We start from the raw sequence: 56636 nt of genomic DNA on the forward strand, positions 1-56636 counted from the left end.
CGGATCTAGTGGTGTCTTTCGAACCGGCGGAAGGCGATCCGGTGGTGGTGGGCGACATGCTGAGCCTGCGCGAGGCGATTGTGAATGTCATCGACAATGCGTTGCGCCACGGCGCCCGCAACCGGCTCGATGTTCGGGTCGAGAACGTGGAGGACCGGGCGCGGGTGGTCGTTGAAGATGACGGGCCTGGCATTCCCGTTTCCGAATGGGAGAATGTCACCCAGCGGTTCTTTTCCTCGCGCACCGAGGGGCCTGCCTCCGGTCTGGGCTTCGCCATCGCCGCCGAGGTCGCCAATGCGCTCGGCGGCGCGATCGGTTTTCAGGAAAAGTCGCCAGAAGCGCCATTTGCGGTGTTTCTCGATCTGCCGCTTGCAAAGGAGCAATCGACATGATGGTCCCGCGCAAGGCGTTGGCGGGGCTCGCCGCATTGCTGATGGCAACCCCGGCCGCCGCCATAGAAGGCCAGCGCGCCGTCTTTCCGGCGCTCTCCGGCCAAGAAAGCGCCCGCCTGATCATTCATGCCGCCACCGATCTCGAAGCGATGCGGCCGCTGATCCTGGACTTTCAGGACACCGCGCCCGACCTCGCTGTCGATGTGACCGACTATGTCACCAACGACCTGTTCCGCGAGGCGCAATTGGCCTGTTCGGACAAGGCCGGGAGCGGCGATATCCTGCTGTCGTCCTCGGTCGATCAGCTGGTGCGGCTGGCCAATGACGGCTGTGCCCAGCCGCACAAGCCGCTCCCGACTTCGCGGATCAAGGAATGGGCCAACTGGCGCGACGAGGTGTTCGGCTTCACTTTCGAACCGGTGGTTTTCGTCTATGATCGATCTCGCGTGCCCGCAGAAGATGTGCCGGATAGTCATGAGGCTCTCGCCGACCTCCTGCGCCGCAACCCGCTGCGCTATCACGGACGTATCGGCACCTATGACATTGAGGCCTCGGGCGTCGGCTATCTCCTGGCCTTCAACGATTCGCGCCAGGCGCCGACCACTTATGGACGTCTTATCGAAAGCGTTAGCCGCGCGGCCCCTGTCATCCGCTGCTGCAACAACGAGGTGCTCGGCGAGATCTCGAATGGCGGTGTCCGCATCGCCTATAATGTTCTGGGTTCTTATGCCTATGCTGCGGCGCGCCTCAATCCCAATCTCGGCATTGTCGTTCCGCGCGACTACACGTTGATCCTGTCGCGTGGCGCGATGATCCCGAAAGCAGCGACAAATCCCGCGCTGGGGCAACGCTTTCTCGACTATCTGCTGTCCGAGAGGGGCCGCGCCGTGGCGCGGGAGAAATCATTCTTCTTTGCCGAGGACAGGCCTATGCCGCCGGGTGTCGACGGACCGGATGACTTGATGACGTCAGGGGTGGGGCGGCCGATCCGCATCGGCCCGTCGCTGCTGGCGGCCCAGGACGACATTCAGCGTCGTCACTTCATCGGCGACTGGAAACGCCTGATCCGCAATGACGTCAAGCGTTAGAGTCGACGATAGAGAAAATAACGGCCTTCCGGCACGCCTTCTGGCTGTGGGAACGGCGCGAAGGCGGCGTGTTCAAGTGGCAGGCCGCTGACGGCGATGCCGCCGCTAGCGAGCGCTGCGGCCATGGCGTTGGGCAGCCATGTGAGCGTAACCGCGTCGCGATCGGGATGGCCGGTTCCGATATCGGCATGCACGAGCGCTGCCTGCCCGTTGAGATAGGGTGCGATCGTCTCCTGAATTTCTCCGACCACCATATCTGCGTCGTCAGGCCGGGAAATCTGGCCGCGCCGCTCGTCGCGATCAAAGGCGACGATGCGCCTGCCGGGAAACAATTCGCGCAGATGATCATAGGTTCGGCCATTGCCCAACCCGAGCTCCAGAACATCCCCCTCCAGACGCCGCGCATCCTCGGCGATCGCGTTCAAAATGTCGCGCTGCGCGAGAAGACGACGGATGAAACTGTCCAGGCGGCTCATGTTGCGTGTCCCCGATCACTGTTTTGTGATCCTCTATAGTCCGGCGACGGCATTGTCGACGCCCGGCTGGAAGCGGGACGCGTTTCACGCTAGGGAACAGACAAAAAATCAGAGGTGAGCAGGTTTGAACGGCTGGAAAAAACTTTGGGCCAAGACCAGGGATCGATGGGCGACGCGCTTCTTTGATACGTCGACGGGCCGGCGGCTGCTCATTCACGGTATCGGACCGCGCGCCATTTCCATGACCGTCGATTGCGGCGATCATGTCATGACCTTCTCGCCCAGTGACTATATCGGCCGCAAGATCTTCCGGAAGGGCCATTACGACCGCGATCATGTCGCCAGACTGATGGAGATCCTGGCTGACGAGGGCGTGAAGACGGTTGATGGCGTGTTGCTGGAACTCGGCGGCAATATCGGCACGCATACGGTCTATTTCGCGCTCGAAAAGCAGTTTTTCCGCATTGTGACGGTCGAGCCCGATCCTCGCAATTTCGCGCTTCTCTCACTGAATGTCGCTCAAAACCGTCTCGCGGGGGATGTCACCGCACTGAATTGCGCGGCCGGCGAACGGGCTGGAATCCTCGATTTCTTTCAGAATCCCGACAATCACGGGCGCAGCGGCATGATCCGGCGCAGCGCCAAGGACGTCCAGATCTCCGTGCCCGTAAAACCGGTGATCGACCTGCTGGCGGAAGCGGGCATTCCCGAACAAGACGTCGTGCTGGTCTGGGCGGATATCGAGGGGTTCGAACCCGTGGCGTTTCGCAGCATGGAGCCGCTTCTCCGGCGCCGGGTCCCGATCCATACAGAATTCACACCGGAGCTTTATGGCCCGGAGGAGAGCGCCCGGTTTCGCGATTGGCTCGGTGAGTTCTATGAAGATTGCTGGGTGTTCATCGACGACGGTCGCCAGCGGATGAAAGTCATGGACATTCCGATCAGCGAGCGGCAGTTCGACCTGCTGCTGTTGCCATAAACAACGCCACCAAACTGTCATCGCGTTGCCGCAGCCGCCGTGCTAGGCTTGGCAATGCCCTTGAAACTCACCGATCCGTTCTACGACAATGTTCCCGTTTTCACGCAGTTTTCCGGCGTGATCGACCTCGATAACTACCGGCCTTTGCCTGATGATTGGTGGCTTGCCACCGGAGACATCGTCGACTCCACCGGAGCCATCGCGGCGGGCGCTTACAAATCTGTGAATATGGCGGGCGCCGCGCTGATATCCGGCGTGCTCAATACGCTTGGTCATCAGGATCTGCCCTTCGTGTTCGGCGGCGACGGCGCGCTCGTGGCGTTGCCGGCGTCAGGTCATGATCAGGCGCGCCAGGCGTTGGCAGCACTTCGGACCTGGGCCAAGGAAGCGATGGGGCTTGAAATGCGCGCAGCGCTCGTGCCGATGCGCGATGTCCGAGACGCCGGCCTTGATGTCCGCGTCGCGCGCTTTCGCGTTTCCGACCACGCGTCTTACGCGATGTTCGCCGGCGGCGGCGCGAGTTGGGCGGAAGCCCGGATGAAGAACAATGAATATGCCGTCGAGCCCGCGCCGTCCGGCGCCGCGCCGGATCTCGATGGACTGTCCTGTCGCTGGAGCCCGATCCCGGCTCGCCATGGCGCGATCGTGTCGATCATCGCCGTCCCTGGACCCGCCGATGATATGCCGGCCTTCGCCCGCTTGATCGAGGCGATCGTGGCGGTCACCGGCGGCGAGGAGCGGGGCGGCCATCCCGTACCAGCCGAAGGACCGGAACCCAAGGCTTCCGGCAGCGGCGTGCTCATCGAAGGGCGCGCCGGGCCGCGAACTGGCAGAGTGAAACGTTACCTGAAGGCCTTGGCCGCCACCATTCTCGCCTTCTCGCTGATCAGGCTGAAAATCAGGATGGGACGTTTCGATCCCGTCGCGTATCGCCGCGACGTGGCCGATAACAGCGATTTCCGCAAATTCGACGACGGTCTGAAGATGACCGTTGATATCGACGCCGCCCGTCTTGCGGACATCGAGACGTTGTTGCGGGATGCGTCCGCCAAGGGAGTGTGCCGCTATGGCGTCAGCAAGCAGGATGCGGCGCTGATGACCTGTTTCGTGTTGACCGCGCTTGAGCGCGACCACATTCATTTCATCGATGGCGCGGCGGGCGGCTACGCCCGCGCCGCCGAGCATCTGAAAGCGTCGGCGCTTACGCCTTGACGATGTGCCCGGCGGCAATTCCGAGCCGACCGAAGACGTTGCGGGTGTCGACGATCAGCGGCGCCCATTCGGCAATCGCTTTGTAATCGACGTTGTCATGGTCCGTCGCCAAGAGCACCGCATCGAAACTGCGGACGATGTCTTCCGTTAGCGGCGTCGAGGTGCGACCCTTGAAGCAGAGATATTCGCGCGTGGCGGGAATGGCTGCGACATGCGGATCATGGAAGGCGGTTTCGCCGCCACGCGCCTCAATCAGTTCGATCAGCTTCAACGAAGGGCTTTCGCGGATATCGGGCACGTTCTTCTTGTAGGCGAGGCCGAGCACCAGCACACGGCAACGGCTCAGCGCGCGGCCAAGTTTCATGTCCAAGGCTTCGGCCAGACGATCCACGACATAGCGCGGCATGGAGGAATTGATCTCGCCGGCGAGTTCGATGAAGCGGGTGGGAAGCTCATATTCATGCGACTTCCAGGTGAGATAGAACGGGTCGATGGGGATGCAATGCCCGCCAAGGCCCGGACCGGGATAGAAGGGCATATAGCCGAAGGGTTTTGTCTTGGCCGCATCCACCACTTCCCAGATATCGATGCCCATGGCGTCGTAGACGACCTTGAGTTCGTTCACCAGCGCGATGTTGACGGCGCGAAATACGTTTTCGGTGATCTTGACCGCTTCGGCCGCCGCCGTGGACGAGACCGGCACCACCTTCTCCACCACCGCGCCATAGAAGGCCTGCATCAGGTCTGACGCCTCGGCGCCGTCGCCAGCGACGATTTTCGGGATGCTCGCGGTGCGGAAATTGCGGTTGCCGGGATCCTCGCGTTCCGGCGAGAAGCCGAGGAAGAAATCGCCTGCGGATTTCAGGCCGGCTTTTTCGAGGATCGGCCGCACCACCTCATCGGTGGTTCCGGGATAGGTGGTCGATTCGAGAACGATCATCTGTCCCTTGCGTAATGTCGCGGCGATCGCTTCGGTCGTCTTGACGATATAGGAGAGATCCGGGGCGCGATGCTTGGTGAGTGGCGTTGGCACACAGATGACGATGACGTCGCACGCTCCGAGGCGCGCAAAATCCGTGGTTGCCGCAAACGCGCCCGAAGAGACGTGGACGGAAAGCGTCTCGTCCGCCACCGCCTCGATATAGGAGGAGCCGGCTTCAATCCGCACGATCTTGTCCGCGTCGATGTCGAAGCCGGTGACGCCGAAACCGCCATTGGCGATGGCCATGGCTAGGGGCAGGCCGACATAGCCAAGGCCGATCACGCCGACCATGGCGGATTTCGAGGCGATCTTCTCGGACAGGGCGGAAAAGGAGGACACGGTTTCGGGCAAGACGGCTCTCTTGGTCTGATGCATTGTCGCCTTATAGAGGCCTGGCGGCGGGGAGTGTCAAGCAAGAGGGGGAAACACAGCTTCGTGAAGGCTATGGGCTCGGGGACCGTTAAGACGGGGGCGAAGTCCGGCTCCTTTCCGCCCCCGGAGATCCCGGTTTGTCCGATCGCCATGCTCCAAGTCTTCCGAAATGGCCGTTTACAAACCTTTTCGTCAGAAGGGACGGCGGCGGTCAGTTGAGCCGCAATCCGCTTTCCGGATCGAAAAGATGCAGCGCGGCGAGCGGGGCGGTGAGATCTATTGTCTCGCCCGGCTGGACGCGGCTGTATGGCGGAGCGGAGGCGAGCACGCGCTGGCCGCCGACAGCGCCGGTCAGGATGACCTCTGGTCCGGTCAATTCCGTCACCTCGATCGTCACGGGCAGGCGCGCGCCGTCGCCGCCGGGTTTCAGGGCTTCCGGCCGGACGCCGAGGACGACGGGCATGCCCGCTGGAATTACTTCTGCGCCGGGAGGCAGAGGCAGCTCTATCTCCGATCCGTCGATCGTCAGGCCGTCGGCGCTGCGCCGGGCGTTGAGCAGGTTCATCGGCGGCGCGCCGACGAAGGTCGCGACATAGAGCGTGGCGGGACGGTTGTAGATCGCTTCGGGCGTGTCGAGCTGTTCGATCCGGCCGTTGCGCATCACCGCAATCCGGGTGGCGAGCGTCATCGCCTCGATCTGGTCATGCGTCACATAGACGACGGTGGTCTTCATCATCTGGTGCAGGCGCTTGAGTTCGGTGCGCATTTCCATGCGCAGCTTGGCGTCGAGATTGGACAGCGGTTCGTCGAACAGGAAGACCTTGGGATGACGGACCAGCGCGCGGCCGATGGCCACGCGCTGGCGTTGCCCGCCCGACAGCTGGCTTGGCTTGCGGTCGAGCAGGTTTTCGATCTGCAGCAGGCGGGCGGCCTCGCGCACGGCCTTGTCGCGTTCAGCGGCAGGGACCTTGCGCATTTCCAGTCCGAAGCCGATGTTCCGCGCCACAGTCAGATTGGGATAGAGCGCATAGGATTGGAACACCATGGCGATGTCGCGATCCTTGGGATGCACGCCCACGACCGAGCGCTCGGCAATGCGCACATCGCCGCTGGTCGGCTCCGCCAGGCCCGCAATGATGTTCAGCAGCGTCGATTTTCCGCAGCCCGAGGAGCCCAGGAGCACAAGGAACTCGCCGCTCTCCAGCGCGATGTCGATGCCCTTCAGCGTTTCGACGTCGCCATAATTCTTGCGGATACTGTCGATGGTGAGCGCGCTCATGCGGCGTCTCCTTGCTGGGCGGGTTCGTAACGGCGCGGGAATGTCGAGACCGCGCGCGAGGCAATAGCGACGCCCGCCTCAAGACAGGCGGTCAATGGTTCCTCCCGGGCGAGTGCGGCGAGAAAGCCGGCGTTGAAGACGTCGCCGGCGCCGATCGTGTCGATGACCTCGACTTTCGGGGCGGATGCAGTATGCAGAGCGCCGTCGGGGCCGATCGCGATCGCTCCCTCCGGGCCGCGCTTGACCACGACGATCGCGCCATCAGGCATGATGGTTTTCAGCGCGCGCGCGGCCTCTATAGGATCAGCGACGCCGATCAGCGTGGTGGTCTCGATTTCGTTCATCAGCGCCAGGCGGCAGCGACCAAGCCAGGCGCGCGTCGCGGCGCAATTGGCGTCCGTCCAGCCATCGAGCGGCCAGCCGGTGTCGAGGGCGGCGTCGACGCCTCTGGCATCCAGCCAATCGAACAGCGCGTCGTAATCGCGGGTCAGCACATCGGTGAGGAAGGAGCCGCAGAGCAGGGCATAGCCGCCTGCGAAAGCCGCCGCTTCGAGCATCGTCCGCGTGTCTGTAAAGCTGAAATGCGGCAAATGACCCTTGGTGGTGAAGAAGGTGCGCTCGCCATCGGGATGGGTAATGCCCACCGAGATCGTCGTGCCCTCGGGACGGGCGGGCCAGGCCGCGCCATGGGCGCCGAATTCCCCTTGCAGCCAGCGGCCGAACTGGTCGTCGCCGATATTGGCTGCGATGGTGAAGGAGGTGCCGAGCGCCATCCAGGCGAGCGCGGTGTTGCCCGCGGCGCCGCCGACGCGCAATTCGTTGTGGTCGACGATGATCTCGGTTCCCGGCTGCGGCCAGGGCGCGGCGGGACCCATGATCAGATCGACATTGACGTTACCGATGACGGCAAGCGGCTTCATTCATTCGCTCCGGGTGATTTTGGACGAGCGGACGGGCGTGCCGGCATCGGGCACGCGCGCCTCGGCAAAGGCGACCATCAGGCGCTGGGCTGTCGGCAGCATCGCGAAAATGGCAGCCATGCCGCTCGCTGGCTTGAATGGAATGGTTATGGCGCCCTCGACCGAGGCTTCGCCCGAGGCGTCGAAGATCACCAGCGGCGCTCCCGTGGCGCTCACCGATATCGCCATGGCCGTCACCAGATCGGATGTGGCGTCACGGCCGCGCAACAGCGCGACGCCTGTTGCGGGCGAAAGCATTTCCATCGGACCGTGGCGCAATTGACCGCCTTCGAGCGAGAAGCAGGGAAGACGCGACAATTCCGTGAGGCCAAGCGCCAGCGCTTCGGCGACGCCCTGGAGCCTGCGACCCGAGGTTACTACGGTCTTAACGTTCGAAAAAGCGGCGAGCGCGGGCGTTATGTCCGGATTTTCGGGCGCATTGAGCGCGACGAGTGCGGCGGAGGGATCATCGCCCATTGCTTCGAGCACGGCGAGATGCAGCGCAAAGGTGATGGTGAGGCTGCGGGTTGCGGCGAAGGCGCGTTCGGTGCCGCCGGCGCCAATGAGGCTCGGCGCCGCGCCGGCGAGGAAGGAGCCGGCTTCCAGCGTCAGGCCGAACGTGTCGGCGCTCGCGCCAGTCTCGTTGAACCAGCGGACGACTTCGGCGCTTTCGCCCGACTGCGAGGTGACGATGACGGTCTTACCGTCAAGCGACAGCGGCGCGCCGAGTTGCTCGGACAGCGGGATGGCCAGGGCGTCGATGCCGAGGGCGCGGTAAAGCGGCTCGACCGCGCGGCTGACGGCATGGGAGCCGCCCATGCCGAGCAGCAGAAGCTTGCCGGTTTTCTTCAACGACGCGGCGATGGCGGTTGCGCCGTCATGGGCAGCCTCGTAAGAAGCGATTGCGTCCGCATGCTGGCGGGCCATTTCGCGGTCGATGGCGAGTAGTCCTTCCGGACGTGGGTTGTCCTCAGTCATGATCATCCCTTCACGCCGCCACTGGTGAGGCCTGAAATCAGGGCTCTTTGCATCAGAAGACCCACGGCGACCGGCGGCAATGCGGCGAGCACCCCGGCTGCGGCAATGAGCCCGTAATCGGAGACGCGGCCGCCGGCGAGATCGGCGATGGCCACGGTGAGCGTCTTGGCGCGCTGGTCGGAGGTGAACAGCAGCGCATAGAAGAATTCGTCCCAGGCGAGCAGGAAGGCGAACAGCGCTGACGTCGCCATCACCGGCATCGCCAAGGGCAAGGTGACGATGCGCAGGGTCTGGAACAGGCTCGCGCCATCGATCATCGCCGCCGATTCCAGTTCGCGCGGAATGCCGTCGAAGCCGGATTTCATCAGCCAGGTGGTGAAGGGCGCAAGGATGGTGAGATAGACCAACGCCAGACCGAAGACATTGTTGAGCATGCCGAAAAGGGCGAGCGCCATATAGAGCGGCACGGCGAGCGCCACCGGCGGCAGCATATAGGTGCCGATCACCAGTGTCAGCGACCAGCCGACCGAGGGCGTGCGCGACACCGCCCAGCCGGCCGGAATGGCGAGCAGTATTGCGGCGATCGTCGCCATGCTGGAGATCATCAGGCTGTTGCGCAGCGACGAGGTGAAGGCCGCGCCGGCGCTGTTTTCGATGGTCGACAGAAGCGTGGCGTAGCGGGAGAAATCCATCTCCGACGGCCACCATTTCAGAGGCTTGGCGGCGAGATCGGCGGCGGGCGCGATGCTCATGATGAACAGCCAGGCGAGCGGCGCTAGAATCACGAGCGCGAGCAGCAGCGCAGCGAGATGGATGAAGATCGAGAAAAGCGGGCTCTGGCGTTCCATCAGGCGGCGCTCCCGGCGGTCTTGCGCACCAGCGCGCCATAGGCGAGCGCGAGCAGGGTGACGATCAGCGTGACGATGAGGGCGAGAGAGGCGCCCGATCCCGCGCGCTGGAAGGAAAAGGCTTCCTGATAGACGAGGATCGACAGCGTGCGGGTGGAATTGGCCGGGCCGCCGCGGGTCATGACCCAGATGATGTCGAACACCTTGAAGGCCTCGATCGTCCGCAGCACCAGCGCCACCATCAGCGGGCCGGCGAGATAGGGCAGGATCACGAAGCGGAAGCGCTTCCAGGCGCTGGCGCCATCGACCAACGAGGCTGAAATGATGTCGCGTGGGACGGCCTGGAGGGCGGCGAGCGCGATGAGCGCCACGAGCGGAAAATTCTTCCAGCAGTCGGCGACGATCAGCGCCGCCATAGCCGCGCCGGGTTCGCCGAGCCAGGAGCGATAGTCTGAGATCAGGCCGATCTGGGTGAGGGCGGCGTTGAGCGCGCCATATTCGGGATTGTAGATCAGCCGCCACAGCGTGGCGTTGACGATGGTCGGCAGCGCCCAGGGCAGGATCATCAGCGCGCGCAGCAGCGTGCGGCCATAGAATTGCTGATTGAGAAGCAGGGCGGCGAGCACGCCGAGCACCATCTCCGCCGTCACTGAGATCACCGCAAACCAGGTAGTGGTCACTAGTGTTCGGCGGAAATTGGAGCTCGAGAGCATCTTCACGTAATTGTCGAGCCCGACAAAATGGCCCGGCGCGCCCACGAGCTTGGCGTCGGTGAAAGACAGCCTGACCGTGTCGATCATCGGCCAACCGATCACGGCGATCATCACCGCGAGCAGCGGAAGCATGAGAAGCCATGCCCGGGTCGTGAGCCAGGTGCTGGACATCGTGTCCTCTCGAATTTTTGTGATTGGATGGTCTTAAAAAAGGCGGGCGGCGCCGGGCCGCCCGCAGGTCGGGCTTAGAGCCCTGAATTTTCGACGGCAGATTTCAGCGCGTCTTCGGCAGAGGACTGGCCGAGCAGCGCTTCCTGGATCGCCTGCTGCAGCGCGGTCGACATTTCCTGATATTTCGGCGTGGTCGGACGCGGATACATGGCGGCGAGGCCCAGTTTTGCAGCCGCGATCAGCTCTTCCTGACCCTTGGTGACGGCGGGATCGTCATAGGACGACGCCCAGATCGGCAGGCTCAGCTTGGCGTACTGGTTCTGCACCGGCTGCGAGGTCATGAAGGCAATGTATTTCCAGGCTTCGTCCGGATGCTTGCTGGCGGTGGTCACGCCGAGGCCCATGGAGCCGTTGACGGCGGAGACGTCGCTTTTGCCCGCGACGCCCGGAGCTGGCACGACGCCGACCTTGCCGGCAACCTTGCTGTCCTTGGGGTCGTTGGCCATGTTGTACATATAGGTCCAGTTGAGCGCGAAGGCCGCGTCACCATTCTGGAACACCTTGCGGACATCCTCTTCGAGGAATTCCTTGGAGTTCGGATTGGTGAGGCCGGACGTGTAGCTGTCGACCATGTATTTCAGCGCGTCGAGCGCGCCGCCCTGATCGAAGACCGGCTTGCCGTCCTTGATAAAGTCGCCCTTATAGGCGCTGACCAGCGTCGTGTAATCGCAGATCGCGGCTTCAGCCTGCGACCAGGACCAGGCGACCGGGGTCTTCAAGAGACCCTTGTCCTGGATGAGCTTAGCCTGTTCCTTCAATTCGTCCCAGGTCTTCGGCGGGGTCTTTATGCCGGCCTTTTCCAGGATTTCCTTGTTGTAGAACAGATATTTGGTGTCGAGGATCCAGGGCATGCCGTAGGACTTGCCGTCATACTGCACGGTGGTCCAGGCGCCCGGCAGCACGCCCTTCTTCATGTCGTCGGTGATGCGGGAGGAGACGTCGACCAGCACATTGTTGGAGGCGTATTCGGCCGGCCAGATCACGTCGAACAGCACGACGTCATAGCCGCCGCCGGAGCCCTGGGCGAGCACGGTCTTGTCGTGCAGGCCTTCATAGGGGACGAATTCGAGATTAACCGAAATCTCGGGATTGGCCTTGGTGAAGGCCTCGGTCATCGCGCGCACATCGGCTTCGCTATAGGCGGCCTGCGCCATGAACAGCGCATTGATCTTGGTTTCGGCGAACGCCTGCGATGCGAAGGCCGCGCCGATTGCGGCTGCGCCCATAAGGGTCATTGTCAGGGATTTCAACATGTCTGCCTCCAGTGAGTGGCTACGCTTGATGTCCGCTGCGGCCCTCGGGTCGAAGCGGTGTGCGAAAGGGTCCGAGGACCCGTCGGATGTGGAGCGTCGCGGCGCTTGCGTGGCGCTTTCGCGTTCCCCGGAACTCTTCGGTTCCTTATTAAGTCAAACATCTTGACTTAATCCTTGTGGAATATTCTATGGGTGTCAAGAGGGTATTTCGCATGCATGATCTCAGAACGATCCGCGCCAAAAGCGGCACCAATCAGGAAGGCGCGGGCGCTCACAACAAGCGCGTAATCATCGACGCGCTCCGGCTGAACGGGCAACTGTCGCGCGCCGATCTGGCGCGAGCGACGCGGCTGACGAAGCAGACGATCTCCAACCTGATCGAAGCGCTCGAACTTGATGGCCTCGTGATGTCGGAAGATGTGGTGCGCAAGGGGCGCGGCCAGCCGTCGACGCCCTATAGTCTGGTGCCGGAGGGCGCTTTCGCCATCGGCCTGCAGATTGACCGGCATATGACGCGGGCGATCGCCGTGGACCTCGTCGGCAATGTTTTGGTGCGATCCGAGGCGGCGCTGCCGCCTGACGGGCCGGCGCGCGGCGTGCGCGTCATTCTCGACCTCATTGAGCAGACGCGACGCGAGCTTAGGGCGCTCCGGCCGGAGGCCGAAAGCCGGCTGGCGGGTCTCGGCGTGGCGATGCCGGGTCCTTTCGGACTTGAGCCTGCCGCCGACGATCCCTGGATGATGGGGGCCTGGCAGGCCTTTCCGCTCTTGGAGACGCTCGCCGCCGGGACTGGCCTCGACGTGGCGCTGCAGAACGACGCCGCCGCCTGCGCCACCGCCGAACGCATGGTGGGCGCCGCGCATGGTTTGGATCACGCCGTCTGCCTCTATCTCGGTTACGGCATCGGCGCTGGCCTCATTCTCGGCGGCGAACTTTATAGCGGCGCCCATGGCAATGCTGGCGAAATCGGCATGGCGCTGTTTTCCGACGGAGGGCGCCTGACGCCGCTCGAACACAGGGCGTCGCTCGCCTCGCTCTATCAGGCGTTGGGGCTCGATCCCGCGGCCGGCGATTTACACGACATCATCACGCGATTGGTCGAAGTGGATGACCCGGCTCTGCTGGCTTGGATCGACGCCGCAGCGCGCGATCTTCGCTGGGCTGTGCATCTGATCGAGACGGTGTTCGACCCGCAATCGATCGTTATCTCCGGCGGCGCGCCGCCGGCGCTCGCCAGCCGGCTGATAGCCGCCATCGAGCCGCTGCTTCCCTCGAACGCCGAGCGCCGCGATCGGATGGCGCCGCGGCTGAAGGCCGGCATGTTTGACCCCTGGGCCGTCGCGCTCGGCGCCGCCGCCGAACCCATCGGCCGCGCCTTCGAGCCCCGCTTCGCCGCGATTTTGAAGGAGGCCATCGGTCGCTAGTCGCGGGGGCGAAAGCTCAGATTGACCGCGCGCTGGTGGTTTGCGTCGCGCTTACTTCGCCTTCTCAGTGTTGTGAAGGGCAAGATCTGGCGCCTCTCCGGTTTCCGATTATAGTAAGGACTCGTGAAGCGCGGCCTCGCGGTTGCGACTGGACCTGAGAGTGAGAGTGCCAAAATGTTTCGTGTCCTGATGTCGGGGGTGTTGATGTCCTTGTTGGCCGCCGCGCCCGTGCCTGCCGATCCGTTGAATACCCGTCTTGAGGATCGGTTCGAGGGTCAGGACTTCTCTCCCGAAGGGGGGCTCTATTATAAAGACAATGCCGAGCAGCGAGCCGGATCGGTGGAGTTTCAGGGCGCGGACGTCTTTGAGGGCAAGGGGGCGTTGAAACTGTCCGTGCGCCCGCTTTGCAATGCCGCAGAAGAAGGTTGTAGCGAGCGCGCCGAAATCTGGGAAAAGCCGGAGCTTCGCGCACCCTATGAAAGCCCGGTCTGGTTCGGTTTCGCCGTCAAGTTCGCAGAGCCCATTCCCGATGACGATCACCGCTATCTGATCGCCCAGTGGAAACGCGAGATCGAGGCGGATGCGGAAGGCGATTACAGCCCGTTCCTGGCGTTCCGCATGCGCAATGGCAAATTGTTCATCACCGTCGAGACCGATCTATTCGACGAGGGTGCGACGACTGGCGCTGGCAATGTCCAGAACGCCTGCCCATCTGGCGGAACCCCGGTGTGGTTGCGGCCCAAGGTCAAGCAGATGCGCGCTTTCGTGGCCGGGGACGCCGCCTGGAGCCCCGAGGATGGCGGCGAATTTGCGAGCTGCACGACTGCGATCCAAGTGACTTCGCGCGGAGAATTGCCGAAACCCTCCTCCGGCTGGATCGATTTCGCTGTTCTCAGCAAGCCGGGTCCGAATGGAGACGGTCATATCGAGATATTCGCCAACAAGGTCTGGGTGGCGACGATCAAGGGTCGGATCGGGCATCAGGGCAAGGGACTCGGCCCCAACCAGTATTTCAAGTTCGGCCCCTATCGCGCTGCGCGCGACGGCGTCTGGTCGCTGTATTACGATGATTTCCGCCGCTCGCCCGATTGTCGAGATGTATTGCGCGACAAGGCTTTGTGCGCCGCAATCAAGTAATGTTCGGCGGAGCTTCATAAAAATATTGTGAACGGCGCATAGACGCATCCCTGGTCATGCGTTAGCCTCTTTTTCAAAAAGAAGAAGAGCGCCGAGGGCGCGAAGGGGAAATAGTGGAATGAGCCTTGGACGGGATCTCCTCAGGATCGAGGACCTGAGCATTTCCTTCTCTCTGCTTGGGGGGAAGTTCGATGTCGTCAAGAAGGCGGCTTTGCGGGTGTCGCCGGGAAAGATCACGGCGTTGGTCGGCGAATCGGGTTCTGGAAAATCGGTGATCAGCCAGGCCGTGATGGGAATCCTGCCGTCTATTGCATCCGCTTCTGGCAAGATCCTGTTCAATGATCAACTCTGTGCACAAGGGCCGATCAATATCGTCGGTCTGCCGCGTGACGGGCGCGATATTCGCGCGCTGCGCGGCAACCGCATGGCGATGATTTTTCAGGAGCCGATGACGTCGCTGTCGCCGCTGCACACGATCGGCAACCAGATATCCGAAGTTCTCGCCATCCACGAGGCCATGTCCGCCGACGAGCGTAGGCAACGGACGGAAGAGATGTTGGGATTGGTCGGCTTTGCCGACCCCGTCCGCGCTTTCGGCATGTATCCGTTCGAACTCTCTGGCGGCATGCGACAGCGAGCGATGATCGCCATGGCGTTGATCTGCCGCCCGTCGCTGCTGATCGCTGACGAGCCGACCACCGCGCTCGATGTGACGATCCAGGCGCAAATTCTCAAGTTGCTCAAGGATTTGCAGGCCAAACTTGGCATGGCGATTCTGCTGATCACCCATGATCTCGGCGTCGTCGCCAATGTCGCCGACGACGTGGTGGTGATCTATCACGGCGAGATCATGGAGGCCGGTCCGGTCGAGGAGATATTCCGCTCGCCGTCCCATCCCTATCTAAAGGCGCTAATGGCGGCGGTGCCGCATTTCGACATGGAGCCGGGACAGCGGCTAAAGTCGCTGCGCGAAGCCAAGGTCAACGTACAGTCGCTCGTCGGGCAAGGGGAGGCGGTTTCGGCTCATGCATCCGATGTAATCCTGAGCGTTCGCAATGTGTCCAAGACATTCAGCAAAGGGCGCTCCATCTGGTCACGCAAGGCGGAGACAAACACGACGCCCGCCGTGCGTGACGTGAGCTTCGATGTGAGGCGCGGCGAATGTCTCGGCCTTGTTGGTGAAAGTGGTTGCGGCAAGACCACGCTCAGCAAGATCCTGATGCGCGCGGTGACGCCTGACGCGGGCACTGTTACGTTCAACGGCGCCGATGGCCGCGATATCGACGTGCTTTCGGCCGAAGGCGGTGGGCTCGCCGCATTGCGCACCAAGATCCAGATGGTGTTCCAGGATCCGGTGTCGTCGCTGTCCCCACGCATGACGATCCAGAATGTGGTGTCCGAGCCGCTGGAAATTCATAAGCGCGGCGATGCGGAGATGCGCGCCGCGAAAGTCGCGGCTCTCATCGAGGCGGTCGGTCTGGAAAAACGCCACCTCAACCGCTATCCTCACGGACTGTCGGGCGGACAAAGGCAACGTGTGGGCATAGCCCGCGCGCTCGCGCTCCGGCCGGAACTGGTGATCTGCGACGAGCCGGTCTCGGCGCTCGATGTGTCGGTGCAGGCGCAGATCCTCAATCTTCTCAAGGATCTGCAGTCTGAACTGTCGCTCACCTATATCTTCATCTCGCACAATCTCGCCGTCATCGATTATATGGCGGATCGCATCGCGGTGATGTGTAAGGGACGGCTCGTCGAAATCGCCCCGCGCCACAAGCTGATGCGCGAGCCCGCGCATCCCTATACGAAGTCGCTTCTGGCGGCGGTGCCGTTTCCGGATCTCGACCGGCCCCTGGATTTCACCACGCTGCTCGCCAATGGCGCATCCGATCAAAAGAGCTGGAGTCCGCAATTCCGCGAAGAGGCTGATGAGCATGCGCTTGCGCCGGCCGATCTCGGCGACGGCCATTTCGTTCTCGCGCGGCAGACTGTCGATGCGCGGGAGTTGCGCCCATGATGGACAGGCGGACATTCCTGGGCGCTATGGCCGCGACGCTCCTTCCGGTCGGGAGCGAGGCGGCGACGCGAGAAGCGAAATTCTTCGAGGACCGTTTGCTGGCCGGTTCGCTCGACCCGGTGCAGATGCGGCTTCCCCGCCATCCGCGCGTGATCAATCTCGCCGCGATGGGCCGCCAGCCTGGCGTCTATGGCGGCACGGTGCGCAGCATTATAGGCAGCCAGAAAGACATTCGCCTGATGACGATCAACGGCTATGCCCGTCTGGTCGGCTATGATGAGAACCTGGCGCTGCAACCGGACATTCTCGAAAGTTTTGAATCGATCGAGGATCGCGTCTTCACCTTCAAAATCCGCGAGGGGCATCGCTGGTCCGATGGGTCGCTGCTGACCTCGGAGGATTTCCGCTATACCTGGCAAGACGTCTATATGGACAAGGACCTCAAGCGCGGCGGCCTGCCGCGCGAGTTGCTTGTCGATGGTGAAGGACCCGGTTTCGAGGTGCTCGACGCGTATACGGTCCGCTATACGTGGAAATTGCCCAATCCCGATTTCCTGCCCCGCATCGCCGGGCCGCAGCCGTTGGTGATGGTCATGCCGGCGGCCTATATGAAGCAGTTTCACAAGCGCTATCAGGACGAGTTCCGCCTGAGTTCGCTGATGAAAGAATATAAGGCCAAGAAATGGGTCGATCTGCACATCAAGATGTCACGCAGCTATAGGCCTGAAAATCCCGATCTGCCGACGCTCGATCCATGGCGCAACACCACCGCGCCGCCATCCGAGCAGTTCGTGTTCGAGCGCAATCCCTATTTCCACCGCGTCGACGAGAACGGGCTGCAACTGCCCTATATCGATCGGATGATTCTAAGCGTGAGCGCCAACGACATTATCGCCGCCAAGACCGGCGCAGGTGAAGCCGACCTGCAATTCCGCGGGCTCGATTTCACCGACTACGCCTTCATGAAGGATGCGGAGAAACGCTATCCGGTGAAAGTGTCGCTGTGGAAGCGGACGACAGGTTCGCAGGTCGCGCTGCTGCCGAACCTCAACACCGCCGATCCCGCCTGGCAGGCTCTGATGCGCGACGTTCGCTTCCGCCGGGCGCTTTCGCTCTCCATCGACCGCACCGAGATCAACAAGGTGGTCTTCTATGGCCTGGCCGCGGAGAGCGCCGACACGGTGCTGCCGGAAAGTCCGCTGTTCAGGCCCGAACTCAAGACGGCCTGGGCAACTTTCGATCCCGCAGGCGCCAACAAGCTGCTCGACGAGATCGGTCTGACCGGGCGCGACGATGACGGCTTGCGCCTGCTGCCCGATGGTCGCCCGTTGCAGATCGTCGTCGAGACCTCAGGTGAAAGCACCCTGGAAACCGATCTTCTGGAGCTGATCACCGATCACTGGCGCGAAATCGGCGTCTCTCTCTTTATCAAGACGTCTCAACGCGACGTTTTCCGCAGCCGCGCCATCAGCGGAACGATCATGATGTCGGTCTGGTCGGGACTCGACAATGGCGTGCCGACGCCGGACATGAATCCGGGCCAGCTCGCGCCGACCTCCGACGAGCAACTGCAATGGCCGCTCTGGGGCAGCTATTACCTGTCCAACGGCATGGAAGGCAAACCGCCTGAAATTCCAGAGGCGCAAAAGCTTGTCGACCTGCTCGGCCAATGGCGACATGCAAGCGCCACGGAGGAGCGGCGACGGATTTGGGATGAGATGCTGTCGATCTATTCCGACCAGGTATTTTCCATCGGCATTGTCAATTCGGCGTTGCAGCCGATGATGCGCTCGTCTCGTCTGCGGAACATGCCGGACAAGGGCCTGTTCGGCTTTGATCCGACCTGCTATCTCGGCGTCTATATGCCGGACACGTTCTGGTACCAGGAGGAAGCCTGACCATGCTGCGTTACATCGCCTGGCGCTTCCTTGTGATGATCCCGACTCTGGTGATCATCTCCGCGCTGATCTTCACCATCATCGAACTGCCTCCCGGCGACTATTTCGAAAGTTATGTGGCTGAAATCCAGGCCCAGGGCGAAGCCGTCGACATGCAGGAGATCGAGGAACTCCGGGCTGAATACGGCTTCGACCAGCCGCCGGTGCTCCGCTACTTCCACTGGGTCGCCGGCATGCTGCAGGGCGATTTCGGCTATTCCTTCGAATATCAGCTGCCGGTGTCGGACGTGGTCGGCGACCGCTTGTGGCTGACCGTGCTGGTGTCGTTCTGCACAATTCTCCTGACCTGGCTGATCGCCTTTCCGATCGGCATTTATTCCGCCACGCATCAGTATAGCTGGTCCGATTATGGCCTGACCCTTTTGGGTCTGCTGGGGCTTGCGATCCCGAACTTCATGCTGGCGCTGATCCTGATGTATTTCGCCAATATCTGGTTCGGCACTTCGGTCGGTCACCTCATGGACCAGAAATATCTCGGCGAACCGATGAGCTGGGAGAAGTTCAAGTCGGTGCTGGAGCATCTCTGGATCCCCGTTCTGATCATCGGCACGGCGGGCACCGCGAGCATGATCCGCAAGCTGCGCGCCAATCTTCTCGATGAGTTGCAGAAGCAATATGTGGTGACGGCGCGCGCCAAGGGCATGCATCCGTTCAGGGCGTTGGTCAAATATCCGCTGCGCATGGCGCTCAACTTCTTCATCTCCGATATCGGCTCGATCCTGCCGGCGATCATTTCCGGCGCCGAGATCACCGCCATCGTGTTGTCCTTGGAGACCACGGGCCCGATGCTGATCAAGGCGCTGCAGAGCCAGGACATGTATCTTGCCGGCTCATTCCTGATGTTCCTTGCATTCCTGACCGTCATCGGCGTGCTGATCTCCGATATCGCGCTCGCGTTCCTCGACCCCCGCATTCGTCTTCAGGGCGGGAGCACCAAATGACATCCTATCTTCCCGAACCGGGCGCGCCGCTTGGCCATTATGTTTCCGAGGCTCCCTTCGATCCCTATTCGGTCGAGCAGGACACCGCCGAACAAAGCCGCTACAACAAGGCGTCGCAACTGCAGTTGATGTGGTGGAAATTCCGCCGTCACCGATTGGCGGTGATTTCAGGCGTCTTCCTGGTGGTTTTCTACTTCATCATCATGATCGCCGAGTTCCTGGCGCCCTACAATCTTCACTCCCGCCACCCAGATTTCATCCATGCGCCGCCGCAGGCCGTGCATCTTTTCCACAATGGCGATTTTGTCGGGCCTTTTGTCTATGGACGCCAGATGACGCTCGACATGGACACTCTGCGGCGCGTCTACACCGAAATTCCGGACCAGGTGCAGCCTTTGCGCTTTTTTTGCCGGGGAGATTCCTATCGCTTCTGGGGGCTGTTCGACAGCAATACGCATCTCGTCTGCCCGGCCAAGGGCGGCCAGATGTTCCTTTTGGGCACCGATCGGCTTGGTCGAGACGTGCTCTCGCGCATCATCTATGGCGCGCGCATCTCGCTCACCATTGGCCTCATCGGCATCGCCATCAGCTTCACTCTCGGCGTGATCATCGGCGGCTGGGCGGGCTATCTCGGCGGTATTTTCGATCTCGTGGTGCAGCGCATCATCGAAGTGTTGCAATCCATCCCTAGCATACCACTATGGATGGCGCTTGCGGCCATCATGCCGGTAACCTGGAGCCCCATGCTGATTTATCTCGGCATCACGGCCATATTGGGCCTTCTTGACTGGACCGGGCTTGCTCGCGCTGTCCGATCGAAGCTCCTGTCGCTTCGAGAGGAAGATTACGTGCTGGCCGCGCAATTGATGGGCGCAAAAAGCAGCCGCATCATCGGGCGGCATCTGGTGCCGGGTTTCATGTCGCATCTGATCGCCACGGCCACCATGTCCGTTCCGGGCATGATTCTCGGCGAGACGGCTCTGAGTTTTCTCGGGCTCGGCCTGCGCCCTCCGATCACAAGTTGGGGAATTCTGCTCACAGAAGCGAAAAGTGTGAGCGTGATAGCCTTTTATCCGTGGCTGCTATTTCCTATTATCCCTGTGATGCTGGTGATACTGGCGTTCAACTTCCTTGGCGACGGTCTGCGTGACGCCGCCGATCCCTATAAATGAGGTGAGTTCGACATGTGGAAGAGTGACGCCCGCAGAACAGTCGCGTTTGCCAAATTGGGCGCCGCAGCATGACCCGCCGCCTCGAAGACGCCCGCATCCTGATGTACAGCCATGATACGTTCGGCCTTGGTCACCTGAGGCGATGCCGGACGATCGCCCATTCGCTGGTTGAGGATTATCGTGGTCTGCAGGTGCTGATCATCTCCGGCGCGACGATTGCCGGGGCTTTCGACTATCGCGCCCGGGTCGACTTCGTGAAAATCCCGAGCGTGATCAAGCTGCGCAACGGTCAATATGAGTCCATGGACCAACACATGGATCTGCACGATACGCTGCAGATGCGCAAATCGATCATCCGCCACACCGCAGAGACTTTTCAGCCAGATATCTTCATCGTTGACAAGGAGCCGATGGGGCTCGAAGGCGAGGTCGAGGAAACGTTGGCGTTCCTGAAATCCCGTGGAACAACCCTTGTCCTCGGTCTTCGCGAGGTGATGGATTCACCCCGACTTCTGCAGGCGGAGTGGGAGCGCAAGCAGGCGCTGCCGAAAATCGCCAAATATTACGACGAGATCTGGGTCTATGGTCCGCCAGACTTCTATGACCCGCTTGTCGAACTTGATGTGCCCGATTCAATGCGCCGGAAGATGAATTTCGTCGGTTTCCTGCAGCGCAACGTGCCCAAGGAAGAATTGCCAGGCCACAAGCCTGAAGGCGACTATATCCTGGTGACCACGGGCGGCGGCGGCGACGGCGCCGAACTCGTCCACAATGTCATTCACGCCTATCAGCAGGATCCGGAACTGACGCATCGCGCGCTGATGGTGCTCGGCCCCTATATGCCGGCCAAGAAGCGCCGCAAGTTGATCCGCAAGGGCCGCTCCGTTCCCTATCTCGAAGTGATTGAATTCGACAATCGCATGGAGGAGCTGGTGGCGGGCGCCAAGGCTGTGGTGGCCATGGGCGGCTACAACACCTATTGCGAGATCCTGTCCTTCGACAAGCCTGCGCTGATCGTGCCGCGTGTGCAGCCGCGCGAGGAGCAGTTGATCCGCGCTCAACGGGCCAGCGAGCTTGGGCTCGTCGACATGCTTCTGCCCGAACAGGCCGAAGATCCGCTGCTGCTCGCCGCCAAGCTCAAGATGCTGCCGTCTCAGCCGGCGCCGTCGAAACGCGCCCAGGCCGGGCTGCGTCTGGAAGGCCTGCCGCGCATTTCCGAACTCGTCGGGCGCATCTACGACCGCCGCCAGACCAACCGGCTGATGCTGGTGAAAGGGTGACGCGGACGCTGCGATGGGTTAAGGCCTGCCGCAACGGCTTCTGAAAACATCGAGGCGTCATGGACCGTCGGAAAATCGTCGTCATCCTGAAAGGCTACCCACGCCTGTCGGAGACTTTCATCGCGCAGGAACTGTTGGGCCTGGAACAGGCGGGTTTCGATTTGGCGCTTGTGGCCATGCGCCGCCCCACGGACAAGAAGCGCCATCCGGTTCATGACGAAATCCGCGCGCCGGTGGTCTATCTGCCAGAATATCTGCATGAAGAGCCTTTCAGGGTCGCAAAAGGTTTTTTCGCGAGCCTCGGCAAGCCCGGCTTTTTTAAAGCGCTCACCGCCTTTCTGCGTGACCTGCCCCGCGACATGAGCCGCAACCGCTTTCGCCGTTTTGGACAGGCTGCAGTTCTCTCCGCAGAATGGCCCGAAGGGTTTTCCTGGCTGCATGCGCATTTCATCCATACGCCGGCTTCGGTTGCTCAGTACGCCAGTCTGATCACCGGCATTCCCTGGACCTGTTCGGCTCACGCCAAGGACATCTGGACGTCGCCGGACTGGGAGCTGAAGGACAAGCTCGCTGCGAACCGCTGGACCGTAACCTGCACGGAAAGCGGGCATGCGCATCTCAGCCAACTCGCTGGTCCGAAAGGCGAGGTGCATCTCAGCTATCACGGGCTCGATCTCGCCCGGTTCGGGCAGAACGACCTGCCGAGGCCATTGAGGGACGGCTCAGATCCGTCCGACCCGGTGCGCATCCTCAGCGTCGGCCGCGCGGTGGAAAAGAAGGGCTTCGACATCCTGATCGAGGCGCTGAGCCGCCTGCCGAAAGACCTGCATTGGCGCTTCGATCATATCGGCGATGGCGACAAGCTGACCGGCTTGAAAGCGCAGGCGGAGCGGGCTGGAATTGCGGATCGGATGGTCTGGCGCGGTGCACTCGATCAGACCGATGTGCTCTCGGCCTACAGGACTTCCGACATTTTCGCGCTCGCCTGCCGCATTACCAGCGACGGGGACCGGGATGGATTGCCCAATGTGCTGGTGGAGGCGTCGAGCCAGGGTCTGGTCTGCGTTTCGACCTCGATATCAGGCGTGCCGGAACTGTTGTCAGACGGTGAAAATGGATTTCTGACGCCGCCCGAAGACCCACAAGCGCTCACGCTTGCGTTGGAACAGGCGATTCGCGATCCCGCCCTTCGCCATCGGCTGGGAGCGTCGGCCGAGCATAAGGTCCGCAGCCGTTTCGATTTTCATACCAGCATCACCCAGCTCTCGGCCCTGTTCGAGAGTGCGTGGAAGGCTTCTTGATGACACAGGCTACGTTTCACGGTGACCGTCTCCGGGTGATGTTTTATGTCCAGCATCTTCTCGGCATCGGGCATCTGGCGCGCGCAAGCCGTATTGCCGGCGCGCTGGCAGCCGACGGCTTCGATGTGACCATGGTTACCGGCGGCATGCCTGTGCCAGGTTTTCCGCCATCCGAGATCCGCCATGTGGCGCTTCCGGCGATCGCCACTGGCGACAAGGGGTTTTCGGGGCTGGTCGACTCGGATGGACGCCCCGTCGACGATGATTTCAAGGCCCGACGCCGCGACGTGCTTTTGGCGGCCTTTCGCGACTTTGCTCCGGATGTTCTGATCACCGAAGCTTTTCCATTTGGGCGACGGCAGGTGCGCTTCGAGCTTCTCCCTCTTCTTGAACACGCCTTGTCATCCTCGAAAAAGCCGCTTGTTCTCGCGTCGATACGCGATCTTCTGCAAGAGCGGTCCAAGCCAGGCGCCAATGACGAGACCGTGGCGCTTATCAACCGGTATTTCGACGCGGTGTTGGTGCACGGCGATGCGCGGTTCGCGCGGCTGGAAGACAGTTTTCCGCTCCAGGCCGAGATCGCCGATAAGATCGTCTATACGGGTCTCGTCGCCGCTCCACCGCCCGCGCCCGCTTCCGAGATTTTCGACATCGTCGTTTCCGCAGGCGGCGGCGCGGTCGGAATGGACCTCGTCAAGGCGGCCGTGGGGGCGAGTGCGCTGCTGTCGCATGATCTACGTTGGTGTATCATTGCCGGCCCCAATCTTCCCGAGGCGGATTTTGTGGAGCTTTCGGGCCGCGCTACAGCCAATGTCGAGGTCTTCAGGTTCCGCAAGGACTTTCCCAGTCTCTTGACCGGCGCGAAATTGTCCGTGTCCCAGGCCGGCTACAATACGGTCTGCGACGTGTTGCGCGCAGGCGTTCGCTCACTGCTCATTCCCTTCACCGCCGGAGGGGAGACCGAGCAGACCGCAAGAGCCGAGCGTCTTCATGTGCGCGGGCGCGCCCTGATGCTGACGGAAGCCGAACTCAACGTCGACACGATGCGGGCGGCTATTGAGACTGCGCTTGCCGCGCCGCCGGGCGATTTGCCGGATCTCGATCTGGAAGGCGCGCATAAAACGGGAGCCATTCTCCGCGATCTGTTGGAAAAGCGCAGCTGAATGCGGTCTTCACACCTCACCGATTAGCATGAACCGCGTATATTTCTTCTGCGGCAGCGATCCGGCGTACAAGACGCGGGATAGGAGGGCTTGCTCCCTGAAGGCCTCAAGCGAGGCGACGCAACTGATATGGGTCGGCTCGCTGAAATAATCGTTCGATTGCAATAGCACCCGTGTTCCTTTGGGCAGAAGATCGAGCCAAGCCCTGAGATCGGCGATATGTTCGCAACTGGTGTTGACCACCAGGTCGGCCTTGTGATCGTGATACGGCAGGGCATACATATCTGCGGTGATGGCGCTGAACCGGTCAATCCAGGCGGCGTTCAAGGTTTGGGCCACCGCGCCGACATTCCCGTCGATATCGACGCTCGCGATTCTGTCGATGTCGAAGCGCGAATCATCGAAAAACATGGCCGCCAGAACGCCATACCATCCGCCGAGGATGAGGATAGAGCCGATCTCGCCGCCGAGTGTCTCGAAAACCGCGTCCCGCGCCCACATTTTGCAGGCGACCTGCTTGTGGTTGAAGGCGACGCTGATCTCTGCCTCGGGATGACGGCTCACGACGCCTGCCAGGCCTTTCATGAGGGGGCTGCGCGTATAGGCGTTCACGCCGCGCAGCAGATCAAAAGTTGCTTCGCGCAACAGCGCGGCTTCAGACGGTGAGCTTGTCATAGGGTTTGTAAATTTCGTGGTGCAAGTTGATGTTTTGCGCCTTATGAAGAGATAGCGCTACATCCAGCGCTTCGCTGGAGGCTTGGCTGGATATAATGGAGGGGCGGGGTTGAGACAAGGCGGCGACACTGGTCCGGCGTGGTGCGGACTGACGACGACGGTCCGATCTGTCCGCACTGCCGGCGAAATCCTGCCCGATGTTCGACGTGAAATGGCCGGAAATCGGCTGGCTGCGAGCAGGCGCTCCCCAGAATTCCATCTTCCTGGCTTCCCCAGCCTTTCGCTTGTCGCGGCACGATAAGGAGCATCCATGGAAAAAGGCTTGCTCGCGTATATCTGGAACAACACCCGAAAGCAGCAGCTGTGGATTTTGCTGGTCGTCGCGGTGTCCATGGTGCCCTATTTCCTCTCTTTCGACCTGCCGAAGCAGATCGTGAACGGTCCGATCCAGGGCGACGGTTTCGAGGGCGCCGGGGCGACGCAGATGTTCATGCACATCGCTTTCGACCTGCCATACATTGGCGAAGTCACCCTGTTTCCGGGCGTTGAGCTCGACCGGATGTCGATGCTGTTCGCGCTCAGTCTTGTCTTCCTGCTCCTGGTGGTGATCAACGGGCTCTTCAAGCTCTATATCAACACCTATAAGGGTCGCCTTGGCGAGCGGCTGCTGCGCCGCATCCGCTTTGATCTTGTCGACAAAGTGCTGCGTTTTCCGCCAGGCCAGTTCAAGCGGGTCAAGGGCGCGGAAGTCGCCAGCATGATCAAGGATGAGGTGGAGCCTCTCGGTGGTTTCACCGGCGACGCCTTCGTGTCGCCCGCCATGCTCGGCGGCCAGGCCTTGACGGCGCTTGCCTTTATTCTGGTGCAGAATTTATGGCTCGGGATCGTTGCCGCTTTCATGGTGGGCATCCAGGGCTTCATCATTCCGCGCATGCGCCGCCGGCTTCTGGTGCTGGGCCGGGAGCGGCAATTGACCGCGCGGGAATTGTCCGGCCGCGTCAGCGAAATCTTCGACGGCATCAATACGATCCGCTCTTATGATACGTCGAACTACGAGCGGGCGGATGTCGCCGAGCGGCTGGGCAAGATCTTCAAGATCCGCTACGATCTCTACCAGTGGAAGTTCCTGGTCAAATTCATCAATAATTTCCTCGCTTCTGTAACACCCTTCCTGTTTTATTCCATCGGCGGCTATCTGGCGCTCAAAGGACAGCTCGATGTCGGCCAGCTGATTGCGGTGATCAGCGCCTACAAGGATCTGCCCGGTCCGCTGAAGGAGCTCATCGATTGGGACCAGACGCGTCAGGATGTGCAGGTTAAATATGTCCAGGTGGTCGAGCAGTTTTCCGTCGACGATATGCTGGAGCCGGAGATCCAAAAGCTTGTCTTGAGCACCGAACCGCTATCAGACGCATCGATCGCCACCGCCAATCTTTCGCTCTCCGACGATAGCGGCGCGCAACTGCTGACGGGAGTATCGACGACCGTCCATCCCGGTGAAGCCGTGGCGTTGGTGGGCTCCGCCGCTGCTGGCGGCGAGGCTTTGGCCGAAGCTCTCGGACGAATCCTCTGGCCGACCTCAGGCCGCATTCTTTTCGGCGGCGAAGACATCCGCATCCTGCCGGAGTCTGTGACCGGTCGTCACATCACCTATGCAGGCGCTGACGCCTATATGTTCCAGGGCACGCTGCGGGACAATCTGCTTTATGGGCTCAAGCACGCGCCACTGGCCGAAGCCGTCTATGACGACGAAGCCGCAAAGCATCGCAAATGGGCGCTCGCCGAGGCCAGGCAGGCAGGTAATCCACTCTACGACATCAATAGTGACTGGGTCGACTATCGCGCCGCCGGCGCCAGCGGTCCGGATGATCTCGCCGCGCAGGTCGCCGAAATTCTCGACACCGTGCAGTTGTCGAAGGATATTCTCGATCTTGCGATCCGCACCACGGTGGATCCGGCGCGATATCCCGATGTCGCCGAGCGCATCGTCGATATCCGCAGGGCGCTGCGTCAGGAACTTGAGCAGAACGGACTGAAGGACCTGGTCGTCTATTTCGAGCCGGACAGCTACAACACCGAGGCGACGGTGGGCGAAAACTTGCTGTTCGGCACGGCCATCGGACCCGAAATGAATGGCCCCGCGCTCAGGAGGAACAAGTATTTCCTCTCCTTCATGCGCAGCACCGGTCTCGACCTGACTTTCTACAAGATGGGCTTTGCGATCGCGGAGAACGCGGTTGATCTGTTCGGGGACTTGCCGCCCGATCACCCGTTCTTCCAGCAGTTGACGTTCATGAACGCCGACGAGGTGCCGGAATATCAGCAACTCCTGCAGCGCCTTCGGGGCAAGCGTTTCGAAGACGTCGCCGATGACGATCGGGTCCAGATCCTCAGGTTGAGTTTCTTCTACATCGAGCCGCGGCATCGTTTTGGTCTCCTGACGCGCGAATTGATGGCGCGCATCGTCGAGGCGCGCCATCAATTCTATTCCGGTCTTCCGAAGGAATTGGCAGGTTCGCTCGAGAGATATGACCCCCACAAATTCATGCTGGCCGCCAATCTGATGGACAATGTCCTGGTCGGTCGCATCAGCCATCAGCATCCCGACGGCGCCGAGCGCATCCGCAAGATTCTGGCGGAACTTCTGCACTCTCTCGGGCTCTATGAACAGGTTTTGTCGATTGGGCTGGATTACAATGTCGGGGCGGGCGGCCGCAGGCTGACCATGGTGCAGCGCCAGAAGCTCAATCTCGCCCGCGCCTTGATCCGCCGATCCACTTGCTACGTGTTGAACGCGCCTTTGGCCAGCCTGGACGGACGGCTGAAGAACCAGATCCTGCGCAATGTGCTGAAACTTTTTGACGAGCGGGGAGACCGGCCGACCGTGATCTGGGTTCTGTCGGACACGTCGATGGCGACGTTGTTTGACCGAATTCTCGTTTTTGACCGGGGGAAACTTGTGGAGGAGGGAACCCATGATGCGCTTATGCAGAATAACGGCGTTTTCAGGGAGCTTGTGTCATAAAAGCGTTCATGCTCTGATGCTAACCGCGCATCCGTGAAGGGAGCCATGATGTTACAGGACGAAGTACAGAGTTTAAGGCAGGTGACTTTGTTTTCGCGGGTCGCGCCGTCGAAGCTGAAGCTTTTGGCCTTTGCGTCCGATAGGTTGACTTATCGCGCCGGCGAAGAGTTGTTCCATCAGGGCGACGCGGGAGACGCTGCTTATGTGATCCTCTCGGGCCGCGCCGACATCCTGACCGATTCTCCCAATGGAGAAATCAAGGTTGCGGAACTGGCCTACAACACCATCGTCGGCGAAATCGCAATTTTGTGCGACATTACTCGCACCGCGACCGTGCGCGCCTCCGCGCCCATGGAGGCATTGCGTATCCGCAAGGATGTGTTCCTGAAATTGATCGCGGACTATCCCGATATGGCCATCGAAATCATGCGCGTGCTGGCGGATCGTCTCAACAGGACGACGACGGAGCTGACGGAGGCGCGCAGCCAGATCAAAAGCGTTCATTAACCGCATGAGATTATCGTAAGGCGGGCGGAACAACATGATCTATGCTCGCATTCGCCAATTTTATGCGCTAGCCTCCCCGGAACTGGGAAAAGGGAATGCTTACGAATGGCAATAGCGAATTTCGTCGGCAGAAAACTGGATTGTCGGCCGGGCGGCGACCTGGATGATTTTCGGCGCGGAGCGGCGGACACCAAGTTCAGACTGCGCGCCTGGGGCGTTCGCGGCAGCCTGCCTGTATCGGGGCCGGAATTCCAGCACTATGGCGGCAACACGATCTGCATCGAACTGCAATGCGGTGACCACCGACTAATCTTTGACGCCGGCTCTGGAATCCTGCCCGCAGGCAAAGCCCTTCTCGCCGAAGGCGCGGCCGAATGTCATCTGTTTTTCAGCCATTGCCATTATGACCATATCATCGGTCTTCCATATTTTTCTCCGATCTATGATCCTCGTTCCTCGGTGACCGTGTGGTCGGGACATAGCTGCGGGAAAATGACCACCCGTGACATGATCACGGAATTCATTCGACCGCCATGGTTCCCAATCGAGGCGAAGGCTTGCCGCGCCACTCTTAACTGTCGTGATTTCTTGCCGCATGACGTCCTGCAGCCCTATCCGGGCGTCACGATTCGCACCGCCATGCTCAATCATCCAGGCGGCTCGATCGGCTATCGCGTGGAATGGCACGGTCGGGTGGTGGCCATCATCACCGACACCGAGCATGTGCCAGGCGTTCTCGATCCCGAGGTCTTGGCGCTGATAGAGGGCGCGGATCTCTTCCTGTATGACACCAGCTATACCGACGAGGAAATGCCGACTTATGTCGGTTATGGTCATTCTTCGTGGCAGCATGGCATACGGTTGGCGCGCGCCGCCGGCGCCGAGCGTGTCGGCTTCATCCATCATTCGCCGCTGCGCACCGACAAGGCGCTAAGGGCAATCGATCATATGGCGGCGGAGAACTTCCAGGGCGCGTTTTCAGTCTGGGAAGGACAGGTCATCGACGTCTAAGGCGTCTGGCGTCTATTGAGCCAGCGGATCGACCCAAGCCGCGCCGGGGTGCTTTTCAACGGTCTCGATCAACCGGGCCAGAAAGGTCCAAGCCTTTTCGTCGTGCACGAGATGGTGGGTCAGGAAGCCCATCTCCCCTTTGCCCTCGCGTAATGTTTGCAGCCGCGCGACGATTTCCGCCAATAGCGGCGCGTCATCGCGTCCACCTCGCGTCCCATGCCAGTCCATCAGATCGACATGGGTATTGATGAGCCGGATCGGCGCGTCCTTTTCTCGACCAAAAACGCTGAGCGACGAAAAGCCGATTGTGGAGAGTTCCGCGACGAGTTCGCCTGATATGCGGTTCCAGGGCGGCACGAGCATCGTCACCGCTCGATCAGGATAAAGAGCGCGCAATTTGTCGAGGCCTGCCGCAAGTTCGCTCAGCACATCCCGCTGCGGTCGGTGTAACCCTAATTCCTGCTTTTTCTCGCCTTTTCCCGCGTAGTTGCGGTGCGACCAACCGTGGACGGCGACCGAAAGGCTGGTTGTTGCCGCCAGTCGCGTCGCGAGCGCGTCGCCGGTGTGTTCGGGAATCACGGCGAGCGTGGCGGGGATGCCTCCATTCGCCGTCAAGCTGATCAGCCGTTCCAACGCAGGGCTCGGCTCAACGGCGTCGTCGTCCCTGATCCAGAACGGCGCCATGCGACCCGTATCGGCCCAGATCGAGAGTTCGTCGTTCAGCGCGGTCCAGGAGCTCATCGGTCAGGCCTTGCAAACATGGGTTTCGAGAATACGCCCGAGGCGCGCGCAGGCGGTTTCGAAGGAACGCTCTTCTCGGGCAAAGCGCGCGGCTCCATTCGCCAGGGCCATGCGTTTCGTCTCGTCGGTCAACAGCAGGCGGATCGCTGAAGCATAGGAGCGGAGATCGCCCGGTTCCGTCAATAGGCCGGTCTGGTTGCCGATCACCACCTCCGGCACGCCCCCGTCATTCTGCGCGACCACCGGCAGGCCGGCCGCCTGAGCTTCGAGATAGGTGAGGCCATAGGCCTCCCGGCAGCCAGGCCACAGGAAAATGGAGGCGCGCGCCATCATCTCCGCCAGATCTTCACGGCTCTTCAAGCCGTGGAACACGACGCGCCCCGGCGGGAATGGTGCAAACGTATCTTCGATGACGTGGCGCATCGGGCCATCGCCGACCACGTCGAGCCGCCAGTCGAGATCGCCGAGCTGGTGAAGCGCTGCGGCCAGCATCAGATAGCTTTCCAGCTTGTTGCCATCGCGCATCATCGCTGCGGTGAGCAGCCGCCCGCGCTCCGGCGTCTTCGTGACTACAAGGGGAGGCCTCGGATCGAGAAAGGGAGGCAGCATTGCGGTTACGGCGGCGGGAGAGATATTGGTCAATCCCTGCCGGTCACGGCTGGTAAAGCAGATATTGACGGCGGCAAGATCCACTCCGTCTCGCGCCAGTGTCTGGCTAGCCGCCCAGATCCCGATATTTCGGCGCGCCGAATAGGAGCTTTCCGCCGTCACATAGGGCATGCCGAACTCCTGGCAAAGGAATGGGCCGAGCATGTCGGGCGATTTGTAATAGGGGTGATAGCAGAAGAAGAGATCAGGTGGCCCGCTCTCGCGCCATATTTCGGCCAGACGATCGCGTTCCGCAGACGCCCTTTGGAGGAGATCGGCATAGGTTTCGGCGTCCGGTTCTTTCAGATAGGCGCGCAGCGGGGACGCGACTGAGACTCGATGGCCGAGTTTTTCCAGCGCCGTCAGCAAAAGTTGCGCCATCAACCTGTCGCCCGAGGGGACAGGATGGTCGACAGGCTTAAGCGGCGCATAGAAGGCAATCTTCATGTTCTCAGGATCTAGGTCCCGTCCGGCTGGGCGTCAAGCGCGGCCGTGTGCTTCAGGCGACCTGCTCTTCGATATGGATATCGACATCGCGCAGCGGCTTGCCGAAGCGGCCGATATTGGCGTCGCCCCAGTCTTTCAACGCGCAGAGAATGGGTGTCATGGACTCGCCGAGCGGCGACAGCGAATATTCCACCTTGGGCGGGACCACCGCATAGACCTTGCGGATGACGAGCCCGTCTTCCTCCAGTTCACGCAATTGATTGGTGAGCATACGCTGGGTGACGCCTGGAATATGCCGTTTCAGCGCATTGAAGCGCAGGGTCCCGCTCATCAGGTGATACAGGATTACCGATTTCCATTTGCCGTCGATCAGCGCGATCGCCGCTTACACAGAGCAACCGGGGCTGCAATCGAAACGTGAGTGACGGACCTTCGCCATAACGGTATCCTTTATGACACTATATGCGATATTTGTTCGTATTGTCTCTCAATGAGAGTAGGCGCAGATATCGCGCTGCACAACCACCTTTCGAGGAGCAGATCATGAAAGCCATCGGCTATCAGCAAGCAGGACCCATCGATCGGGACGACGCGTTGATCGACATCGAGATTCCGCGTCCGGAACCCGAGGGTCGAGACCTTCTGGTCGAAGTCGCGGCCGTATCCGTCAATCCCGTCGATACGAAGGTCCGCCGCTCGGCGACGCCGGAGGCAGGTCAGTGGAAAGTGTTGGGCTGGGACGCCGTGGGACGCGTGGTCGACAAAGGCGGAGCCGTCACCGGGTTCGACATCGGCGACGCGGTCTATTATGCGGGTTCGATCGCAAGGCCGGGTTCGAACAGCGCGTTTCATCTCGTTGATGAGCGGATCGTCGGTCGAAAGCCCGCGACGCTCAGCAACGCCGAGGCCGCCGCACTGCCGCTGACGGCGATTACCGCCTGGGAAATGCTGTTCGATCGTCTCGATATCCACCAGCCGGCGCCGGGTGGCGCGCCCGCGATCCTGATCATCGGCGGCGCCGGCGGCGTCGGCTCGATCGCAATCCAGCTGGTTCGCGCTTTGACCGATCTCACCGTGATCGCCACTGCCTCCCGGCCGGAGACTCGCGCCTGGACAGAGGAACTCGGCACCCATCACGTCGTCGATCACAGCCGGCCTCTTGCGCCGCAAATCGCGGCATTGGGACTTGGCGCGCCGTCCTTCGTCTTCTCGACCACCGAGACACACCGCCACGTCACGGATGTCGTGGACCTGATCGCGCCACAGGGCCGGTTCGGCCTGATCGACGATCCCCAGGCGCTCGACATCATGGGCTTCAAGCGGAAATCGGTGTCGATCCACTGGGAGCTGATGTTCACCCGTTCGCTGTTTCAGACGACCGACATGGCGCGGCAGGGGGAATTGTTGAGCGAGGTGGCGCGTCTCGTAGATGAAGGCCGTATTCGTACGACAGTCACCGAGGTGTTGTCGCCGATCAATGCCGTCAATCTGAAGAATGCGCATGCGCGCATCGAAAGCGGTCGTTCCAAGGGTAAGATCGTGCTCGAAGGTTTCTGAAAGATGCGCGGGCCCGAGGAAACTCGGGTCCCGCGCTTGTGCGTCAGGCGGCGAGATAGGCGTCGGTCGATACGACCTGAGCATAGCCAAACGCAAGCGCCGACATCATCGCGGTCTGCACCTTCTCAGCCGGCGTGATCTCCCCGTTGAATTCGAGATCACGCGTTGCGGTCGCATCATGGACGACCGTGACCGAATAGCCGAAATCGGAGGCCGCGCGGGTGGCGGCGTCGACGCACATATGGCTCATGGCGCCGGCGATCGTCACCGCGTCCACGCCCGCTTCATCGAGCTTGGTCTTGAGATCGGTGCCGAGGAAAGCGTTGATCTGCTGCTTGATGATCTTGAGCTCGCCTTCTTTCGGCGCGACGGTCGCATGGATCTCGGCGCCCACCGTGCCAGGAGCGAAGAAAGGCGCGTCGGCTTCGGCCGAGATGTGCTGCACATGCACCACGAGATCGCCCTTGCGCCGTGCTGCGTCGAGCAGGCGCGCCGCATTGGCGGCGGCGACGTCCGTCTGGTGGAGCGGGAATTTCCCGCCTTCGAAATAGTCGTTCTGAAGATCGATCACGATCAGCGCGGTCTTGCTCATGGAAGTCTCCTTATGCTGTTCCACTTGCGAATTTAGCCGCGACGGCGCAGATTGCCATTGGCGGAACTGACAATCCAAGGGGCAATTCGGACAGATGAGACGGCATGGCGTGGTGCATATCGGCATCGTTACCTATAGAGGGGCACAGCTGTCGGCAGCCCTCGGGCTTGCCGATCTTTTCGACGTGGCTGAGGAGTTGTTGGCCGCGCGGCGCCCGGAAGTTGCGCCGCAACTGGTGGTCAGCCGTCTCCTCTTCGATGTCGCGACCGGCGTGATGCTGACGGAAGGAGCGGATGAGACGTTTGCAAAAACTCCGCTGACAGCGATCCTCTTGCCGCCCAGCCGGGGAGAGCCGCCGGTCGGTGACGAATTCGCGCCGCTGTTGCCGTGGCTTCGGGCTCAACGCGAGGAGGGAGCGATCCTGGCGTCGGTCTGCGCCGGAGCATTCCTTCTGGCGCGCGCAGGTCTGCTGGAGGGCAAGCCGGCAACCACGCATTGGGCGCTGGTCGACGACTTCCGCGCCATGTTTCCCGACATCGCGCTCCAGCCGGACCGGTTGCTGGTGACGGCGGGCGACATCATCACCGCAGGCGGCCTGATGGCGTGGACCGATCTCGGCCTACTCATCGTCGAGCGGCTATTCGGCGCCGAAGCGATGATCGAGACCGCGCGCTTCCTGCTCATCGATCCGCCAGGGCGTGAGCAGCGCTATTACAGCGATTTCAGGCCGAGCCGGGGCCATGGCGATCCGAATATTCTGAAGGCGCAGCAATGGTTTGATAGCATGCTTTCACGTGATGTTTCCGTAGAGGAAATGGCCGGCGTTGCCGGGCTTGAGCCGAGGACGTTTTTGCGGCGCTTTCAGAAAGCGCTGGGCCTGAAACCGATCGAATATTGCCAGCAGATGCGCGTTGCGGAGGCGCGACGGCGGCTGGAGACCAGCGCCGCCAGCATCGACCAGATCGGCTGGGAATGCGGCTATCGTGACCCGGCGTCTTTCCGGAAGATTTTTCTGCGGATCGTCGGGCTGACGCCCGCCGACTACAGGCGGAGATTCCACTCCGGCGACATGACGACGGGCCGAGACTAACCGTAATCCGATCGAGGGCCTCAGGCTGACTCGATCAATAGCCCGCCTTGATCTTCTCGAATTCGGCGATCATCTTCTCGCGCAATGCGATCGGCAAGGGCGACTGAAACAGCGTGTTGGCGACGAAATTGCCGACATCGGCATAGCCCTTCGCCTTGAGAATGGCCGGATCGACCGCCGCCATGCCCTTGGCGTTGGCGTGACCATAGCCCCAGGAATCGACGAGATAGGCGGCGATGTCGGGATTGCTGACGGCGTTGAGGAAATCATAGGCGTTTTCCGCCGGAGCCTCGCTGCCCTTCAGCTTTACATAGCCGCAAACCCAGGTGGAGTGGCCCTCGGCAGGATTGGCGTTGGTCGCCACCGGCTGGCCGTCTTTCTCCAGCGTCGTCGCCGTCTCGTTCCAGCCCCAGGCGAGATCGACTTCGCCGCTCGCCATGGCCTGGCTGAGATCGGTGTTCTCCGTCCAGTAGAGCCGCACATTCTTATGCACCTCGCGCAGGAAGGCGGACGCCTGCGTGAACTGCGCGTCGGTCATCTTGGACCAGTCCTTGAGGCCGATGGCGAGGCTGGCCAGCGCATAGGCGTCGTCGACATTGTCGCCGATCGAGATCCGATCCTTGAACTTGGGATCGGCGAAGGCCTTGAGCGAGGCGATGTCTTCGGGCTTCACGGTGTCAGTCCGGTAGATCATCAGCGAATTGCCCCATTCGAAGGGCATGAACCATGCCTTGCCGTCGGACGATGTCATCAGATCCTTCATGGCCGCGATTCCGGGTAGGACATCGTTCCAGTTGGCAAGCTTGGAGGTATCCAAGGGTTCCAAAAGACCGGCGTCGCGCCATTTCGCCACGCTTTGCGAACAGGGATGGGCGAGATCGGCCTTGAAGCCGGAACGAAGCTTCTGGAAAGCTTCCTCCTCGTCTCCGAAATAGGTGAAATCCGGTTCGTCGCCATGCTTGGCGGTATAGGCGGGGTGAAAGGCAGGGTCTTCGTAGCCCGACCAGTCGAACACGGTGAGATTGGCTGCGGACGCCGGCAAGGCGAACAGGAGGAGGGCGGATGATGCGAGGGCCAAGAGCCCATTTCTGCGAAGTGATGTCAGCATGCTGTTCCGCCTTTTCTCTCTGGTTTGACGATTATGTGTTGATGGGGCCTTCCCTGCCAATATGCTTGGGGAAGAAGCCGATAATGCATTCAATCGCCGCCTTGTGCGCCGCCTCGCGCGTGAGACCGTCACTCATCATCAGACGGAGCCACAGACCTTCCATCGACGAGCAGATGGCGAGCGCCGCGGCTTCCGCGTCATAGCCGTAGCCGCCCTCGAGCTTTATCTCGGCGCAGAGCTCTTCGAAGGTGCGCTGATATTTGAGATCGCGCGCGCCGCAGAGCGCTTGATAGGTCGGCCGTGACTTGGCCTCGCCCCAGAAAGCGCACCAGGCGGCGAGTTTGCGCTTGGTGGTCATTCGGCGGTCGAAATCCGCCGCCACCAGCGCCCACATCCGCTCGGCGGCGCTGGGGCCGGCCTTTTCCAGAGCCGCCGACCAATGCTGCGCATATTCGTCCGCCATGAATTGCAGCGTGGCGATCAGCAGGTTTTCCTTGCTTTCGAAATGAAAGTTGACGATGCCGCGCGACAGTTTCGCCCCGTCGGCGACATTGGCGAGCGTCGTCTCGGCATAGCCGCGTTTGGCCAGCGAATCGATCGTTGCCTCGATCAATTGCTGCTTGCGTATTTCCTTGGAAGCCTTGCGGCTCTTCTTTTCGCCCGCCATCGGCTCGGCAGTATCCATTCTCTTCGTCCGCGCTGCGCCGGCGGCGCGCACGGCGCGGGCCGGAATGTTGTATCCCGCCATCTGAGGCGCATAAGCGGGTCTTCTGTCAAGCCGATGCGCGAAAGCGGCGCAGCGCGCCGACTGTTGAACGGTGGACGCGCCGCGAATGCTCAGGATATGCGCATGCTGCAAGCGGCTCATTCCGGTTTTGGCCCCGATCCCTGTTTCATTAAAAATCTTAGCGCGATTTCATGGCTTTGCAAGATGCTTGCTGAATGATCATTCAAAATATATGGACAAGCCTATGGCGTTCATGCATCTTTTTGATCACTTCGGTGGGGATGCTGATGAAGAAATATGATGTCGTGGTGATCGGCGGCGGCCATAATGGCCTTGTCGCAGCCTGCTATCTGCAGCGGGCGGGGCTTCAGGTCGCTGTTGTCGAGAAGAATGACTGGGTGGGCGGCGCGGCCACGTCGCGCAAGCTGGCCGACGAGGTGTTCTACTCGAATTGTTCCTATGTCTGCTCGCTGTTCCGGCCCGAGATCATGCGCGATCTCGAACTGCCGCGCTTCGGCCTGCAGATCGTCGCCTATGAAGGCGGCGCTGTGCTGACGCGGGACGGCGGCTATCTCTCCTCCTATCGCGATCATCACCGCCATCGGCGGGAATTCGCCCGCTATTCCGCCCGCGACGCCGAGGCCTATGACCGCTACGCCCGTGATGTGACCCGGCAGTGCCGTTTCATCCAGCCGTTGTTGATGCGGACGGCGCCCGATCCCTTCTCGTTCCGGCCACGCGATATTGGCGAATTGCTGTTTCTCGCCCGCAAGGTCGGCGATATGAGCGCCGCGGAATTTGCTCGGACGACGCGTTTCTGGACCATGTCGATCTCCGATTTTCTCGACGAATATTTCGAGACCGAGGTCGTCAAAGCCTATCTGGCGATCTCCGGCATCATCGGCACGGCCCTCGGGCCAATGTCGCCGGGCACGGCCTATGTACTGCTGCATCACTATATGGGCGAAGTCGACGGCTCCGTCGGCGCCTGGGGTTATGCGCGCGGCGGCATGGGCGCGATCACCCAGGCGCTTTCGGCCTCCTTCCAGGCCGCCGGCGGAGACATCCGCACCGGCGCGGAAGTCGACAAGGTCATCATCCGCAATGGCGAAGCGGAAGGCGTGGCGCTCGCCAATGGCGATGAGGTGAGGGGCCGGCTGGTTCTCTCCAACGCCGACGTCAAGCGGACATTCCTGAAACTCGTGGACGAGAAGGAGCTTCCGGAGCGCTTCGTGCATCGCGTCAAGCATTTCAAGATGCGCGGCTCGTCGGGCAAGGTGAATATCGCGCTCGATGGCCTGCCGGACTTTCCCGCGCTGCCGCCGGGCTGTCATGCGATCAAGGGTGATCTTCATTTCACCGACACGGTCGAGCGGATCGAACGCGCCTATGACGACTGGAAAGACGGGCGCTGGTCGGCAGATCCCTTCCTCGACGCGATGATCCCGACCACGCTCGATCCGACCATGGCGCCACCCGGCAAGCATTTCATGAGCTGTTTCGTGCAGTATTGCCCACCCAAGGTGGAAGGGCGCGACTGGACCGACGCCGACCGCGACGCTTTCGCCGAAACCGTGATCTCGCAGATCGCCGATTATTCACCGGGATTCCGCGACCGTATCCTGCATATGGAGGTTCGGACGCCGAGGGAACTGGAAGCGGAAGTCGGCCTGACGGAAGGCAATATCTTCCAAGGCGAACTGACCTTTGACCAACTGTTGTTCAACCGCCCGGTGCCCGGATACGCGCAGTATCGCAGTCCGGTGAAAGGGCTCTATCTCTGCGGCTCCTCCACCCATCCCGGCGGCGGCGTGATGGGCGCGCCCGGCTACAATGCCGCAGCCGAAGTGCTGCGCGATCTTAAACTGCCCCGCACTCATATGAGCCCGGCCCATGACATCCTATGACGCAATCATCATCGGCGGCGGCCATAACGGCCTGGTCGCTGCGGCTATGCTGGCGAAATCAGGGCGCAGCACCGTCTGCATTGAGGCCTCCGACCGGTTCGGCGGCGGCGCCGTCACCCGCGAGTTCCATCCGGGTTTTCGGGTCAGCGGCCCCGCCCATCTTCTCAACCGGCTTGCGCCCGAAGTCGAGCGGGCGCTGGGTCTCGATCTCTCGCGGCTAGGAAGTCGGCTGGCGTCGACTGTCGCCTTGGGCGCCGATGGCGAGGCTGTCATGCTCGACGGCGCCTATGGCGCGCGCTTGCGAGGCGTGAGCGACGCAGAGGCAGGCAAATTCGCAGAATTGCGGGCGCTGTTGCTGTCGCAGGCGGGAATTCTCAAGCGCTTTCAGGCGCGGCGACCGCCGATGCCGGGCAAGTTTGCGGTTGGCGATATCGTTGATTTCGGATTGGCGGGATTGTCGCTGCTTCGGCATGGCCGCGATTTCGGGCGTGACTTCGCCCGGATGTTGCTGATGAATGTCGCCGATGTCCTCGACGAGCATCTGACCGACGACAGGCTGAAAGGGCTGCTGGCCTTCGACGCCACGCTCGGCGTTCATCTCGGCCCGAGATCGCCGACCTCGCTGATGGGGCTCTATTACCGGCTGGCCGGCGAAAGCCTGGGCGCGGCCGGCGGACAGATCGTGCCGAAGGGCGGGATAGGCGCGGTGACGGATCTGCTCGTCGGGGCAGCGAAGTCACACGGAGCAGATCTGCGAAGCGGGGCGCGGGTCAGCCGCATTCTGATAAGTTCGGACGGCGTGACCGGCGTAGAACTTGCCGACGGCGCAAGGCTTGTTGCGCCGGTCATCGTCTCGGCCATTCATCCCGGCGTGACGTTCGGCGGCCTGCTGCCGCCCGGAGAGGTCGACACGGGCCTGTCCACCGCAATCCGCAACATCCGCAGCAAGGGCGATGCCGCCAAACTGCATCTCGCGCTCGATCGTATTCCGGATTTCGCCGGCGTCGCGCAAGAAGATCTGTCGGGGCGGCTGGTGATCGCGCCATCGATCGATCAGGTGGAACGGGCGTTCAACCCGGCCAAATATGGCGAGTTCTCCCCCGAGCCCGTGATGGAAATCGTGCTGCCCAGCGTCAGCGATCCCTCCATGGCGCCGGAGGGCAAGGCGAGCCTGTCCGCCGTCATCCAGTTCGCGCCCTATGCGCTCAAGCAGGGATGGGAGACAGGGCGCGCGGCGTTTCTCGACCGCGCCCTCGACCGGCTCGAGGCCCATGCGCCGGGGCTGAAATCCTCCGTGCTCGCCGCGGAGCTTCTCGTTCCGCCCGATATCGAACAGATCTATGCGATGCCCGGTGGGCATTGGCATCATGGGGAATTGCAGGTGGATCAGATGCTGTTCAACCGACCAGCTTACGGCGCTTCCGGTTACGACACGCCCGTTTCGGGCCTGTTCCTGGCCAGCGCGGGATCGCATCCGGGCGGAGGGATTTCCGGTCTTCCGGGCTACAATGCCGCCCGGCATATCCTGTCCAAAGGAGGCGTGCGATGACACAGGCGCTTTCGCAGAACGCCCTGGCGCGGAGCCGTGGCCATGCGCTCGTCAATCTGGAGCCGACGCCTTTCCTCCCCCGGCTTGAAGCCCTGTCGATGGAGAATGACTGGTATTCATGGTCCGGCTTCAAGGCGCCCGGATCGATCGACGACGAGGAACTGGAATATTTCGCAATCCGTTCGACGTCCGCGCTGTTCGACATTTCGCCGATGACCAAATATCGCATTCGCGGGCGCGACGCCGAGGCTTTTCTCAACCGTCTGACCCTGCGCGACGTGCGCAAGCTCAAGCCGGGGCGGGTTCACTACACCGCCTGGTGCGATGATTTTGGCCATGTCCTGGATGACGGCACGCTGTTTCGGCTGGGAGAACAGGATTTCCGCCTGTGTTCGCAGGAACGGCATCTTCCCTGGCTGCTCGACAGCGCCGTCGGCTTCGATGTCGTGATCGAGGATGAAACCACTGCTGTGGCGGGCCTCGCGCTGCAGGGACCGACGTCGTTTGCACTGCTGTCCGACGCCGGCTTTTCAGGCGTCGAGCGGTTGAAGCCCTTCGAAATCGGCAGCTTTTCCCATGCTGGCCGCGATGTGCTCATCTCACGCACCGGCTTCACCGGCGATCTCGGCTATGAGCTGTTTTGCCCTTCAGACCTTGCTCTGTCGCTCTGGGATCGGCTCTGGGAACAGGCGGATCGCCATCGGTTGCGCGCCATCGGCTATCACGCGCTCAACCGCACCCGCATCGAGGCGGGCTTCATCGTCGCCAATGCCGATTTCGTGACGGCGGAGACGGCGTTGCGGGAGGACCGGCTGCGTTTGCCCGACGAGATCGGCCTCGACTGGATGGTCGATCTCGACAAGCCCAACTTCAACGGCCGCCGCGCCATTCTCGCCGCCCGCCGCGACAGAACGCTCAAGCATGTGCTGGTGGGGCTTGAAATCGACGGCAATACGCCGGCGCCGCTGGCGCTCATCTATCACCGCAAGAAGAAGGAAGCGGGCCTGATCACCGCCTCAGTCTGGTCGCCGCTTGTCAAGAAGACCATTGCGATCGCAAGTCTGCGTCGCCCCTATGGCGCCGAGATCACCGGCGATCTCTGGGCGGAAATCTATGCGCTGAATGAACTCGGCTACACCAAGGTGATGAAAAGCGTGAAGATCGTGCCACGTCCCTTCATCAAGCTGCCCCGCCGCTCCGCCACCCCGCCCTCGCTGACCTAGGGTCAACAATGGCGGAGGATGATCTCGATTTCTGGCGTCAGATCCTGACCCCGACCGGCGTGGAATGGTCGGGGCGGGCGCGTTATGCGGCGGCGATGCATTTTCATCTTCAAGGCGACATGTCGGCTGGGGTCTTGGAGATCTACAGGATCTGCTCGCGGCTGGATGATGAAGACCCGCTCGACGCTCTCAGGGCCTATCACATGGGCGCGGATTGGATCGCGACCGCAGAAACGGTGCGAAAGCGCTTGGGCCTCTGATCTTTCTGGCTCTGCTCAGCGCGACTGCGACGCGTCATCGCCCAGAAGCACAAATCCGTCGGGATCATAGGCCAACCGGACCTCTGCGCCGACAGGCAGATCGTCGGCGCCGAAGGCGTTTGTCTCGATCAGCGTGACAGGCTGCGCAAGGCCCTCGATGGCGACGTCGAGATGGGTGATCTCACCGAAATAGGCGCGGTTGATCACCCGCGCCGAAAGGCTATGGGCGTCCGTATCGCCCTCCCACAGGATGCGCAGCCGTTCCGGGCGGATGCCGATCATGGCCCTGCCGCCCTCAGCCTGGAAGCCACGCGGCTTTTCCAGCCGTGTCTCGCCGAACTTGGCCGTCCGCACCACGAGTTCCGCGCCCTGATCGGCGACGATGTCGGCGGCGAGGAAATTCATGCCGCCGAGAAAGGCGGCGATGCGGCGGGTGAGGGGGCGTTGATAGATTTCTTTGGGCGTGGCGACCTGGGCGATGCGGCCATCGAACATCACCGCGATGCGGTCCGACATCGCCAAAGCCTCATATTGGTCATGGGTGACCAGCACGAAGGTGATGCCGACGGTTTTCTGCAATTGCCGGAGTTCGAACTGCATTTCCTCGCGCAGCTTTTTGTCGAGCGCCGACAGCGGTTCGTCGAGCAGCAGCACCTTGGGGCGCAGCACCAGCGCCCGGGCGAGCGCCACACGCTGGCGCTGACCGCCGGAGAGTTCATGCGATTTTCGCTTGCCGAGCGGGCCGAGCCGGACCTGTTCCAGCGCCTCGCCGATCCGCCGTTTTTCCTCCATGGGATCGAGCCGCAGGCGCTTGAGGCCATAGGCGATATTGTCGGCGACATCGAGATGCGGAAAGATCGCGTAATTCTGGAACACCATATTGACCGGGCGGTGATTGGGCGGCCGCGCGCTCACCTCCTCGCCGTCGATGCGGATCTCGCCGGATGAGGGATGCTCAAAGCCGGCGATGGAGCGCAAAAGCGTGGTCTTGCCGCAACCGGACGGGCCGAGCAGCGAGAAGAATTCGCCGCTGGCGATGGTGAGATCGATATCGATCAACGCCTTGTAGATGCCGTAGCTCTTGTTGACCTGCCGGATCTCGATCATGTCAGTTTGCATCAGGGCGCTCCCATGGCGGTCAGTCGGTCTTCGGCCCGCTTGCGCAGGATTTCGGCGATCGCGAGCAGCGCGATCGACAGGACGAGGATGATGGAGCCCAGCGCCAGCACGGCCGGCAGGCGCGCGGCGAAACGAAGTTGCCCCCAGATATAGACGGGCAAGGTCGGCTCGGAGCCGGACAGGAAGAAGGCCAGGATGAACTCGTCGAAGGAAATGGTGAAGGACACCAGCAGGCTGGAGAGGATCGCCGGCGACACCACGGGCAGGATCACCCGCCGGAAGGTGCCGAACGCCGTTTCGCCGAGATCGCGCGACGCCTCTTCGAGCGACGGATCGAGATTCTGGAAGCCAGCCGTCAGCACCGACATAGCGTAGGGCAGACAGAAGACGGTATGGCCGAGGATTACCGCAATCAGCGAGGCGGAAAAGCCGAGCGACAGGATGATCGTCAGCAGCGACACGGCCACGATGATCTCAGGCAGAAACAGCGGCGCCATGATCAGCCCGCTGGCCGCCTTGTGCCCCGGAAAACGATGGCGGCTGAGCGCCCGGGCCGCGAGAACGCCGAGTGTGGTGGTGAGCAGCGACACCGACAGTCCGACGATCAGGCTGTTGAGGGCGGCGCGCAACATCTGCGCGTTCCCCCAGACCATTTCGTGCCATTTCAGCGTGAAGCCGCTCAGCGGCAGGGTCGGCGCCGCCGCCGTATTGAAGGAAAACACCGGGATGACCAGGATCGGCGCATAGAGAAAGACGAGATAGACGACCAGATAGATCGACAGGAAAGGCAGCCTGACGCTCTTCATCGGATCCTCCGCGCCAGCAATTTCAGCAAGACAACGACGAAGGCGGCGCTCAGCGATACCGCGATCATGGTGGTGACCGAGAGCGCTGCGCCAAGCGGCCAATTGTTGCCCTTGCCGAATTGCGCCTCGATCGCGGCGGCGATCATCACGCCTTCCTTGCCGCCCACCAGTTTTGGCGTCACGTAATCGCCGACGGTCGGGATCATCACGATCAGGAAGGCCGAGATCACGCCGGGCATGGACAAAGGCAGCGCGACGCGCAGGAAGCTCTTGAAGCGGCTGTCGCCGAGATCGCGCGAGGCTTCGAGCAAGGAACGATCGATCTTTTCCAGCGACACGAAGATCGGGATGATGGCGAAGGCGGCCCAGGAATGAACGAGCGCGATCAGCACCGAATTGGCGTTGTAGAGCAGTGAGGTCAGCGGCTGGTCAATCAGACCGAGGCTGATCAGCCCGCCATTCAACACGCCCTTATAGCCGAGGATCACCTTCCAGGCCATGACGCGCAGCAGATAGCTGGTCCAACAGGGGATGGTGACGAGAAACAGCAGCAGGTTCTTGCGATAGCCGCCATGAAAGGAAATGTACCAGGCGATCGGATAGGACATCGCAACGGTAATCGCGCTGGTGGCGAGCGAGATGACCAGCGAGCGTGACAGCAGGTCTCGATAGATCGGATCGGTCAGCGCCGTCGTGTAATTGGCGAGCGTGAAGGTCTTGTCGATGGTCAGGTAATCCTGGCTCCAGACGCTGTAGAGCAGGACGATGAGGATGGGCAGCGCCAGCAGCGCCAGCGCGTAGAGAACGGTCGGCGAGATCAGCAGCAGGCCGGCGGCGCGGCTCGACAATTGCCAGTCTCCGCCCGTTGCGGAAGTCGCGCGCGGTTCAGCCGGCATCGTCCGCGTTCCCGCGGCGGAGATGTGTCATTCCCATTCCCAGTTCCCCTATGCCTTTTGTGTCTCGTGGCATGTTGTCGTCAACAATGCCGGAATCAGGATTGAAATCAAGCGGAAAATCTGAAATATTGATTGAACGGACATTCAAAATAATCCGAATTGCGCCGTGCTCAGAGAGGCTTAACCCGGGAGGTGCTGATATGGCGGCGGTCGTGAAAGATGCGTATGCGGCGGAAGATCCTGCCGATCGCCTGGCCCGGGATCATCTCGTGCAGCCCTGGCCGGTGTCCGGCTCGATCGGCGCGGAGGCGCGCGGGCGTATTCTCGAAGGCGACGGCATTTATGTGACGGATCATGCCGGTCGCCGCCTGATCGATGGTCCCGCCGGCATGTGGTGCGTCAATGTCGGCCATCGCCGGCGCGAGATCGTCGACGCGATGGCGAAGCAGGCCATGGCGCTGTCCTACAATTCGCCCTGGTACACCACCAATGATCCCTCGGCGGAGCTCGCCGGGCGTCTCGCCGGCCATGCGCCGGAGGGCCTGCAGCACGTGTTCTACACCACCGGCGGCTCGTCTGCGGTGGAGACGGCGCTGCGCTTCATGCAGTTCCGCAACAATGTTTTGGGCCGGCCGGGCAAGAAGCGGATCGTCTCCAGAGAGGGGGCCTATCACGGCTCGACCTATCTCTCGGCCTCGCTCAACGGCCGCCCACGCGACCATGACTGGATGGATAGCGCCAGCGAGCAGGTGTCGAAGCTTTCCTGCCCCAATCCCTTCCGCCGTCCCGCGGGCGTGACGGTCGAGGCGTTCTGCGCGCATCTGCTGCAGGAATTCCGGGATCTCATCGCCCGGGAAGGCGCAGACACGATCGGCGCCTTCATCGCCGAGCCGATCATGGCCTCGGGCGGGGTGATCGTGCCGCCGGACGGCTATCTCGCAGGCATGCGCGCCATTTCCACTGAGCATGACATCCTGTTCATCGCCGATGAAGTGGTCACCGCCTTCGGCCGGCTCGGCCATGTCTTCGCTTCCGAGCAGGTGTTTGGCGTCACACCCGACATGATTACGTTCGCCAAGGGCGTCACCTCAGGCTATTTCCCGCTCGGCGGCGTGATGATCGCCGAGCGCCTGTTCGAAGACTTGCGCCGCTCCAACCATTCGGACGCCATGTTCGCCCATGGCCTGACCTATTCCAGCCACCCGATCGGCTGCGCCGTCGCCAACACCAATCTCGACCTGCTCGAAGGCGGCATTCTCGATCACGCCCGCGCAGTGGCGCCCTATTTCCAGCAAAGCCTGAAGACGCTGGAAGCGCTGCCGCTGGTGGGCGAAGTGCGCGGGCTTGGCCTGATGGCCTGCGTCGAATGCGTGGCCGATCACGTCAGCAACAACCCGCTGGCGCTCGACCTCGAAGTCGGCAAACGCATCGACCGCCACTGCCAGGACCTCGGCCTGCTGGTGCGACCGCTGATCCATATGTGCGTGATGAGCCCGCCGCTGGTGATCGAGCGCAGCGAAATCGACCGGATGCGGGAGATTCTGGATCAGGCGATCAGGTTGACGCAGGATGAGTTGGTGCGGGAGGGGCTTTGGCGGGGGGGAGGGGGGGTGGGCTGAGCTTCATTGAACTGTTTGGTACCTGCGATGCCAAGGCAGCAACCCGTTTTGACTTCACCAGTGTTTTATAGAGCCGCGCAATCGTCTTGTCCGCTTCAGCAATTGCAAGGAATAAGGCGTTGGCTCAGGGGAGGCAACGCCGGCCGCAACAGGTGCTCTGTTAGGCAGCGAGATGACGCGTTCGCTATCAGTTTAAAGCGTTCGCTTTTTTATGGTGCTGGGTTGTCCTGGCCCGACTTATTGAAATGTTCACACAAAGATGCCAATGTGGCTACTCACCAAGGATATAGGGCCACTCATGGTGCTGTTGTATAAAGCGATCTTCAGGGTCGACTTTGATCAAAAATACGAGTTTGCCGACCATCCAGGCACTATTACCCAGACGATTCTGAATGTAGCCAAAAATTTCTGGGAAATAGTGGGCCCGACGAACGTCGTATATCAAATCAACGCAGTGCGCGATTTGTCTAAGGGGCGAACTCGGGCGGGTGCGAACTTCAGCGTTGACACCAACGCTATCAGTGGGAACGTCGATTTTGATGAAGGGCTTAGCTTCGAAGAATTTGTTGAAGGTAAGTACCTTAATATTTGCAGCGAAACGCTAGAAGAACTTATTTCGCGTTTTGAGGTTCGGAATTTCAATAGGGTAGGTGTCCGCCTTTTTATGGCCGGAGGATCAACCAAGAATTTCATTGACCACCGTAAGAATGTGGCGAATAGGTATTATGAGACCATCGTGCCAGATGGTCTGCGAACGCCGTTAAGCATTGCCGATGCCGCGATGGTCATAGTGGGTAGCTTCGATCATGACATCCAATTTCGGTTGCATTCAGGCCCAGGCAACGAGAACGACATAGTGCAGTTTTTAGAGCGCGATTTGGACGGGGGTGGTGGCAAGATTACGCCCCATGAGTTCGCAGCCGATATTGACATCTACCAACATAATATCAATTTTAAGGGCACCAATCTGCGGCGATGGATCAAAGCAAAGGAACCATATGTTCGGGACCTGCTTGTCGTTGCTGACTATGCAAACCGGGGGTGAGAAGATGCGCAATAGCATGACTTGGGTTAAAGGTTGGGAAGCCCCGACGCGTCGCCGCCAAGCCAGTGTTCCAGACTTCAAATTCCCTGAGGACTGCTTTAGCTTAGGCTATGGTGACGCCACAAACGCGACCTCCGCCAACATAGCTTTTGATGGAATTTCATACGAACGCCGCGAACCGGTACGCCGCGCCGTGGCGGAGCCGACGAAGACGTCTGCCAACGAAAAGATCGAAAAACTTGAGGCCACCGTCAAGAGCGTTGGTGAAACCTTTATTGTAGTTAGTGCGGCACCGAGTGGTGACACGGTCGAATTTCAAATACCGGTGGAGTTGTGCCCATGTGATGTTTTATACGTTGGCACCCCGATATCAGTGCGCGTGGATAAGGAGGCGCGATACTCTACGCTTAAGATCGAACGTCGGGAAAAGAAGTCAGAATTTTCTGCTGATCTTCGTAAACGCTTCTCTGCGATGATGGAGTGGGCCGAAAGCCTGTAATGCTCCACCTCCACTTCCTGAACGTCGAAAATGGAGATTGCATAATTGCTGAGTTCGTAGCTGATTGCGAACGAAGCTTCGGACTTATTGATTGCAACCGAACTTCAACGCGAAAATCTCCTGCGCTTCATAAACTTCAATCTCTGGGGGTAGAAGAACTTGAATTCGTGTGCATCACCCATCCCGACGCAGATCATTTTACCGGCATAATTGATGTTCTCAGGCATTACGAGGGTAAGATACGGTCGTTTCTCACCTTTCCACTATCATCACTTTTGACCGACCAGGAGCGCCTAAAAAAGTACGCTAAAAAGGTGTTGCAGCTTGCGGAGCGTGGCGATGACGAGGAGATTGCGAGCCGTCACTTAGAGTTTGTGGAAATTTTGCAGTATGCGAAGGACCATTTCTTACCTGAAAACTGGCTTCAGGTATCCGGCGATTTCGACAGACTTGGGATCTCAGGGTTCGGAACTGCTGCGTTTTACGGAATCGGCCCGCCCAAAGCTATGAATGGAAGTATTGTTCAAGCTGTGCTTAATCCGGAAAGCTTTACAGCAGTGGACAACAATGAGGTGAGTGTAGCGATCCAAGTCAACTACGCTGGGCGTAAGGTAATTTTGGGGGGCGACGCCACCAACGAAAACTGGATCTCGCATAGACGATATCGGGAAAAAATTGGTGCTTCGATCACATCGGATGTAGTGAAGCTGCCACATCACGGCTCGCACCTAGACAACTCTCCTGAAACCTTAGCCGATTTCTTCGGAGGTGCGAATGGTGGAATAGCAGTTATATCAGCTGGCGGTCGAAGTCATCCAGCATTCGAAACTATGGATCGTCTCAACGAACTAGGATGTCAGAGGATATGCACAAACCTCTTCAACCCCAGTGAGCGCTCAGTGCGGAGACTTTACAATGATGCTGCACTGGAAAGCAGACTGAAGCACTTTTTGAACGTTTATGCGTTTCCGTTGGCAACTAAGCCACAAGCATGCAAGGGGGATATCAGGATCACTATATGCCCTGATGGTTCAATCGCGAGCGATACTGAGTTCAATAATATCTTGTGCGCGTGCACCACGGCATTTAATGCCGCTGGTGTTCCACTTCTGCCTACCCTGCCGCCGGTCGCAACTTCTCTGACCGCTACAATCTGATCTAGTCCCCGTGACGCGCTTGCCTAGAGTTATACGAAAATTATGGAACGGCGGGCAATCGTGAGGCTTGAGCGTGAATTGTACCTAGCCAAGTGACCTCCCCTAAACGGCGGCAGTTACCAGAAATGGGGAGGCCGGGCGAGGTCAAGCCAACTACCTACAAAAGCTTATCTGCTTTCTGGAGCGCTCTTGGAAGCGTACGGTCATGAAATCGCCCCAAAATCGGCCATCAACAACGTCCGTTCCGACTTCCGCTTCTGGCGCAAAACAGCCAGTGACGGCACATCGCAGCCTACTGCCCATCACCCCTTCTTATCCTGATCCCGATGCCACTTGATCGCGAAGAACATGCCAACCCCTAGCACGGCGATCTTGAGCGGGAAAAACACGATGGGGAACCAATCCCAGATGTCGGACGACTGCATGTCATTTTGACCCTTGTTAAGTGAGGGAGCCCTACGCCCAAACGGCAGTCGGCGACATCCGCCATGTTGACGCAGAGGAGAGCGGGGCGAATGAATGAAGGGTCAAAAAGCGCCTGATTGTTTTCGGCGGACAACCGCAGGATTTTTGTCGGCAGTGTCTTGAACTCGCGCGACGACAAAGCTACACGAGCGTAACTCTATAACATTACGGAGATCGATTGTGCTGCGCCTTCCGCTTGTCGCCCTACTCACCGCGCTCATCCCCATGGCCGCATCCGCCGATGAAAAGGTCTTGAACGTGGCCGCTCCGTTTGAGATCAAATCCGCCGATCCGGTGCTTTCCGGCGATATCTTCCTCAAGATGGATGTCGTCGAGACGCTGGTGAACGCCGATGCCTCGGGCAGGCTCTTGCCCGGCCTTTCAGATGGCTGGAAAGTCAGCGGCGACAATCTGGCCTGGCGTTTCCATATCCGGCCCGGGGTGAAATTTCATGACGGAAGTCCGTTGACAGCAGAGGCTGCCGCAAATGCTTTGAACTGGTCCGTAAAGAAAGAGGGGGTTCTGACCAAGGCACCGATTGCCTCCATCGTCGCCGAGGGAGAAGACGTCGTCATTTCGCTCTCCAAACCATTTGCAGCGCTGCCCGCCTTCCTGGCCGAATATCGCACCGGTATCCTTGCTCCCGCAGCCTATGCCGCAGATGGAACGGTGACGGCCTTGATCGGCACCGGAGCCTTCAGAGCGACCAAGCTCCAGCCGCCGATGAACCTGGAGGCCGAGCGGTTTGACGCTTATTGGGCCGGAGCTCCGAAGTTGCAGGCCGTCCAGTATAGCGGCGTCAGCCGCTCCGAGACGCGCGCCTTGATGGCGGAAGCGGGCGATGCGGAAGTGGTGGTCAACCTCGATCCCGCCTCCGTGTCGAGGCTCAAGGCCGTGGATACGGTGGATGTGGAATCGGTGTCTCTGCCGCGCCTGCTGCTGCTGAAGATCAATCTCGCTTCGCCCTTCTTCGACACTGTCGAGGAACGCAAGGCGCTCTCGCTGGCCATCGACCGCGCGGGTCTGGCCCAGGCAGTCCTCCGCTATCCGGCGGCGGCAACGCAGATGTTCCCGCCAGCCATGGCCGGGTGGCACGACGCCGCGCTGGCGCCTCTCGCCTATGATGCTGCGGCCGCCAAGACGGCCTTTGCCGAAGCAGGCTGGACGCCGGGGCCTGATGGCGTGTTGCAGAAGGATGGCCAGCGCTTTGAGGTCGAATTGCTGACCTATCCGGACCGGCCTGAACTGCCCCTGACGGCCGCTGTCTTGGAGCAACTTTTCCGCGATGTCGGAATCGCCGTGACCATCAACTCCACCAACTCCTCGGAAATCCCCGCCAAGCATGCCGCCGGCACTCTTCAGATGGCGCTGTTCGCCCGCAACTTCGCGCTGGTGCCTGATCCCATCGGCACGCTGATGCAGGATTATGCCCCGAACGGCGATTGGGGTGCGATGGGCTGGCGGAACGCCGACTTCACCGCCGCCGTCCAGAAGATGGCGGCCGATGGCGGGACCCCGGCCGAACGCGCCGCTCTTGCGGCAACCCTTCACGCCGAAATGCCGGTCATTCCGATTGCCTGGTACCAGCAGACTGCGGCCATCTCCAAAAAGGTCAAGGGCATTGTCATCGATCCCTATGAGCGCACGCTTGGGCTGAAGTCTGCCGAGTTCGTCCAGTGATAACGGCATTCCGTATAATAGCCTTCCGCCTCATGCAGGCGGCAGGCGTGGCTTTGGTTGTCGGCGTGATGTCGTTCCTGATGATGCAGGCGATGCCGGGAGATATGGCCTATCGCATTGCCGCCGCCCGCTACGGCTACGATCTGGCCTCGACGGAACTAGCCGAGGCGGTTCGCGTGGAATTGGGGCTCGACGCCGGCCCGGCCGCCCAGTTTCTGCGCTGGATATCTGGCCTTGTCCAGTTCGACCTCGGAGAATCGCTGGTCTCCGGACAAAGCGTCTGGGGCGAGATTACCCATCAGCTGGGCGCGAGCCTTGAGCTGGCTTCAATAGCGATCGCGCTGTCGCTGGTGATCGGTCCGCCGCTGGGAATCTGTGCCGGGCTCCACGCAGGCGGCCGTTTCGACCGGGCGCTGCTGGTGATCGCGGCTGCTTTCAGGGCCGTGCCGCAGTTTCTGCTCGGCTTGGTTCTCATCGTGATCTTCGCCGTGCAATTCCGGCTGCTGCCATCCGCCGGTTACGGCCAGGCAAGCCATTTTCTTCTCCCGGCGGGCACGTTAGCGCTCGGTCTTGCGGCGGCCTCGGCGCGCATCACGCGCGATGCGATGGCGGGTGTTGCGGCAAGCCCTCATTATGCATTCGCGCGCATGAAGGGACTGAGTGAGATCCACATTCTCTTTCGCCACGGACTGCGCAATATCGGCGCTCCCGTGATCACCTATCTGGGCCTGCAGTTCGTGCTTCTCGCCGAAGGCGTGGTGGTCGTCGAAACGATTTTCGGCTGGCCAGGCATCGGACACGCGCTGATTCACGCGGTGTTCCATCGCGATGTGCCGATGGTGCAGGGCGCGGCGCTTGTCATGGGGCTGGCCTTCGTGGCCATCAACGCCATTGTCGATCTGGTCGTGCGACGCATCGATCCGCGGGAGGTGCGGGCGTGACAATTTCGAGTTCCCGGATTGGTTGGGCGCTGTTGGCGGCCATATTGGCCTACGCCTTGATCGGACCGTTTTTTGATGCGGTCGGACCGTTCAAACAGGCGCTTCTGAAAACGCTGGCGGGCCCGGACGCCGCTGTTCCCTTCGGTTACGACCATCTCGGCCGGTCGCTATATTCTCGCCTGGCGCACGCCTTGCGGCTTTCTCTGCTGATCGCTCTCGCCGCGACCGCCACGGCTGCGGTGATTGGAGTGGCTCTTGGCGCGCTGGCCAGCTGGCGCGGCGGTTTCATCGACCAAGGACTGTCCCTCATCGCGGATTCCTTCCTTGCCCTCCCGGCGCTGCTGATGGTGCTGATGATGGGCGTCATTCTGCCGTCGACGCCGCTCGCATTCTGGGCCGGCATTGCTGCCGTGCAGTGGATAGAGTTCTTCCGGCTCACTCGAAGCGCCGCCCGCAGTCATCTGGCCAGCCCGGCGGTCGAGGCCGCAACTTTGCAAGGTTTCAGCCCGCTTTGGATTTTTCGCCGTATTCTATGGCCGGAAATCGGGCCGATACTGCGCACGGCAATGGCCTTTGGCGTGGCCAGCGCCATCGCCGCCATAGCCGCGCTCGGTTTCGTAAGCGTCGGTATGCGCGCGCCGACGCCCGAACTTGGCCTGATGATGGTCGAGCTTTTGCCAAGCTGGCGGGAAGCGCCCATGGCGCTCATCCAGCCGGTGCTCGCCTGCTTCATCCTGCTCCTGTCGCTCAACCTGATTGCGGGAGGCCGCAGATGACATTGTTAGTCGCTGAAAACATCATGGTCCACGCCGGCAGTGAGGCGCTGGTCAATCCGGTCTCGCTCAGCCTGTCTGCCGGAAGAGCGGTTACGATTCTGGGCGAAAGCGGCTCGGGTAAAAGCCTGCTTGCGCAAGCCATCATCGGCACATTGCCCAAGGGGCTGACAGCCTCGGGCAGCATCGCCTTCGGCAAGGATCGCGTCGAGCCGGTCATTTCCGGCGGTATGCGCGCGCGCTGGGGGCGCCGGGTCGCCGTTCTGCCGCAAGAGCCGTGGCTCGCGCTCGATCCGCTCATGCCGGCGAGGCGCCAGGTCGCCGAAGTCTACGCGTTCTTCGGAAATGATCCTCACCCGGGCGACCGCGCCAATGCCGACCTGGCGGCGTTGGGGCTTGAGGGGGCCGGCTCGAAATATCCCTGGCAGCTTTCAGGGGGAATGGCGCAGCGACTGGCCTTTGCCGCCGCTCGGGCGGGCGGCGCCACCGTCACTGTCGCTGATGAACCGACAAAGGGTCTCGACGTCGGCCGCCGTGACGATGTTCTCGCGCTCCTGCGCCGTGGCCTTGAAGGGGGAGGCGGTCTCCTGACCATCACTCATGATCTTGCGCTTGCGGCAGGGCTCGGCGGTGAGATTCTCGTCATGAAGGGCGGAGAGGTGATCGAACGCGGCCCGGCCGAACATGTGCTGGCCAGCCCCGAACACGCCTATACCCAGGCGTTGATCGCCTCCGATCCCGCATGCTGGCCTCGACGCGCTCCCACTGCGGAGTTGCCGCCTTTGCTGCGCGCCGACGGGCTTCAGGTCGAACGCGACGGAAAATTATTGTTCGCACCCGTGAGTTTTGCGCTATCCCCAGGCAAAGTGCTTGGCGTCTTCGGTCCCTCTGGTTGCGGCAAGTCGAGCCTGGGGAATGCGATTCTTGGGCTGTTGCCGCATCGCGGCGCGCTTTGGCGCGACCCGGCTGGTCGGCGCCTGGGCTTTCAAAAGTTGTGGCAGGACCCGCCGGCTGCGTTTCCAGCGAGAATCACCTTGGCTCAAGGCCTCGAAGACCTTGTTCGGCTTCACGGAATCGACCGTGCCCGCCTGTCGCCCTTGCTCGAAAAGCTGAAGCTGTCATCTGATCTCCTGAACAGATTGCCCAGCGAGATTTCCGGCGGGGAACTGCAGCGGATCGCCTTGATGCGCGCGCTCCTTCTCGACCCGGTCTTCCTTTTTGCCGACGAGCCAACATCGCGATTGGATCCTGTGACGCAGGCTGAGACTATGCAGCTCTTGTTGAAGGTTGCGGCGGAGCAAGGCCTGGCGATCATGGTCGTCAGTCATGATGAGGCGTTGCTGTCCGCAGTCAGCGATGACGTGATTCGTCTGAACGCGCCGTGATCGGATCTGGGCAATCCACTCAACCCGGTGTCTCGGGCTTCCCGGGCGGTGTCCGCTGAGTAGCCTCGCAACGATATGCGGATTGCCCAGTGAAGTTGGCTTGGCGACCGTATGAACCGAATAACTGTCCCAAAACAATGCCGCGCGCATTTGGCGGGCGTTCGCGGCGCTTTCAGTCCGCCCTTGTCGCGATAACGGCAGCTTTTGTCACTCCCGCATTTCAATCTCAGCCTCGCGCGCGGCGGCGATGAAGGCGAGGCGGGCGTCTTCGGGTTTCTTCTTGCCCTTGATGGCGGCCTCGATCACGATCAGCGCACGGTCCAGCGCCGGGCCGTCTTCGAGGGGCCAGTCTTCGATCAGCGCCCAGGAGGCCTCACGGAGATTGCGGATCGTAGTGAATTTGCCGGGGCCTTCCAGCGCCACGGTCACGGGTTTTGTCCAGTCTTGGCTCACGGATGAGTCTCCAGCTTGATGATCGCCCCTCCTAGCATCGATCCGTGCGGATGATGAGAGGGGGCGTGATTTTGCTGCAGGAGAGTCGGGAAAACGCGTCCGACTGGGGTGACAGCAGCGCCGTCAGGGCAGGGGCGTGGGCGGCGTAAGGCGAAGCGCGGCGTTGACGGTTCCCATCTCGCTCTCGGCCGGCGCGGCGTCGAGCGTCATCACCGGCAGCATCCGGCGGAGATGGTCGTGATGGGTGCGCACGCCATATTCGAGATCGGAGAGAAAGAAGCTCGAGAAACTCTTCGACGCCATCGCCTCGTTCGACCAGACGGTCAGTTGGACATCTTCCGCCATCGTGTCGCGGTCGATGCGGGCGGCGAGATAGCGGGCGAGCCGCTGGCGGCGGTCCTCCTCCGGATAGCGATAGACTGCTCCGCGCAGCAGCGTCTCTCCGGTTGAAAGCGGGAATTCCTGATAGAACTGAATGGCCTCAGGGGTGACCGCGATGACAGTGTTGGGAAACAGGCCGTAATAGATCCAGGCTTTTTCCAGCGTCTCCGGCAGGTCGATCGAGTTTTTTGACAGTTTCACATAGTTGCGCACGCTCCAGCGCCGCCCGGCATGGGGATTGTAGGTCGCGAATGACCGGCAGACGCCGTCGACGAACGGCTCGTCATAATAGGTCGAGCCATAGAGATCCTGCAGCGCCGGATGCGCCATGGCGACATGATAGCCTTCATTGTCGACGTCGCGCACCGACTTCCAGTTGACCGGCGAGGTCTGCGTCCAGAGCTTGCCGACAGGAACGGCCGTATCCGTTCGGTAATGCGAGAGCTGCTCGTGATAGGTCGCCATGAGCTCGGCGATGGCCGGCTGATCGCCCGGGGCGAAGCGGATGAAGACGAAGCCGAGCCAGACCTCGCAATCGATCTCCGAAAGGCCGAATTCGCGCTTGTCGAGCGGCGGGAAGGTGTCGGGCCGCGCGGGCCCGCGCAGCGTGCCATCGAGATTATACACCCAGCCATGAAACGGACAGACCAGCGCATTGCGGCAGGCGCCTTTCTCATCGGCGACAAGGCGGGAGCCGCGATGCTTGCAGATATTGTGGAACGCCCTGATCACGCCGTCCTGCCCGCGCAGCACCAGCGCACGTTCGCCGACGATGTCGAGCGTGATGTAGTTGCCGGGTGCGGGCAGGTCGGAGACATGGCAGGCGAGCTGCCAATTGCGGCGGAACACATGCTCCTTTTCGAGCTCCAGCAAAGCGGGGCTGTGATAGGTCCAGCCGGGCAGTCCGCGTCGATCCCAGCCTGCGGGCGGCGCGGCAATCTTGGTCTGTATCGTCATCGACCTGCTCCTTATTTGCTGAACGTCCATTCAATATAATTGAAAATATGAAATTAAGTCAATTCTGTAAAGGATTTGCATGATTGGTTTATACCTCGATTTCTACTCGATCGATTTCCCTTTTTCGTTCAAGGGGATGGCTTCTCCTCACGTCTTTCTGTCGACGATTTCTTCTGCTAGATGTCGCGACCCGCGGAGGAGGGGCGTTCGTGATCACCAAACTGACATCCCTGGCCTGCGCCTTAATCGGCGTTCTGCTCGCGCGTGAAGGATGGGTGCTGGTCTCGCTGGGCGGCAGCGTCGCCTATCTGGTGATCGGCGTCGCCTATATTGTGACGGCTCTCCTCATCTGGCGGCGCGATCCCGTCGTCCTGTGTTTCTTTGGGCTGGTCGTTCTGGCCTGCCTCGCCTGGGCGGTCATCGAGGTCGGGGTTGATTGGTGGGGGCTGTTACCGCGCCTTGGATTCGTCGTCTTGACCGGGCTTTGGCTATCGACGCGGTGGCTGCGAAAACGGCTTGACCGGCCAGCCCGTATCCCGCCACGCCTCGGCTATGTCGGTTATCCACTTGGGGTCGTGGCCCTGGTCGCGGCTCTGGGCGCAATTTCTGGCGATGACCACGTGCAAGACGCTGGCAAGCCCGTCACATCTATTGCCGCGACGACGGATGCGCCCGCCGCCGATTGGCCCCATTATGGCGGGGGCCTGTCGGGCCAGCGTTTTTCCACGCTCGACCAGATCACCCCTGCCAATATCGGCGCGCTCGAAGAGGCCTGGCGTTTCCAGACCGGCGACATGAAACGCGGCAAGGAGGTCGTCGAGGCGAGCTATCAGGCGACCCCGCTCAAGATCGGCAGCACTCTATATATCTGCACGCCGCATAGCCAGGTGATCGCGCTGCACGCGACCACCGGCGCTGAGATCTGGCGCTTCGATGCGGTGAAGCAAGCAGGGGCGGCTCCACGCAGCCAGACCTGCCGCGGCGTGTCCTATTTTGACGATCCCGCGACGCCAGAACGGCCCTGCAGCCGCCGTATCTTGCTGCCGGCGGCTGGCGGTCGCCTGACAGCCATCGACGCCAAGACCGGCGCTCTTTGCAGAGATTTCGGAGTCAACGGCGTCGTGGATCTTCTTCGCGGCCTGCCGCATGCCCAAACCGGCTTTTTCTACAACACCTCGCCGCCCGTTGTTATCAGGGGGAAGGTGATCGTCGGCGGCGCGGTAAGCGACAGCGCCGGCCTC

53 protein-coding genes (2 of these 53 only partly in view) are annotated in these 56636 nt (G+C 61.2%); 31 read left to right on the forward strand and 22 right to left on the reverse strand.

Going from position 1 to position 56636, the window contains the following annotated elements:
- Nucleotides 1-392, forward strand: the 3' end of a protein-coding gene (locus M2360_RS08520) for a sensor histidine kinase (RefSeq protein ID WP_280774405.1). 1000 nt of this gene lie to the left of the window's left edge; the window shows 392 of its 1392 coding nt (coding positions 1001-1392); the start codon falls outside the window, past its left edge; it ends in the stop codon at nt 390-392.
- Nucleotides 389-1480 carry an ABC transporter substrate-binding protein gene (locus tag M2360_RS08525; RefSeq protein ID WP_280774407.1) on the forward strand — a complete coding sequence of 364 codons (1092 nt, stop codon included), beginning with the start codon at nt 389-391 and terminating at the stop codon, nt 1478-1480. The genes M2360_RS08520 and M2360_RS08525 overlap by 4 nt, the downstream gene beginning before the upstream one ends.
- On the opposite strand, the gene M2360_RS08530 is transcribed toward M2360_RS08525, so the two are convergent.
- Entirely contained in the window at nt 1477-1956 is a 480-nt protein-coding gene (locus M2360_RS08530; RefSeq protein WP_280774409.1) for a class I SAM-dependent methyltransferase, read from the reverse strand. The genes M2360_RS08525 and M2360_RS08530 overlap by 4 nt on opposite strands.
- Before the next feature lie 124 nt (nt 1957-2080).
- Here M2360_RS08530 and M2360_RS08535 point away from each other — a divergent pair, with 124 nt between their 5' ends.
- On the forward strand, nt 2081-2935 hold the full coding sequence (locus tag M2360_RS08535; RefSeq protein WP_280774411.1) for an FkbM family methyltransferase: 855 nt from the start codon (nt 2081-2083) through the stop codon (nt 2933-2935).
- A gap of 54 nt (nt 2936-2989) precedes the next feature.
- Nucleotides 2990-4147: a DUF3095 domain-containing protein gene (locus M2360_RS08540; RefSeq protein ID WP_280774413.1), complete on the forward strand. Its 1158-nt coding sequence runs from the start codon at nt 2990-2992 to the stop codon at nt 4145-4147.
- Here the strand turns inward: M2360_RS08540 and M2360_RS08545 are convergent.
- The 7 genes from M2360_RS08545 to M2360_RS08575 form a co-directional block, all read right to left on the reverse strand.
- Nucleotides 4137-5504: a nucleotide sugar dehydrogenase gene (locus M2360_RS08545; protein WP_280774415.1), complete on the reverse strand. Its 1368-nt coding sequence runs from the start codon at nt 5502-5504 to the stop codon at nt 4137-4139. The two genes, M2360_RS08540 and M2360_RS08545, sit on opposite strands and share 11 nt — an antisense overlap.
- Before the next feature lie 208 nt (nt 5505-5712).
- Nucleotides 5713-6780, reverse strand: a complete 1068-nt coding sequence (gene ugpC / locus M2360_RS08550; RefSeq protein WP_280774417.1) for a sn-glycerol-3-phosphate ABC transporter ATP-binding protein UgpC — start codon at nt 6778-6780, stop codon at nt 5713-5715.
- Nucleotides 6777-7700 carry a PfkB family carbohydrate kinase gene (locus M2360_RS08555; RefSeq protein ID WP_280774419.1) on the reverse strand — a complete coding sequence of 308 codons (924 nt, stop codon included), beginning with the start codon at nt 7698-7700 and terminating at the stop codon, nt 6777-6779. Before M2360_RS08555 ends, ugpC begins: the two co-directional genes overlap by 4 nt.
- Nucleotides 7701-8723 (reverse strand): SIS domain-containing protein, encoded by a 1023-nt coding sequence (locus M2360_RS08560; RefSeq protein WP_280774421.1) that lies wholly within the window; start codon nt 8721-8723, stop codon nt 7701-7703.
- Nucleotides 8720-9565 carry a carbohydrate ABC transporter permease gene (locus M2360_RS08565; protein WP_280774423.1) on the reverse strand — a complete coding sequence of 282 codons (846 nt, stop codon included), beginning with the start codon at nt 9563-9565 and terminating at the stop codon, nt 8720-8722. The genes M2360_RS08560 and M2360_RS08565 overlap by 4 nt, the downstream gene beginning before the upstream one ends.
- A complete protein-coding gene (locus M2360_RS08570) occupies nt 9565-10449 on the reverse strand; it encodes a sugar ABC transporter permease (RefSeq protein WP_280774425.1) in 885 nt (294 codons plus the stop codon). The genes M2360_RS08565 and M2360_RS08570 overlap by 1 nt, the downstream gene beginning before the upstream one ends.
- A gap of 74 nt (nt 10450-10523) precedes the next feature.
- Nucleotides 10524-11762 (reverse strand): extracellular solute-binding protein, encoded by a 1239-nt coding sequence (locus tag M2360_RS08575; RefSeq protein ID WP_280774427.1) that lies wholly within the window; start codon nt 11760-11762, stop codon nt 10524-10526.
- A 212-nt stretch (nt 11763-11974) separates the two neighbouring features.
- Between M2360_RS08575 and M2360_RS08580 the strand changes: the two genes are divergently transcribed.
- The 9 genes from M2360_RS08580 (at nt 11975) to M2360_RS08620 (ending at nt 24152) form a co-directional block, all read left to right on the forward strand.
- Nucleotides 11975-13186: an ROK family transcriptional regulator gene (locus tag M2360_RS08580; protein ID WP_280774429.1), complete on the forward strand. Its 1212-nt coding sequence runs from the start codon at nt 11975-11977 to the stop codon at nt 13184-13186.
- Nucleotides 13187-13390: 204 nt separating this feature from the next.
- On the forward strand, nt 13391-14323 hold the full coding sequence (locus M2360_RS08585) for a polysaccharide lyase (RefSeq protein ID WP_280774430.1): 933 nt from the start codon (nt 13391-13393) through the stop codon (nt 14321-14323).
- A gap of 118 nt (nt 14324-14441) precedes the next feature.
- Nucleotides 14442-16337, forward strand: coding sequence for an ABC transporter ATP-binding protein (locus M2360_RS08590; protein ID WP_280774432.1), 1896 nt, complete (start codon nt 14442-14444; stop codon nt 16335-16337).
- Nucleotides 16334-18235: an ABC transporter substrate-binding protein gene (locus M2360_RS08595; RefSeq protein WP_280774434.1), complete on the forward strand. Its 1902-nt coding sequence runs from the start codon at nt 16334-16336 to the stop codon at nt 18233-18235. Before M2360_RS08590 ends, M2360_RS08595 begins: the two co-directional genes overlap by 4 nt.
- A gap of 2 nt (nt 18236-18237) precedes the next feature.
- Nucleotides 18238-19236, forward strand: coding sequence for an ABC transporter permease (locus M2360_RS08600; protein ID WP_280774436.1), 999 nt, complete (start codon nt 18238-18240; stop codon nt 19234-19236).
- Nucleotides 19233-20408 carry an ABC transporter permease gene (locus M2360_RS08605; protein WP_280774438.1) on the forward strand — a complete coding sequence of 392 codons (1176 nt, stop codon included), beginning with the start codon at nt 19233-19235 and terminating at the stop codon, nt 20406-20408. Before M2360_RS08600 ends, M2360_RS08605 begins: the two co-directional genes overlap by 4 nt.
- 68 nt (nt 20409-20476) lie before the next feature.
- On the forward strand, nt 20477-21688 hold the full coding sequence (locus M2360_RS08610; protein WP_280774439.1) for a glycosyltransferase family protein: 1212 nt from the start codon (nt 20477-20479) through the stop codon (nt 21686-21688).
- Nucleotides 21689-21747: 59 nt separating this feature from the next.
- Nucleotides 21748-22989 (forward strand): glycosyltransferase family 4 protein, encoded by a 1242-nt coding sequence (locus M2360_RS08615; RefSeq protein WP_280774441.1) that lies wholly within the window; start codon nt 21748-21750, stop codon nt 22987-22989.
- On the forward strand, nt 22989-24152 hold the full coding sequence (locus M2360_RS08620) for a glycosyltransferase (protein WP_280774443.1): 1164 nt from the start codon (nt 22989-22991) through the stop codon (nt 24150-24152). Before M2360_RS08615 ends, M2360_RS08620 begins: the two co-directional genes overlap by 1 nt.
- Before the next feature lie 9 nt (nt 24153-24161).
- Here M2360_RS08620 and M2360_RS08625 read toward each other — a convergent pair whose 3' ends face one another.
- Both M2360_RS08625 and M2360_RS08630 read right to left on the reverse strand, forming a co-directional pair.
- Complete coding sequence (locus M2360_RS08625; protein ID WP_280774444.1) at nt 24162-24827, reverse strand: class I SAM-dependent methyltransferase; 666 nt, start codon at nt 24825-24827, stop codon at nt 24162-24164.
- Nucleotides 24808-25086, reverse strand: a complete 279-nt coding sequence (locus tag M2360_RS08630; protein WP_280774446.1) for a hypothetical protein — start codon at nt 25084-25086, stop codon at nt 24808-24810. The genes M2360_RS08625 and M2360_RS08630 overlap by 20 nt, the downstream gene beginning before the upstream one ends.
- A gap of 51 nt (nt 25087-25137) precedes the next feature.
- Here M2360_RS08630 and M2360_RS08635 point away from each other — a divergent pair, with 51 nt between their 5' ends.
- The 3 genes from M2360_RS08635 (at nt 25138) to M2360_RS08645 (ending at nt 29370) form a co-directional block, all read left to right on the forward strand.
- Nucleotides 25138-27852, forward strand: a complete 2715-nt coding sequence (locus M2360_RS08635) for an ABC transporter ATP-binding protein (protein WP_280774448.1) — start codon at nt 25138-25140, stop codon at nt 27850-27852.
- A 45-nt stretch (nt 27853-27897) separates the two neighbouring features.
- Nucleotides 27898-28359 carry a cyclic nucleotide-binding domain-containing protein gene (locus M2360_RS08640; RefSeq protein ID WP_280774450.1) on the forward strand — a complete coding sequence of 154 codons (462 nt, stop codon included), beginning with the start codon at nt 27898-27900 and terminating at the stop codon, nt 28357-28359.
- A gap of 105 nt (nt 28360-28464) precedes the next feature.
- Nucleotides 28465-29370 (forward strand): MBL fold metallo-hydrolase, encoded by a 906-nt coding sequence (locus tag M2360_RS08645; RefSeq protein WP_280774451.1) that lies wholly within the window; start codon nt 28465-28467, stop codon nt 29368-29370.
- 12 nt (nt 29371-29382) lie between these two features.
- Here the strand turns inward: M2360_RS08645 and M2360_RS08650 are convergent, their stop codons facing one another.
- The 3 genes from M2360_RS08650 to M2360_RS08660 are packed head-to-tail and all read right to left on the reverse strand — an operon-like array spanning nt 29383 to nt 31585.
- Complete coding sequence (locus tag M2360_RS08650) at nt 29383-30054, reverse strand: polysaccharide deacetylase family protein (RefSeq protein WP_280774453.1); 672 nt, start codon at nt 30052-30054, stop codon at nt 29383-29385.
- A gap of 60 nt (nt 30055-30114) precedes the next feature.
- On the reverse strand, nt 30115-31206 hold the full coding sequence (locus tag M2360_RS08655) for a glycosyltransferase family 4 protein (protein WP_280774454.1): 1092 nt from the start codon (nt 31204-31206) through the stop codon (nt 30115-30117).
- 52 nt (nt 31207-31258) lie between these two features.
- Nucleotides 31259-31585 (reverse strand): winged helix-turn-helix transcriptional regulator, encoded by a 327-nt coding sequence (locus M2360_RS08660; protein ID WP_280774519.1) that lies wholly within the window; start codon nt 31583-31585, stop codon nt 31259-31261.
- Between the two features lie 164 nt (nt 31586-31749).
- On the opposite strand from M2360_RS08660, the gene M2360_RS08665 reads away from it, so the two are divergent.
- Nucleotides 31750-32763, forward strand: a complete 1014-nt coding sequence (locus M2360_RS08665) for a zinc-binding alcohol dehydrogenase family protein (protein ID WP_280774456.1) — start codon at nt 31750-31752, stop codon at nt 32761-32763.
- Between the two features lie 43 nt (nt 32764-32806).
- On the opposite strand, the gene M2360_RS08670 is transcribed toward M2360_RS08665, so the two are convergent.
- Nucleotides 32807-33355: a cysteine hydrolase family protein gene (locus M2360_RS08670; protein ID WP_280774457.1), complete on the reverse strand. Its 549-nt coding sequence runs from the start codon at nt 33353-33355 to the stop codon at nt 32807-32809.
- A 94-nt stretch (nt 33356-33449) separates the two neighbouring features.
- Here M2360_RS08670 and M2360_RS08675 point away from each other — a divergent pair, with 94 nt between their 5' ends.
- Nucleotides 33450-34445 carry a GlxA family transcriptional regulator gene (locus tag M2360_RS08675; protein ID WP_280774458.1) on the forward strand — a complete coding sequence of 332 codons (996 nt, stop codon included), beginning with the start codon at nt 33450-33452 and terminating at the stop codon, nt 34443-34445.
- A gap of 34 nt (nt 34446-34479) precedes the next feature.
- Here M2360_RS08675 and M2360_RS08680 read toward each other — a convergent pair whose 3' ends face one another.
- Together M2360_RS08680 and M2360_RS08685 are read right to left on the reverse strand one after the other, a co-directional pair.
- Nucleotides 34480-35553 carry an ABC transporter substrate-binding protein gene (locus tag M2360_RS08680; protein ID WP_280774459.1) on the reverse strand — a complete coding sequence of 358 codons (1074 nt, stop codon included), beginning with the start codon at nt 35551-35553 and terminating at the stop codon, nt 34480-34482.
- 31 nt (nt 35554-35584) lie between these two features.
- Nucleotides 35585-36238, reverse strand: coding sequence for a TetR family transcriptional regulator C-terminal domain-containing protein (locus M2360_RS08685; RefSeq protein ID WP_280774520.1), 654 nt, complete (start codon nt 36236-36238; stop codon nt 35585-35587).
- A 329-nt stretch (nt 36239-36567) separates the two neighbouring features.
- On the opposite strand from M2360_RS08685, the gene M2360_RS08690 reads away from it, so the two are divergent.
- Genes M2360_RS08690 through M2360_RS08705 form a run of 4 tightly spaced genes read left to right on the forward strand, consistent with a single transcriptional unit; the run spans nt 36568 to nt 41219 of the window.
- On the forward strand, nt 36568-38187 hold the full coding sequence (locus tag M2360_RS08690) for an NAD(P)/FAD-dependent oxidoreductase (protein ID WP_137157786.1): 1620 nt from the start codon (nt 36568-36570) through the stop codon (nt 38185-38187).
- Nucleotides 38174-39736: an NAD(P)/FAD-dependent oxidoreductase gene (locus tag M2360_RS08695; protein ID WP_280774463.1), complete on the forward strand. Its 1563-nt coding sequence runs from the start codon at nt 38174-38176 to the stop codon at nt 39734-39736. Before M2360_RS08690 ends, M2360_RS08695 begins: the two co-directional genes overlap by 14 nt.
- Complete coding sequence (locus tag M2360_RS08700) at nt 39733-40959, forward strand: aminomethyltransferase family protein (RefSeq protein WP_280774465.1); 1227 nt, start codon at nt 39733-39735, stop codon at nt 40957-40959. Before M2360_RS08695 ends, M2360_RS08700 begins: the two co-directional genes overlap by 4 nt.
- A gap of 8 nt (nt 40960-40967) precedes the next feature.
- Nucleotides 40968-41219, forward strand: a complete 252-nt coding sequence (locus M2360_RS08705) for a hypothetical protein (RefSeq protein ID WP_280774466.1) — start codon at nt 40968-40970, stop codon at nt 41217-41219.
- A 15-nt stretch (nt 41220-41234) separates the two neighbouring features.
- Here M2360_RS08705 and M2360_RS08710 read toward each other — a convergent pair whose 3' ends face one another.
- The 3 genes from M2360_RS08710 to M2360_RS08720 are packed head-to-tail and all read right to left on the reverse strand — an operon-like array spanning nt 41235 to nt 44040.
- A complete protein-coding gene (locus M2360_RS08710; protein WP_280774522.1) occupies nt 41235-42326 on the reverse strand; it encodes an ABC transporter ATP-binding protein in 1092 nt (363 codons plus the stop codon).
- A gap of 11 nt (nt 42327-42337) precedes the next feature.
- Nucleotides 42338-43144, reverse strand: coding sequence for an ABC transporter permease (locus M2360_RS08715; RefSeq protein WP_280774468.1), 807 nt, complete (start codon nt 43142-43144; stop codon nt 42338-42340).
- Nucleotides 43141-44040 carry an ABC transporter permease gene (locus M2360_RS08720; protein ID WP_280774470.1) on the reverse strand — a complete coding sequence of 300 codons (900 nt, stop codon included), beginning with the start codon at nt 44038-44040 and terminating at the stop codon, nt 43141-43143. Before M2360_RS08720 ends, M2360_RS08715 begins: the two co-directional genes overlap by 4 nt.
- 200 nt (nt 44041-44240) lie before the next feature.
- On the opposite strand from M2360_RS08720, the gene M2360_RS08725 reads away from it, so the two are divergent.
- The 4 genes from M2360_RS08725 (at nt 44241) to M2360_RS08740 (ending at nt 48360) form a co-directional block, all read left to right on the forward strand.
- Complete coding sequence (locus M2360_RS08725) at nt 44241-45659, forward strand: aminotransferase (protein ID WP_280774471.1); 1419 nt, start codon at nt 44241-44243, stop codon at nt 45657-45659.
- A gap of 298 nt (nt 45660-45957) precedes the next feature.
- Complete coding sequence (locus M2360_RS08730; RefSeq protein ID WP_280774473.1) at nt 45958-46704, forward strand: hypothetical protein; 747 nt, start codon at nt 45958-45960, stop codon at nt 46702-46704.
- A gap of 4 nt (nt 46705-46708) precedes the next feature.
- Complete coding sequence (locus tag M2360_RS08735; protein ID WP_280774474.1) at nt 46709-47203, forward strand: hypothetical protein; 495 nt, start codon at nt 46709-46711, stop codon at nt 47201-47203.
- Nucleotides 47203-48360, forward strand: a complete 1158-nt coding sequence (locus M2360_RS08740) for a hypothetical protein (RefSeq protein ID WP_280774476.1) — start codon at nt 47203-47205, stop codon at nt 48358-48360. Before M2360_RS08735 ends, M2360_RS08740 begins: the two co-directional genes overlap by 1 nt.
- 302 nt (nt 48361-48662) lie before the next feature.
- On the opposite strand, the gene M2360_RS08745 is transcribed toward M2360_RS08740, so the two are convergent.
- Complete coding sequence (locus M2360_RS08745) at nt 48663-48785, reverse strand: hypothetical protein (RefSeq protein WP_280774478.1); 123 nt, start codon at nt 48783-48785, stop codon at nt 48663-48665.
- A gap of 220 nt (nt 48786-49005) precedes the next feature.
- Between M2360_RS08745 and M2360_RS08750 the strand changes: the two genes are divergently transcribed.
- The 4 genes from M2360_RS08750 to M2360_RS08765 are packed head-to-tail and all read left to right on the forward strand — an operon-like array spanning nt 49006 to nt 53604.
- Nucleotides 49006-50505: an ABC transporter substrate-binding protein gene (locus M2360_RS08750; protein ID WP_280774479.1), complete on the forward strand. Its 1500-nt coding sequence runs from the start codon at nt 49006-49008 to the stop codon at nt 50503-50505.
- A complete protein-coding gene (locus M2360_RS08755; protein WP_280774480.1) occupies nt 50502-51446 on the forward strand; it encodes an ABC transporter permease in 945 nt (314 codons plus the stop codon). Before M2360_RS08750 ends, M2360_RS08755 begins: the two co-directional genes overlap by 4 nt.
- Entirely contained in the window at nt 51443-52222 is a 780-nt protein-coding gene (locus tag M2360_RS08760) for an ABC transporter permease subunit (protein WP_280774482.1), read from the forward strand. Before M2360_RS08755 ends, M2360_RS08760 begins: the two co-directional genes overlap by 4 nt.
- Nucleotides 52219-53604 (forward strand): ATP-binding cassette domain-containing protein, encoded by a 1386-nt coding sequence (locus M2360_RS08765; RefSeq protein WP_280774484.1) that lies wholly within the window; start codon nt 52219-52221, stop codon nt 53602-53604. The genes M2360_RS08760 and M2360_RS08765 overlap by 4 nt, the downstream gene beginning before the upstream one ends.
- Before the next feature lie 207 nt (nt 53605-53811).
- Here M2360_RS08765 and M2360_RS08770 read toward each other — a convergent pair whose 3' ends face one another.
- A complete protein-coding gene (locus M2360_RS08770) occupies nt 53812-54057 on the reverse strand; it encodes a DUF982 domain-containing protein (protein ID WP_280774485.1) in 246 nt (81 codons plus the stop codon).
- A gap of 123 nt (nt 54058-54180) precedes the next feature.
- On the reverse strand, nt 54181-55395 hold the full coding sequence (locus M2360_RS08775) for an aromatic ring-hydroxylating dioxygenase subunit alpha (protein ID WP_280774486.1): 1215 nt from the start codon (nt 55393-55395) through the stop codon (nt 54181-54183).
- A gap of 209 nt (nt 55396-55604) precedes the next feature.
- Here M2360_RS08775 and M2360_RS08780 point away from each other — a divergent pair, with 209 nt between their 5' ends.
- Nucleotides 55605-56636: the beginning of a membrane-bound PQQ-dependent dehydrogenase, glucose/quinate/shikimate family gene (locus tag M2360_RS08780; protein WP_280774487.1), read on the forward strand. It continues 1296 nt past the right edge of the window; 1032 of the gene's 2328 nt are visible here — the first part of the coding sequence; the start codon lies at nt 55605-55607; its stop codon lies off the right edge, out of view.

Source organism: Rhizobium sp. SG_E_25_P2 (assembly GCF_029892285.1).
In the GTDB taxonomy this organism is placed as follows: domain Bacteria; phylum Pseudomonadota; class Alphaproteobacteria; order Rhizobiales; family Rhizobiaceae; genus Rhizobium_E.

Bases quoted from the DNA above. Each gene is read 5' to 3' on its own strand.
- M2360_RS08525 (WP_280774407.1), top strand. From the start codon at position 389: ATGATGGTCCCGCGCAAGGCGTTGGCGGGGCTCGCCGCATTGCTGATG.
- M2360_RS08530 (WP_280774409.1), bottom strand. From the start codon at position 1,956: ATGAGCCGCCTGGACAGTTTCATCCGTCGTCTTCTCGCGCAGCGCGAC.
- M2360_RS08540 (WP_280774413.1), top strand. From the start codon at position 2,990: ATGCCCTTGAAACTCACCGATCCGTTCTACGACAATGTTCCCGTTTTC.
- M2360_RS08545 (WP_280774415.1), bottom strand. From the start codon at position 5,504: ATGCATCAGACCAAGAGAGCCGTCTTGCCCGAAACCGTGTCCTCCTTT.
- ugpC (WP_280774417.1), bottom strand. From the start codon at position 6,780: ATGAGCGCGCTCACCATCGACAGTATCCGCAAGAATTATGGCGACGTC.
- M2360_RS08555 (WP_280774419.1), bottom strand. From the start codon at position 7,700: ATGAAGCCGCTTGCCGTCATCGGTAACGTCAATGTCGATCTGATCATG.
- M2360_RS08560 (WP_280774421.1), bottom strand. From the start codon at position 8,723: ATGATCATGACTGAGGACAACCCACGTCCGGAAGGACTACTCGCCATC.
- M2360_RS08565 (WP_280774423.1), bottom strand. From the start codon at position 9,565: ATGGAACGCCAGAGCCCGCTTTTCTCGATCTTCATCCATCTCGCTGCG.
- M2360_RS08570 (WP_280774425.1), bottom strand. From the start codon at position 10,449: ATGTCCAGCACCTGGCTCACGACCCGGGCATGGCTTCTCATGCTTCCG.
- M2360_RS08575 (WP_280774427.1), bottom strand. From the start codon at position 11,762: ATGTTGAAATCCCTGACAATGACCCTTATGGGCGCAGCCGCAATCGGC.
- M2360_RS08580 (WP_280774429.1), top strand. From the start codon at position 11,975: ATGCATGATCTCAGAACGATCCGCGCCAAAAGCGGCACCAATCAGGAA.
- M2360_RS08585 (WP_280774430.1), top strand. From the start codon at position 13,391: ATGTCCTTGTTGGCCGCCGCGCCCGTGCCTGCCGATCCGTTGAATACC.
- M2360_RS08590 (WP_280774432.1), top strand. From the start codon at position 14,442: ATGAGCCTTGGACGGGATCTCCTCAGGATCGAGGACCTGAGCATTTCC.
- M2360_RS08595 (WP_280774434.1), top strand. From the start codon at position 16,334: ATGATGGACAGGCGGACATTCCTGGGCGCTATGGCCGCGACGCTCCTT.
- M2360_RS08600 (WP_280774436.1), top strand. From the start codon at position 18,238: ATGCTGCGTTACATCGCCTGGCGCTTCCTTGTGATGATCCCGACTCTG.
- M2360_RS08605 (WP_280774438.1), top strand. From the start codon at position 19,233: ATGACATCCTATCTTCCCGAACCGGGCGCGCCGCTTGGCCATTATGTT.
- M2360_RS08610 (WP_280774439.1), top strand. From the start codon at position 20,477: ATGACCCGCCGCCTCGAAGACGCCCGCATCCTGATGTACAGCCATGAT.
- M2360_RS08615 (WP_280774441.1), top strand. From the start codon at position 21,748: ATGGACCGTCGGAAAATCGTCGTCATCCTGAAAGGCTACCCACGCCTG.
- M2360_RS08620 (WP_280774443.1), top strand. From the start codon at position 22,989: ATGACACAGGCTACGTTTCACGGTGACCGTCTCCGGGTGATGTTTTAT.
- M2360_RS08625 (WP_280774444.1), bottom strand. From the start codon at position 24,827: ATGACAAGCTCACCGTCTGAAGCCGCGCTGTTGCGCGAAGCAACTTTT.
- M2360_RS08630 (WP_280774446.1), bottom strand. From the start codon at position 25,086: ATGGAATTCTGGGGAGCGCCTGCTCGCAGCCAGCCGATTTCCGGCCAT.
- M2360_RS08635 (WP_280774448.1), top strand. From the start codon at position 25,138: ATGGAAAAAGGCTTGCTCGCGTATATCTGGAACAACACCCGAAAGCAG.
- M2360_RS08640 (WP_280774450.1), top strand. From the start codon at position 27,898: ATGATGTTACAGGACGAAGTACAGAGTTTAAGGCAGGTGACTTTGTTT.
- M2360_RS08645 (WP_280774451.1), top strand. From the start codon at position 28,465: ATGGCAATAGCGAATTTCGTCGGCAGAAAACTGGATTGTCGGCCGGGC.
- M2360_RS08650 (WP_280774453.1), bottom strand. From the start codon at position 30,054: ATGGCGCCGTTCTGGATCAGGGACGACGACGCCGTTGAGCCGAGCCCT.
- M2360_RS08655 (WP_280774454.1), bottom strand. From the start codon at position 31,206: ATGAAGATTGCCTTCTATGCGCCGCTTAAGCCTGTCGACCATCCTGTC.
- M2360_RS08665 (WP_280774456.1), top strand. From the start codon at position 31,750: ATGAAAGCCATCGGCTATCAGCAAGCAGGACCCATCGATCGGGACGAC.
- M2360_RS08670 (WP_280774457.1), bottom strand. From the start codon at position 33,355: ATGAGCAAGACCGCGCTGATCGTGATCGATCTTCAGAACGACTATTTC.
- M2360_RS08675 (WP_280774458.1), top strand. From the start codon at position 33,450: ATGAGACGGCATGGCGTGGTGCATATCGGCATCGTTACCTATAGAGGG.
- M2360_RS08680 (WP_280774459.1), bottom strand. From the start codon at position 35,553: ATGCTGACATCACTTCGCAGAAATGGGCTCTTGGCCCTCGCATCATCC.
- M2360_RS08685 (WP_280774520.1), bottom strand. From the start codon at position 36,238: ATGGATACTGCCGAGCCGATGGCGGGCGAAAAGAAGAGCCGCAAGGCT.
- M2360_RS08690 (WP_137157786.1), top strand. From the start codon at position 36,568: ATGAAGAAATATGATGTCGTGGTGATCGGCGGCGGCCATAATGGCCTT.
- M2360_RS08695 (WP_280774463.1), top strand. From the start codon at position 38,174: ATGACATCCTATGACGCAATCATCATCGGCGGCGGCCATAACGGCCTG.
- M2360_RS08700 (WP_280774465.1), top strand. From the start codon at position 39,733: ATGACACAGGCGCTTTCGCAGAACGCCCTGGCGCGGAGCCGTGGCCAT.
- M2360_RS08705 (WP_280774466.1), top strand. From the start codon at position 40,968: ATGGCGGAGGATGATCTCGATTTCTGGCGTCAGATCCTGACCCCGACC.
- M2360_RS08710 (WP_280774522.1), bottom strand. From the start codon at position 42,326: ATGATCGAGATCCGGCAGGTCAACAAGAGCTACGGCATCTACAAGGCG.
- M2360_RS08715 (WP_280774468.1), bottom strand. From the start codon at position 43,144: ATGAAGAGCGTCAGGCTGCCTTTCCTGTCGATCTATCTGGTCGTCTAT.
- M2360_RS08720 (WP_280774470.1), bottom strand. From the start codon at position 44,040: ATGCCGGCTGAACCGCGCGCGACTTCCGCAACGGGCGGAGACTGGCAA.
- M2360_RS08725 (WP_280774471.1), top strand. From the start codon at position 44,241: ATGGCGGCGGTCGTGAAAGATGCGTATGCGGCGGAAGATCCTGCCGAT.
- M2360_RS08730 (WP_280774473.1), top strand. From the start codon at position 45,958: ATGGTGCTGTTGTATAAAGCGATCTTCAGGGTCGACTTTGATCAAAAA.
- M2360_RS08735 (WP_280774474.1), top strand. From the start codon at position 46,709: ATGCGCAATAGCATGACTTGGGTTAAAGGTTGGGAAGCCCCGACGCGT.
- M2360_RS08740 (WP_280774476.1), top strand. From the start codon at position 47,203: ATGCTCCACCTCCACTTCCTGAACGTCGAAAATGGAGATTGCATAATT.
- M2360_RS08745 (WP_280774478.1), bottom strand. From the start codon at position 48,785: ATGCAGTCGTCCGACATCTGGGATTGGTTCCCCATCGTGTTTTTCCCG.
- M2360_RS08765 (WP_280774484.1), top strand. From the start codon at position 52,219: ATGACATTGTTAGTCGCTGAAAACATCATGGTCCACGCCGGCAGTGAG.
- M2360_RS08775 (WP_280774486.1), bottom strand. From the start codon at position 55,395: ATGACGATACAGACCAAGATTGCCGCGCCGCCCGCAGGCTGGGATCGA.